Annotated in this window: 46 protein-coding genes (2 of these 46 only partly in view); 21 read left to right on the top strand and 25 right to left on the bottom strand. The window is 53.0% G+C overall.

Going from position 1 to position 57,671, the window contains the following annotated elements:
• Nucleotides 1–31, top strand: part of the annotated coding region (locus tag K7P01_RS30225) for a LamG-like jellyroll fold domain-containing protein (RefSeq protein ID WP_267298337.1) (this coding region is incomplete at its 5' end). 3,739 nt of the annotated region lie to the left of the window's left edge; 31 of its 3,770 annotated nt are in view.
• 4 nt (nucleotides 32–35) lie between these two features.
• Entirely contained in the window at nucleotides 36–503 is a 468-nt protein-coding gene (locus K7P01_RS30220; protein ID WP_267298336.1) for an SMI1/KNR4 family protein, read from the top strand.
• A 136-nt stretch (nucleotides 504–639) separates the two neighbouring features.
• On the opposite strand, the gene K7P01_RS30215 is transcribed toward K7P01_RS30220, so the two are convergent.
• From K7P01_RS30215 to K7P01_RS30205, 3 genes are all read right to left on the bottom strand, one after another.
• On the bottom strand, nucleotides 640–1,002 hold the full coding sequence (locus tag K7P01_RS30215; RefSeq protein ID WP_267298335.1) for a DUF1987 domain-containing protein: 363 nt from the start codon (nucleotides 1,000–1,002) through the stop codon (nucleotides 640–642).
• A 203-nt stretch (nucleotides 1,003–1,205) separates the two neighbouring features.
• The gene (locus K7P01_RS30210) at nucleotides 1,206–2,510 is read right to left on the bottom strand and encodes a hypothetical protein (RefSeq protein WP_267298334.1); all 1,305 of its coding nucleotides are present in this window, start codon (nucleotides 2,508–2,510) and stop codon (nucleotides 1,206–1,208) included.
• A gap of 124 nt (nucleotides 2,511–2,634) precedes the next feature.
• Nucleotides 2,635–3,696, bottom strand: coding sequence for a substrate-binding domain-containing protein (locus tag K7P01_RS30205; protein WP_267298333.1), 1,062 nt, complete (start codon nucleotides 3,694–3,696; stop codon nucleotides 2,635–2,637).
• Nucleotides 3,697–3,974: 278 nt separating this feature from the next.
• Between K7P01_RS30205 and K7P01_RS30200 the strand changes: the two genes are divergently transcribed.
• The 5 genes from K7P01_RS30200 to K7P01_RS30180 all read left to right on the top strand — a co-directional run bounded on the left by K7P01_RS30200 (nucleotide 3,975) and on the right by K7P01_RS30180 (nucleotide 11,688).
• On the top strand, nucleotides 3,975–7,298 hold the full coding sequence (locus K7P01_RS30200; RefSeq protein ID WP_267298332.1) for a SusC/RagA family TonB-linked outer membrane protein: 3,324 nt from the start codon (nucleotides 3,975–3,977) through the stop codon (nucleotides 7,296–7,298).
• An 18-nt stretch (nucleotides 7,299–7,316) separates the two neighbouring features.
• Nucleotides 7,317–9,053, top strand: coding sequence for a SusD/RagB family nutrient-binding outer membrane lipoprotein (locus tag K7P01_RS30195; RefSeq protein WP_267298331.1), 1,737 nt, complete (start codon nucleotides 7,317–7,319; stop codon nucleotides 9,051–9,053).
• A gap of 206 nt (nucleotides 9,054–9,259) precedes the next feature.
• Entirely contained in the window at nucleotides 9,260–10,672 is a 1,413-nt protein-coding gene (locus K7P01_RS30190) for an MBL fold metallo-hydrolase (RefSeq protein WP_267298330.1), read from the top strand.
• Nucleotides 10,673–10,681: 9 nt separating this feature from the next.
• Nucleotides 10,682–11,248: a YeeE/YedE family protein gene (locus K7P01_RS30185; protein ID WP_397311153.1), complete on the top strand. Its 567-nt coding sequence runs from the start codon at nucleotides 10,682–10,684 to the stop codon at nucleotides 11,246–11,248.
• The gene (locus K7P01_RS30180; RefSeq protein ID WP_267298328.1) at nucleotides 11,245–11,688 is read left to right on the top strand and encodes a YeeE/YedE family protein; all 444 of its coding nucleotides are present in this window, start codon (nucleotides 11,245–11,247) and stop codon (nucleotides 11,686–11,688) included. Before K7P01_RS30185 ends, K7P01_RS30180 begins: the two co-directional genes overlap by 4 nt.
• A 48-nt stretch (nucleotides 11,689–11,736) precedes the next feature.
• Here K7P01_RS30180 and K7P01_RS30175 read toward each other — a convergent pair whose 3' ends face one another.
• From K7P01_RS30175 to K7P01_RS30165, 3 genes are all read right to left on the bottom strand, one after another.
• Complete coding sequence (locus tag K7P01_RS30175) at nucleotides 11,737–12,144, bottom strand: response regulator (protein WP_267298327.1); 408 nt, start codon at nucleotides 12,142–12,144, stop codon at nucleotides 11,737–11,739.
• 358 nt (nucleotides 12,145–12,502) lie between these two features.
• Nucleotides 12,503–13,282, bottom strand: a complete 780-nt coding sequence (locus K7P01_RS30170; protein ID WP_267298326.1) for an HAD-IIA family hydrolase — start codon at nucleotides 13,280–13,282, stop codon at nucleotides 12,503–12,505.
• Nucleotides 13,283–13,358: 76 nt separating this feature from the next.
• The gene (locus K7P01_RS30165) at nucleotides 13,359–14,387 is read right to left on the bottom strand and encodes a LacI family DNA-binding transcriptional regulator (protein ID WP_267298325.1); all 1,029 of its coding nucleotides are present in this window, start codon (nucleotides 14,385–14,387) and stop codon (nucleotides 13,359–13,361) included.
• A gap of 265 nt (nucleotides 14,388–14,652) precedes the next feature.
• On the opposite strand from K7P01_RS30165, the gene galK reads away from it, so the two are divergent.
• From galK to K7P01_RS30135, 6 genes are all read left to right on the top strand, one after another.
• Nucleotides 14,653–15,813 (top strand): galactokinase, encoded by a 1,161-nt coding sequence (gene galK / locus K7P01_RS30160; RefSeq protein WP_267298324.1) that lies wholly within the window; start codon nucleotides 14,653–14,655, stop codon nucleotides 15,811–15,813.
• Nucleotides 15,814–15,843: 30 nt separating this feature from the next.
• Complete coding sequence (galE, locus tag K7P01_RS30155; protein WP_267298323.1) at nucleotides 15,844–16,872, top strand: UDP-glucose 4-epimerase GalE; 1,029 nt, start codon at nucleotides 15,844–15,846, stop codon at nucleotides 16,870–16,872.
• 9 nt (nucleotides 16,873–16,881) lie between these two features.
• Entirely contained in the window at nucleotides 16,882–17,955 is a 1,074-nt protein-coding gene (locus K7P01_RS30150) for a UDP-glucose--hexose-1-phosphate uridylyltransferase (protein WP_267298322.1), read from the top strand.
• A gap of 3 nt (nucleotides 17,956–17,958) precedes the next feature.
• Nucleotides 17,959–19,125 (top strand): aldose epimerase family protein, encoded by a 1,167-nt coding sequence (locus K7P01_RS30145; protein ID WP_267298321.1) that lies wholly within the window; start codon nucleotides 17,959–17,961, stop codon nucleotides 19,123–19,125.
• 255 nt (nucleotides 19,126–19,380) lie between these two features.
• Nucleotides 19,381–21,093 (top strand): sodium/sugar symporter, encoded by a 1,713-nt coding sequence (locus K7P01_RS30140; RefSeq protein WP_267298320.1) that lies wholly within the window; start codon nucleotides 19,381–19,383, stop codon nucleotides 21,091–21,093.
• Nucleotides 21,094–21,272: 179 nt separating this feature from the next.
• The gene (locus K7P01_RS30135) at nucleotides 21,273–22,265 is read left to right on the top strand and encodes a helix-turn-helix transcriptional regulator (protein ID WP_267298319.1); all 993 of its coding nucleotides are present in this window, start codon (nucleotides 21,273–21,275) and stop codon (nucleotides 22,263–22,265) included.
• Between the two features lie 44 nt (nucleotides 22,266–22,309).
• Here K7P01_RS30135 and K7P01_RS30130 read toward each other — a convergent pair whose 3' ends face one another.
• Nucleotides 22,310–22,849, bottom strand: a complete 540-nt coding sequence (locus K7P01_RS30130) for a hypothetical protein (protein ID WP_267298318.1) — start codon at nucleotides 22,847–22,849, stop codon at nucleotides 22,310–22,312.
• Nucleotides 22,850–23,067: 218 nt separating this feature from the next.
• Here K7P01_RS30130 and K7P01_RS30125 point away from each other — a divergent pair, with 218 nt between their 5' ends.
• Nucleotides 23,068–24,621, top strand: coding sequence for a PorP/SprF family type IX secretion system membrane protein (locus tag K7P01_RS30125; protein WP_317987640.1), 1,554 nt, complete (start codon nucleotides 23,068–23,070; stop codon nucleotides 24,619–24,621).
• A gap of 12 nt (nucleotides 24,622–24,633) precedes the next feature.
• Nucleotides 24,634–27,060: an FG-GAP-like repeat-containing protein gene (locus tag K7P01_RS30120; RefSeq protein ID WP_267298316.1), complete on the top strand. Its 2,427-nt coding sequence runs from the start codon at nucleotides 24,634–24,636 to the stop codon at nucleotides 27,058–27,060.
• Nucleotides 27,061–27,098: 38 nt separating this feature from the next.
• Here the strand turns inward: K7P01_RS30120 and K7P01_RS30115 are convergent, their stop codons facing one another.
• The 12 genes from K7P01_RS30115 to menD form a co-directional block, all read right to left on the bottom strand.
• Nucleotides 27,099–27,962 carry an NAD(P)-dependent oxidoreductase gene (locus tag K7P01_RS30115; protein ID WP_267298315.1) on the bottom strand — a complete coding sequence of 288 codons (864 nt, stop codon included), beginning with the start codon at nucleotides 27,960–27,962 and terminating at the stop codon, nucleotides 27,099–27,101.
• A gap of 17 nt (nucleotides 27,963–27,979) precedes the next feature.
• Nucleotides 27,980–29,116: a glycosyltransferase family 4 protein gene (locus K7P01_RS30110; protein ID WP_267298314.1), complete on the bottom strand. Its 1,137-nt coding sequence runs from the start codon at nucleotides 29,114–29,116 to the stop codon at nucleotides 27,980–27,982.
• Entirely contained in the window at nucleotides 29,098–30,096 is a 999-nt protein-coding gene (locus K7P01_RS30105; protein ID WP_267298313.1) for an NAD-dependent epimerase/dehydratase family protein, read from the bottom strand. Before K7P01_RS30105 ends, K7P01_RS30110 begins: the two co-directional genes overlap by 19 nt.
• Before the next feature lie 38 nt (nucleotides 30,097–30,134).
• On the bottom strand, nucleotides 30,135–32,027 hold the full coding sequence (gene asnB / locus K7P01_RS30100; protein ID WP_267298312.1) for an asparagine synthase (glutamine-hydrolyzing): 1,893 nt from the start codon (nucleotides 32,025–32,027) through the stop codon (nucleotides 30,135–30,137).
• A 13-nt stretch (nucleotides 32,028–32,040) separates the two neighbouring features.
• Entirely contained in the window at nucleotides 32,041–32,994 is a 954-nt protein-coding gene (locus K7P01_RS30095) for a glycosyltransferase family 2 protein (protein ID WP_267298311.1), read from the bottom strand.
• 4 nt (nucleotides 32,995–32,998) lie between these two features.
• A complete protein-coding gene (locus K7P01_RS30090; protein ID WP_267298310.1) occupies nucleotides 32,999–34,183 on the bottom strand; it encodes a glycosyltransferase in 1,185 nt (394 codons plus the stop codon).
• A gap of 22 nt (nucleotides 34,184–34,205) precedes the next feature.
• A complete protein-coding gene (locus tag K7P01_RS30085) occupies nucleotides 34,206–35,312 on the bottom strand; it encodes a sugar transferase (RefSeq protein WP_267298309.1) in 1,107 nt (368 codons plus the stop codon).
• A gap of 6 nt (nucleotides 35,313–35,318) precedes the next feature.
• Nucleotides 35,319–35,705 carry a response regulator gene (locus K7P01_RS30080; RefSeq protein WP_267298308.1) on the bottom strand — a complete coding sequence of 129 codons (387 nt, stop codon included), beginning with the start codon at nucleotides 35,703–35,705 and terminating at the stop codon, nucleotides 35,319–35,321.
• A 252-nt stretch (nucleotides 35,706–35,957) separates the two neighbouring features.
• Entirely contained in the window at nucleotides 35,958–37,019 is a 1,062-nt protein-coding gene (locus K7P01_RS30075) for an AMP-binding protein (protein ID WP_267298307.1), read from the bottom strand.
• 40 nt (nucleotides 37,020–37,059) lie between these two features.
• Complete coding sequence (locus K7P01_RS30070) at nucleotides 37,060–37,434, bottom strand: tellurite resistance TerB family protein (protein WP_267298306.1); 375 nt, start codon at nucleotides 37,432–37,434, stop codon at nucleotides 37,060–37,062.
• A gap of 46 nt (nucleotides 37,435–37,480) precedes the next feature.
• Nucleotides 37,481–38,305, bottom strand: a complete 825-nt coding sequence (gene menB / locus K7P01_RS30065; RefSeq protein ID WP_267298305.1) for a 1,4-dihydroxy-2-naphthoyl-CoA synthase — start codon at nucleotides 38,303–38,305, stop codon at nucleotides 37,481–37,483.
• Nucleotides 38,295–40,025, bottom strand: coding sequence for a 2-succinyl-5-enolpyruvyl-6-hydroxy-3-cyclohexene-1-carboxylic-acid synthase (gene menD / locus K7P01_RS30060; RefSeq protein WP_267298304.1), 1,731 nt, complete (start codon nucleotides 40,023–40,025; stop codon nucleotides 38,295–38,297). The genes menB and menD overlap by 11 nt, the downstream gene beginning before the upstream one ends.
• A 116-nt stretch (nucleotides 40,026–40,141) precedes the next feature.
• Between menD and K7P01_RS30055 the strand changes: the two genes are divergently transcribed.
• Entirely contained in the window at nucleotides 40,142–42,847 is a 2,706-nt protein-coding gene (locus tag K7P01_RS30055) for a cation-translocating P-type ATPase (RefSeq protein ID WP_267298303.1), read from the top strand.
• A 1-nt stretch (nucleotide 42,848) separates the two neighbouring features.
• Here K7P01_RS30055 and K7P01_RS30050 read toward each other — a convergent pair whose 3' ends face one another.
• From K7P01_RS30050 to K7P01_RS30040, 3 genes are all read right to left on the bottom strand, one after another.
• Entirely contained in the window at nucleotides 42,849–45,737 is a 2,889-nt protein-coding gene (locus K7P01_RS30050) for a CARDB domain-containing protein (protein WP_267298302.1), read from the bottom strand.
• 150 nt (nucleotides 45,738–45,887) lie between these two features.
• The gene (locus K7P01_RS30045; protein ID WP_267298301.1) at nucleotides 45,888–47,102 is read right to left on the bottom strand and encodes a chorismate-binding protein; all 1,215 of its coding nucleotides are present in this window, start codon (nucleotides 47,100–47,102) and stop codon (nucleotides 45,888–45,890) included.
• Nucleotides 47,103–47,124: 22 nt separating this feature from the next.
• Nucleotides 47,125–47,553: a hotdog fold thioesterase gene (locus K7P01_RS30040; protein WP_267298300.1), complete on the bottom strand. Its 429-nt coding sequence runs from the start codon at nucleotides 47,551–47,553 to the stop codon at nucleotides 47,125–47,127.
• Nucleotides 47,554–47,664: 111 nt separating this feature from the next.
• Here K7P01_RS30040 and K7P01_RS30035 point away from each other — a divergent pair, with 111 nt between their 5' ends.
• Nucleotides 47,665–48,288 (top strand): histidine phosphatase family protein, encoded by a 624-nt coding sequence (locus K7P01_RS30035; RefSeq protein WP_267298299.1) that lies wholly within the window; start codon nucleotides 47,665–47,667, stop codon nucleotides 48,286–48,288.
• Here the strand turns inward: K7P01_RS30035 and K7P01_RS30030 are convergent.
• The 3 genes from K7P01_RS30030 to K7P01_RS30020 are packed head-to-tail and all read right to left on the bottom strand — an operon-like array spanning nucleotide 48,267 to nucleotide 51,642.
• A complete protein-coding gene (locus K7P01_RS30030; protein WP_267298298.1) occupies nucleotides 48,267–49,685 on the bottom strand; it encodes a tetratricopeptide repeat protein in 1,419 nt (472 codons plus the stop codon). The two genes, K7P01_RS30035 and K7P01_RS30030, sit on opposite strands and share 22 nt — an antisense overlap.
• A 52-nt stretch (nucleotides 49,686–49,737) precedes the next feature.
• The gene (locus tag K7P01_RS30025) at nucleotides 49,738–50,541 is read right to left on the bottom strand and encodes a zinc ribbon domain-containing protein (RefSeq protein WP_267298297.1); all 804 of its coding nucleotides are present in this window, start codon (nucleotides 50,539–50,541) and stop codon (nucleotides 49,738–49,740) included.
• The gene (locus K7P01_RS30020; RefSeq protein WP_267298296.1) at nucleotides 50,542–51,642 is read right to left on the bottom strand and encodes a Nif3-like dinuclear metal center hexameric protein; all 1,101 of its coding nucleotides are present in this window, start codon (nucleotides 51,640–51,642) and stop codon (nucleotides 50,542–50,544) included.
• A 26-nt stretch (nucleotides 51,643–51,668) separates the two neighbouring features.
• Between K7P01_RS30020 and lpxK the strand changes: the two genes are divergently transcribed.
• The 4 genes from lpxK to K7P01_RS30000 all read left to right on the top strand — a co-directional run.
• Nucleotides 51,669–52,715: a tetraacyldisaccharide 4'-kinase gene (gene lpxK, locus K7P01_RS30015; RefSeq protein WP_267298295.1), complete on the top strand. Its 1,047-nt coding sequence runs from the start codon at nucleotides 51,669–51,671 to the stop codon at nucleotides 52,713–52,715.
• A gap of 43 nt (nucleotides 52,716–52,758) precedes the next feature.
• Nucleotides 52,759–54,654, top strand: coding sequence for a putative porin (locus K7P01_RS30010; RefSeq protein WP_267298294.1), 1,896 nt, complete (start codon nucleotides 52,759–52,761; stop codon nucleotides 54,652–54,654).
• 234 nt (nucleotides 54,655–54,888) lie between these two features.
• The gene (locus K7P01_RS30005) at nucleotides 54,889–56,607 is read left to right on the top strand and encodes a T9SS type A sorting domain-containing protein (protein WP_267298293.1); all 1,719 of its coding nucleotides are present in this window, start codon (nucleotides 54,889–54,891) and stop codon (nucleotides 56,605–56,607) included.
• Between the two features lie 100 nt (nucleotides 56,608–56,707).
• Nucleotides 56,708–57,671: the start of a GEVED domain-containing protein gene (locus K7P01_RS30000; protein WP_267298292.1), read on the top strand. Its footprint extends 2,867 nt past the window's final position; 964 of the gene's 3,831 nt are visible here — the first part of the coding sequence; its start codon is at nucleotides 56,708–56,710; its stop codon lies off the right edge, out of view.

Genomic DNA, 57,671 nt, shown 5'->3' with positions numbered 1-57,671 from the left:
TGTAACTAAAATTCTAAATGCTTTGAAATAATAAGATGGTTCAACTCGATCAAATAAAAACGAAGTGGTACCTTGAGCATGGGAGATCAATATCTGGTGCGACAGACGAGGAGATATCGTTGTTTCAGCAAAAAAATAATGTTTTACTTCCTAGTGATTTGATATCTTATTTTAGGCTTTTGAATGGTACCCGAGAACCTCTAGACAGTTTATTTGAATTTTTTTCTATAAGTAGAGTTAAAAGTATATTTGATGAATATCAAGATTGGGAAGGGATTCCTCCCTATCGTGAATTATTGAATAAAATTGAGGACAGCAGAACATTATTCGTTTTTGCTAATTATAGCTTTCATCTTTTTTCTTACGCGATCAGGCTGGATCCCGAGAACTTGTTAAAGAATGAGGTTTTTATCTTATGTGGAGGAGACTTCAGAATGATTTCAGATTCTTTTACGGAATTCATGGATTTGTATTTAGCTGATTCGGCTACACTCTATTTTTGACGACCATAAGTTGTAAGATCAATCTGTTTTTAAATAGCGGATATATACCTGGCTGTCCTTACAAATCAGACGTCTACTGGTTGTAGTCTGGTGGACTCGGACTGTTAAGTCCAAGTGGAACTTTAGAAAGCCCAAATCACAATTCCTTGAATAAAAATTTCATCTCCAACTCCTCCTCAAACTCCTGTCCGGCCTCGAGAATATCGTCATCATCTTTATGATAACACCACTCCACTTGCACACCGGGAATATTCTTTAGCACATCAAAGATGTTGTAGATAATCTTTGATGTAGAAGAGTTGAAGTACTTAAACTTAAATGAGAACAACGTGGTGGGGTTGGGATCCTGGGCATATTGCTCGAGCCATTCCATGACCGGATTATAAAAGGCCTCAGTGTCTTCCAGGATGGAGCGGCCAGAGAGTTCGAATACGCCGTCGCGTTTGTTGAGCATGACTTTGGGCGTGTCGTGTGTAGCTTCCAGGTAGAGTATTTTCATGGGGCTTGTTTTTGCCTGTGAAGAAATGCTGGTTGATGGCATTGTTGTGGGCGTTGGTTCGGCAAAGTAATACGGAAAGGGGAGGAGAAACAATCCGGTTTGACGGGTGAATGTTTTTAATATGTTGATTATTAGGTAATTAGTTGTTGTGTGGTTCCGATAACCGGTGGAATTGTTCTGTTAATTGGAGTTACGGGTGCCGTTTATTTCGTGAGTCGGTAGGAGAGAAGGAAGGCAACTTTTGACAGGCGTGCGCCCATACCGATGTAGCTGATCATGCCCTGGGTTCTTTCATAGCGGGTTTCGAAGGCATAGCGCTGGTAACGGGCGCCCAGACCGCCGAGAAAGCCCAGTTCATACGACTCGACGCCGTTATCGAATGCTTTGCTTTCGGTCATAGTGGTGGTGCCGGAAATTTTCCGCACATCTGTCTGGCGGTCCGATCCGCTTAGCATGATGCCGTTGGAGATACCTGCATTGGCAAACAGATATACTTTGCCTACCGGGTATTTAAAGCGAACCATGGTATTGAGTTTTAAATAGGAATACTCCAGGTTGATGCGCGTGTACAGGTGGCTGAAGTCGGTGGGAATCTGTGTATAATTAGTCGTCTCCGACTCAAAGGACGTATAGACCAACTCATTATTCAACGACCACTTGCGGTTATTCCGGGCTCGCACGATGTCGAGAAAAAGGCCGCCCGTAAATGTGAAATCGTTGGAAAAGGAAGCCGGGGCAAACGGCGAATAGCGCGTTCCGTCAGCCACTTTGAACTTGATCGAGGTCAGGACGCCACCTGCGAGTACGCCGAATTCCAGAAGCTGTTTGTCCGGCTTTTTCTCGTATGCCGGCGTTGCCGTTGTACATTGGTAATATGTACGGAAAAGCCGTTCCAGGTTAGCCCCGCCATAGCGTAGACCGTGCATCTTTTTTTGAATGGAGGGACACTCCTGCAGATATACGGCTAACTGGCGAACATACCGATTGTTGGAGGCGACAAAATCTTGCGTGTTCTGCCGGGAATCTGTTGTTTTCTTGCGGAGATATTTTTTATAGATCAGCAATTCCCATTGACCATTATTCCGGATGTAAAGCTGCTCATTTTTCCCACTTTGATTGGAAGTATGATATAGGAATAAGCTTTTCTCACCTGTGATCAGGGCCCGGATAAATGCTGTATCGGATACCAGCTGGGGCTCGGGGTTTTCCGAGAGCTCACCCACGGACGTGGGACTAACATCGATCTGTACGATTGCACTTTCGTACACGTCGCCGGCAACACCAAACGCACGTATTTCCAATGGTTTATAGGTATGGTCTACACCTTGCGTGGACGGGCGAAACGAGATCGTCCCGGGGTTATGCAGCCAATTGCGGTAGTCGATTGATCCCCGGACCGTATCACCTTGTGATGAAACAACATACCCCGGGCGATAGTCTACCTGGGCAGACACGTTAATCAGGCCGGCGTACACGAGTAGTCCTACGGTTAATAATAAGCGATTCACGGGTAGATATTAATGAGTTAAGATCAGGCACAAAAGTAAGTGGTTTGTCTGTAAACCCAGGCCTGCTTATAAATATAAAAGCCGGGCGTGTGCCCGGCTGTATTAGTGTCTGATCAGCATGGGCTTAGCGCCCTGTGTGGAGGTATGATTTCAGGTTTTGGCGGCTGATGATTTCCAGGGGGAAGAGGTAGGTTGGGAGGGCGTCTTTTTTAAAGAGCAAGTGATTGGCGAGCTGGCTGATGGCGATGAAGGCCTGGCGCTTAGAGTTCTGGTTGATGAGGAAATCGATAATGCCATTCTCCAAATAATGCAAGTTTTCTTTGAGCAAGTCGTACGCTACGAAACGTACGCCGTTCTTGCCTTTCTTTTCGATGAGGCGTGATACGATGAAGGCGCCTTTGGAAGTAGTTACCAGGATGCCGCGCAGGGAGGCGTCGCTGAGTAAATCGTTGAGCTCTTTTTCAAGGGAGGGCTCGTGCGTGTGGTTAAGGTCGCGGCTGATGACTTTAAAGCCGCCGCCGTTTTGTTCGGCGAAGTACTCTTTAAAGCCTTTTTCCTTTTCATTTAAGTGAAGGGAGTTGTGCACGTCGTCGTATACGTGCAGGATAGCATAGGTTCCGGGTTGGGTATTGCTGAGGTGAAGCAACTCGGCGCCCAGGCGCCCGCTTTGGTTCAAATCGTGACCAATGAAGCTGAGCGAGCCGCCTTCTTCGATGGTGTTGTTGACTACGACGAAAGGGATGTTTTGTTCTCCGCAGGTGCGGAAGAAATTTAACGCTTCCTGATGAAAGATTGGGGCGGTGAGCACGGCATCGGGCGGTGTCTCGAGCAGGTTTTGTGCCTGTGAAGCGAAGGACGCTTTATTATAAAGATCGAAGTGGTATGGACGGATCTCCACGCCATATTGGGTCCACTCGTCTTCGGCTTGTTTGACGCCTTCGGCGGATTGTTCCCAGTATTCATCCTGTGCAGGGTTGGGCATTAGCGCGGCGATGCGGAAGGTTTTATTTGATCCCAGCGTGCGCGCCAGGAGGTTGGGCTTGTATCCTGTTTTTTCCAGGATGGCCATAATCTTTTTGTAAGAGTCTTCGGCTACTTCCCCTCGGTTATGGATAACGCGGTCTACTGTGCCAACGGATACCTGTGCCATTTCGGCGATGTCCTTAATTCTGATCTTCTTGTTCATGGTTTTGGGTGACGAATAATACAGCTAATAATAATAACTAAAAATACATTTTTTATCTCCGGCTTTTGACCGGTCATGTACACAGCAGGGGTGTTTCCGCCCACATGCTAAAATTTAGCTCGTTTGCGTACACGACAGTTCCGTGTGCGCAAACGAAAATAAGTTTTTCTTGCAGATCATCAAAACCCTTTCTACCTTTTGTCAAAATTTGGAATGGCCAACGGAAATTTGCCGGGAAACCATGCCGAACGAAATTTATTAACCTAAATCTATTTTGCATGCAGAGACGTTTACCAGTTCTTTCAGCGGTATTGGTATTGCTTACGGCCTTTTCGGCCTTTGGGCAGTCCATTACTGGCCGTGTTACATCGGCACAAGACAATTCGCCCCTACCCGGGGTTTCGGTGGTCGTAAAAGGGACCACCATCGGCACGACGACGGATGCCGAGGGTAACTATTCCATCGCGATCGGGAACAGTGCCAACGCTGTTCTCTCGTTTTCTTTTATCGGGTTTACGCAACAGGAAGTGGCCGTAGGGTCACGCACGACTGTTGACGTTGCCCTCGTAGACGATATCTCCGAGCTTACCGAAGTGGTTGTAACCGCCATGGGTTACGAACAAGACAAGGGAAGCCTGGGATATGCGGTGACGAAGGTTAAAGGCGAGGATATGACCACTGCGGGGATTACGCAAAACCCGCTGACGGCAATGTATGGCCGTGCCGCAGGCGTGCAGATTTCGCAAGGCGCTGCCGGTCCGACAGGTGGTATAAATATTAAGGTACGTGGTGCCGCGTCCTTCAATACGACGGCGAATCTTCGTCCGTTGTTTGTGGTGGATGGTGTGATCATCCGCGACCAGGCTACATCGATGGAATCGCGTGGATACGATCCGTTGAATTCGTTCGACTACGGTTCGGGTATCAACGATCTGAACCCCGCCGACATTGAGAGCATGGAAATCCTGAGTGGTGCGAAAGCTTCCGTTCTGTACGGTAGCCAAGGTGCCAACGGTGTCGTGTTGATTACGACCAAAAAAGGTAAGAATACGCGTGGCCTTGGTGTGCAAATGAGCTATCAGCACACGTTTGAAGATCCACACTCCTATATCGATTTTCAGAATGAGTTCGGCTCTGGTACGAATCAGTATTCGATGGACTCTGTCGAAGTCGAAGGTACAAAATATAGAAGGCTGGTAGCAAGCCGCTTCAACTTTGGACCGAAGTTCGACGGAACACCGATACGTCTCTTTGATGGGACTACCGCTCCGTATCAATCGTATAAAGACAACTTCGATCAGCTGTTCAGAAATGGCAAGTCTGACAACTTCTCCCTGGCGATTGCCGGTAACAGCGATTTCGGCAACATGCGTCTGGCATATTCCCGCGATCAGTATTCCGGTATCATGAACAACTTCGAACGGACGCGTAATACGATCAATGTCAATGGTCAGATCCGTGCCTCGAAAGCCGCGCTCTTCGAAGTGAATACGAGCTTGAACTCCATCAAAACCATGAACCGTCTCCCCAATATCCAGGACGTTGTAGCATGGGGATTTAATAACGATTACCCGGTAAGCATGCTGAAATCGTATTACCTTGACTCTACGGGTTACAGAAGAAATGGCCAGGAGATCGAAGACCTGGGGTTAGCCGGTACTTTTGTTCCACGATTGTTCAACGTGTTGTGGGAGCAAAACCAAAACCGTGACATCGATACAAAAACGCACTTGATCGGTTCTGTAAAATCGACCGTCAATATCAATAGCTGGTTGTCGTGGGTAGTATTTGCCGGTCTGGATTACACGGATACAAACTTCGAGACCAAAAACAGTGTTTCACAAGTTATCCCGACTATTCAGGGTGGACGCTATCGTTATACGCGCACGAACTCGCAAGCACAGACATACAACTCGTTCCTGAATTTCGATAAGTCTTTTGTTGGCGATCGCTTGAATGTGTTTGCTTTTGCCGGCGGTCAGTATCAGCGGTTTACAGACAACTCGATATATGCAGGAACAGACGAGTCGGGGCTGATGTTCCCGGGGTGGTATTCATTAGACAACGCCAAAACCTGGCCGAGTGCCGCCAACAAAGGCATGGTGAGCAACTTCACGCGCGGCTCAAATGTGCTGTACAGCTTGATGGGATCGACTACGCTTTCTTGGGATAATGAATATTACCTGGAGCTTTCCGGTCGTAACGACTGGGACTCTACGTTGCCTCCCGGCAACAATAGCTACTTTTATCCTGGTGCGGCCCTTACCTGGAAATTCAGCGAGCGGTTTAAAATTCCGTACCTGCAATTTGGTAACCTCCGCGCTTCGTGGGCAGACGTAGGTCGTGGTACATCGCGCTATTTCCTGTACAACTCCTATAACGTAGCGACCTTGCCGAACACAAACGCGATCAGCATTCAAAGCCCGGAAGATCTATTCCTGGGTGATCTTGGAAAAGAATATAAGCCTGAACGTAAACGTGAGATCGAGCTCGGCTTTAATACCCGCTTCTTTACCGGAAGCCGTGTGGAAGTTGACTTCTCGTTCTATTCGAATAAGGTTTACAACCAAATCATGGCGGTTCCGATTTCATCGGTATCCGGTGGAAAGAACATCCGCATTAATGCCGGTGAGCTGGCTAACCACGGCTATGAGTTAATGTTGAAGGGGACGCCGGTACTGACACCCCGAGTGAAGTGGGACGTTACATTCACGGCGGCGCGTCAGCAGTCTGAAGTTGTAGACCTGTATCCGGGCATTAACAAGGTGACGCTGGCGGCAAGTAGCAACGCTGGTATCGGTTACCTGGTTGTTGCGGAAAAGGGCGGTCGTTTTGGAGACATTCAAATGCGCGACTACTTGAAGGCTCCGGATGGCCAGCGCGTAATAGGCGCCAATGGGTTGTACCAGTTGGACGACAGAGAGCTGACTACTGTAGGCAACGTTAATCCGAAAGCTTTCGGTGGTATGTTCAGTGATGTTTACTACAAAGGATTTAACTTCCACGTTGGTTTGGATTATAAGTTCGGTGGAACGATCGTATCGTACTCGAACTATTATCTGAAAGGCGCCGGCCTGTCAGAAAGTTCGTTGGAGTTTCGTGACCAGGCGCACGGAGGCATTGCCTATTACATCACCGATAGCGGTGAGCGTGTGCGAATGGACCACAACGAAACGGCGCCTGCCGCTTCGGCCGATGGTCGGGTATACCACGACGGTTTGATACTCCCCGGCGTTCAACAGAAGACCGGTGTTGACGGTGAGATCACGTATGCGAAGAATGAGCAGATCCTATCGGCGTACGAGTACTACAGCACGCTGATGCACGATACCGGCGAAGGTTTCCAACCGGACAATGTGTATAAGAATGACTATATCAAAGTACGTGAGCTTTCACTCTCGTACACGATACCTCAGTCATGGGTGGAAAAAGTGAAGCTGCAAAAAGTAACTGTTACAGCCTTCGCACGGAACCTTTTCTATCTATATAAAACACTTCCGAATCTTGATGCCGAAAGCGCGTTGGGTGGTAGCTCGTACTATGAGTATTCGTTCCTCCCGACTGTACGCTCTTATGGTTTTGGCGTAAATGCAAGTTTCTAATAGTTTAAAGACAAAGAGATGAAAATATTACGATTATCGATACTCGCGTGCATCATGGTTCTCGCTTCGTGTGAGGATGTGCTCGAAAACGAGTTTAAAAATCCGGATAAGTTTGGCAACGTAGAAGGGGCCATTCCCGGGATGTTTACGGCCATGCTTAATCAGGGGACATTTTATATCAAAGATTACGGCGAATGGTGGAATCAGTTGACAAATGGTACAGGTATTGTAGCGTATTCTCAGATTTCCGAGCGTTATGTAACCGATCGTTATACCTGGTTCAAAGAATATCACGATGTAACCAATGGCAACGGGTTTGACGATACGCACGTGCGTAACTGGTTTGAAAATTTCTACGTGAAGCTAAAAAACTGGGCGTTTATTCGTGATAACGTAGCGCTGCTGGAAGGCGAGCAACAAGTCAATGCCAAAGTATACTATGACCTGGCGACGATTATGAAAGACTGGGCAGCGTTGCGTAATGTCGACTTGTTTAATAGTATTCCATACTTTGAAGCCTTCCGCGGCTCAGAGGGGTTTTTTACGGCGAAATATGACGATCCGAAATTAATCTACCGCAATATTCTGGACGAGCTGAAAGAGATTTCAGAACGCCTTCCTGCAGAGCACGCTGCCATGTCGTCTGCGGCGAAAGCAGAGCTTACCAATCAGGATATAGCCCTGAAAGGAAATGTCGAACAGTGGATACAATATGCAAATGCTATTCGCCTGCGTGCGGCTGTGCGTCTTGCCGGCGTTGACCGCGATTTTGCAGTAGCGCACATCACAGATATAATTGCGAAAGGAAGTTTGCCGACAGTAGACCTGCAATGGCAGATCCCGGTGGTAGATCCCCCGAATGCCGGTGGCCTCTGGATGCGCGGTTTGTACGAAGCGAGCTATGCGACCTTTATCCCGAAGGTGATGCTGAACGCTATGATGGGCAAGAAAAATAACAAAGTAGATTCAGTATACGAGGTGGGAGTGGATGATCCGCGCCTGCCGGTGATTGCAATGCCTACCAAGTACAAAGACTACCGCCCGGTAACCATGGATGCCGATTGGCAAAAGGCGGGCTATTTAGCCACCGAAAAGTACTACGGAACCCAGACCGCTACGCCGCTGAGCAGCTTCCTGGAACAAAACTCCAAGTCGATGTATAGCCACGTTACATTTATGTATAACAAATTCCCGGCATATATGATGTCGTTGGCGGAAGTAGACCTGTTGTTGGCAGAAGCTGTTCTGAAAGGCCTGGCCACTACGGGCAAGAGCGCTGGCGAACACATGTATGATGCCGTGATCCACTCGACAGACTATTGGTATTACATCAACAGCTTAAGCACCTATGCCGACAACGTGGCAGATGCTGGATTTAAAAACCTGCTGAAACCTGCCAAGCCGGATGCCGCAAGCATTGCTGCGTATGCCAATACGATCAAAACGAATTTTGAGGCAGCAGTCGACGAGGAAGCTAAGATGGAAATCTTGATGCTCCAAAAATATGTGCACATCAATATGGTAGAGCCCTATGAGCTGTTCACCGATCTTCGTAGAACGCGCCATCCGAAGCTCGAGCCATTCAAGCTCGGTAACATTGTCATGACGCCACAGCCGGAACGCCTGCGCTACCCGACATCTGAGTTTGAGACCAACACAGAGAATTACCTCGAAGTAGCAGGCCAAGATAACTTCACGACTCCCGTGTTCTGGGTGCCGGCGAATAAGATCAACGAATCGTATTATCAGCAGTAAAACTTACGTTTTTTGTATACAAAAGGGCCGCTGAATAGCGGCCTTTTTTCATAGTAGAGGTCAATGTATACCGACTACATAGATATACTGCGTGGAACCAACGTTGCCATTCTACGGTTTTAACCCTTAAAAATGGTCCTCCGTAAATCGAACAAACGGTTATCTTTGTGACCGAGACCAAACGCACAACGCTAACGAGTACATCTATGCGGGTAGAGCAAATTTATACCGGTTGCCTGGCACAGGGCGCATATTACATTGAATCGGCTGGTGAGGCCGTGATTATCGACCCCTTGCGCGAAGTGGGGCCATATCTGGAAAAGGCGCGCCGTAACAAGGCTACCATTCGCTACGTGCTGGAAACGCACTTTCACGCTGATTTTGTTTCGGGCCACCTGGACCTGGCTGCCAAGTCCGGCGCCCGTATTGTCTATGGCCCCACGGCCAAACCCAGCTTTGACGCTCATATCGCCCACGACGGTGAAGAACTGAAGGTGGGGGAGGTGACGATCAAGGTATTGCATACGCCGGGCCACACGCTGGAGTCGACCACGTATTTGCTGCGCGACGCGCAAGGCAAGGACTACGCGATCTTTAGCGGCGACACTTTGTTCCTCGGCGATGTGGGACGTCCCGACCTGGCCCAAAAAGCAGCACACCTGTCGCAGGAAGACCTGGCCGGAATGCTATTCGACTCGCTGCGCACCAAGCTCATGCCCCTGGCAGACGACGTGATTGTATATCCCGCGCACGGGGCCGGTTCTGCCTGTGGCAAACATATGATGAAAGAAACGGTTGATACGCTGGGCAACCAGAAAAAGATCAACTATGCGTTGCGTGCCGACATGACACGCGACGAATTTATCCGCGAGGTAACGGATGGGCTGCTGCCGCCCCCGGCATATTTCCCCGAGAACGTGAAGCTCAACAAGGAGGGCTACGAAAGCATTGACGCCGTGATGCAGAAGGGCACACGCGCCCTGACCGCGGAAGAGTTTGAGTTGGCAGCCAATGAAACGGGTGCACTGGTGCTCGATACGCGCAGTCCACAAGAGTTTGCCAAAGGCTATATTCCCAACGCTATCAATATTGGCATCGACGGCAGCTTTGCCCCCTGGGTGGGTGCGCTGGTGCCGGGTGTTATGCACCCGCTCCTGATTGTGGCCGACAGCGGTCGCGAAGAAGAGATCGTGATGCGGCTGGCACGCGTGGGGTATGATAACACGTTGGGTTATCTGCAAGGCGGTGTTGCGGCGTGGAAAGAGGCCGGTAAGGAGGTTGAGAAGATCAAGTCGATTTCGGCTACCGAGTTTGAGAAACGTTTTCAGGCAAATGCGCTGGCTGTATTCGACGTGCGCAAGCCGGGCGAGTTCGAGGCCGAGCATGTCGACGGCGCGGTCAATACGCCGCTTGATTTCCTGAACGATCACCTGGCTTCTATTCCCAAAGAAGGCGATGTATACTTGCACTGCGCAGGCGGCTACCGTTCAATGGTGGCAGCGTCTATTCTGAAGGCGCGGGGTTGGGATAACATCGTTGACGTGGACGGTGGCTTTAAAGCGATTGCCGCTACGTCTATTCCGCGGACGAATTTTACGTGCAGCAGTAAGAAGGCTTAAGTGGACTTCCTGTTAGAAATATTATCGCGTCCCTGGCCCTGGTATGTGGCGGGGCCGTTGATTGGATTAACAGTACCCTTGTTATTATTACTGGGGAACAAACCCTTTGGCATTTCGTCCAACCTTCGTCATGTATGCGCAGCCTGTATACCGGCGCGTATTCCTTTTTTTCAATACGACTGGCGTAAGGAATCCTGGAACTTGTTTTTTGCCGGCGGCATTTTTATCGGTGGAATACTCGCGGGCACGTTGCTGCGCAATCCCGAGCCGGTGCAGATGAATCCGGCATTGACTGCGGAGCTGGCTTCCTATGGGGTGCAAGATACCAGCCACCTCATGCCGGTGGAGCTGTTCAACTTTCATGCATTGCTGACGCTGCGCGGTTTTATACTGATGATCGCAGGCGGTTTTCTGGTAGGTTTCGGCACACGTTATGCCGGTGGCTGTACGTCGGGGCATGCGATCATGGGCATCTCATCGTTGCAATGGCCGTCAGTCGTCGCGACGTGTTGTTTTATGGCGGGTGGTTTTATTATGGCCAATTTGGTGTTACCCTATATTTTGCGCCTGCTATGACGAACGCGGGCGCTACACGCGTGGCCTTCTGGCCGAATGTCAAGTTCCTGCTGGCGGGTATATTCTTTGGTATCCTGCTGGTGAAGGCGGAGGTAATCTCGTGGTTTCGTATCCAGGAGATGTTTCGGTTGCAGTCATTTCACATGTACGGCGTCATTGGCTCCGCCGTGGTGACGGGGATGGTGTCGTTGTGGTTGATCCGCATATTGAAGATCCGTACGCTTGATGGCGAGGAGGTTGTGGTGCGCCCCAAGAAGTTCACCTGGGGCAATGTGTACGGTGGTCTGTTGTTTGGACTAGGCTGGGCGTTGACGGGTGCTTGTCCCGGACCGTTGTTTGCGCAGATCGGTACCGGAGCCGTTGTGGTGATCGTCACGTTGCTCAGCGCCATTGCCGGCACGTGGTGCTATGGGCTTATCCGCGATAAGCTGCCGCACTAGAATTTATCATGGGATACGCTTCAGGTAGGTGAATTCACTCCCGGTGAGTCACGCATTCACAAGTAACAGCTCTTTGAGCCGCTCTAACGATACGGGTTTGGTGACATAGGCTTTTACCTCTTCGTAGGTTTTGGCCTGGTTGAGATCGCGCGGATGGTCGGAAGAGCTGACGAGGATTATACTTATCTCTTTTTCCAGCAGGGGGCGTAGCTCGCGGTAACGGTTCAGGAAGTCCCAGCCGTTTACAACGGGCATGTATATATCCAGCAGGATGACATCCGGCAATTGGTTGTAGTCCCTCTTGTGTTCTTCGATGTAGTCGAGAGCGCCGCGGGCGTGATTGAAGATTGTGATAATGTCGGCCAGCTCGCCCAGTTCCGCCAGGCGTTTTAACATGAATGACGACATGGGGTCGTCATCGATAATCCAGATGTTGGGTATTCGTTTCCTGGTCATACAGCAGCGATCCGGCTTGGTTTCTACAGTTCAAAGGTAGGCTATCGGGGGGCATGTGAACCCGCCGTAAAAGGGCCCCTTATAAGATATGTAAGAATAAGATCAAATAGAGACGATTTTGAGACCTAACGCTGCGTAGGGTGGTTCGGGTGAAAAAAGAAGAGGTATAGCCCTGTGCGTTGCCTGCCAGGGGGATAGAGAATTTGTTAACAGGAGTAATGAATGTAGGGTGGGCGCGGGCACGAACCGTAAAAATCCGGTTTACGCTACACTCTGGACCCGCTTTTCGTGCGATTTTTGACAGGATGATGAAATTTGTTGCTTGCTTGTGGGCCGCGCAAAACAATCGTTTAAACGCTTATTTTTTCCACCAATCCAGGGGGAGCGCGATGTCGTTTACGGAGTTTACTACCAGATCGGGCTTAAAAGCATACTTACGGAAGTCTTCTGCCCGGGTAATGCCGGACAGCACGAGGATGGTCTTGTAACCCATCTGTACGCCTCCCTGAATGTCGGTGTCCATGGTATCGCCGATGACGGTGGTGTCGGCGGTTTCCAGGCCGAGGGCCTTGCGTGCCGAGCGCATCATGACGGGACCGGGCTTGCCGACGACAAAGGCGTTTACGCCGGTAGCTTCTTCGATCATGGCGGTTGTCGCGGCAATGCCGAGGTTGGCCCAGCCTTTCTTTTTAGGGGAGGGGTCGCGGTTGGTGGTAATAAATTTTGCGCCGGCCAGGATCATGTCGACGGCGCGCTGAACCATCTCCAGGGTGAAGTTGCGGCCTTCGCCGAGCACGACAAAGTCGGGGTCGGTATCGACCAGGGTAATGCCGCTTTCGTGCAGGCTCGTCAGCAGTCCGCCTTCACCGAGTACGTAGGCTGTACCCTGGGGGATTTGTCCGGCTAAGAATTTGCCGGTAGCCATGGCGCTGGTGTAGACGTGCTTTTCTTCTACGTCGATGCCGAGCCGTTTCAGTTTACGGACTACGTCGAGCCGCGTGCGCTGGCTGTTGTTGGTCATAAACATGAACGGTATATCGTTCTTCAGCAAGCGGTCGATGAATGCGTCTGCGCCGGGAATCAGGATGTCGCCGCCGTAGACCACGCCGTCCATATCGATGAGTAAGCCTTGTGCCATGGGATAGTAGTAGTGTCAAAGATTGACATTTTCTGGCAGCCACAAAAGGAAACGGTGTCTTTTCACTTCAGCTTACCTACCTGTCGGCAGGCAGGCGTGTGGTGCCGCGTACGATCAGCTCGGTCGGCAATACTTCCAGGCGTGGGGTAAAGGTGTCGGGATGTTCCACCTGGCTGATAAACAACCGTGCGGCGGCCTGGCCCATGGTATAGGCGGGCTGTGCGACGGTGGTCAATGCCGGTTCGATAAACCGCGACACGGGCTCGTCGGTAAAACCTATCAGAGAGATGTCGTCTGGTATGCGCACGCCGCGCTCGCGCAGCACCTGCATGGCGAGAATGGCCATGGGGTCGTTCATGCAGAAGATTGCATCGGGGCGCTCGTGCAGGTTGAGCAGCCGTTGGGTGGCCCCGGTGGAACCGTTCTGCAGGTCTGCGCAGTGTACCGTATAGTCGGGCAGTATGGGCAGGTTGTGTTTTTGTAACGCATCGCGGTAGCCCTGCATGCGCTGATTGCTGATCGACAGGCCTTCAGGCCCCCCGATGTAAGCAATGCGGCGGCAGCCGGTGCGGATGAGGTAATCTACGGCTGTAAAGGCGCCGTCGTGGTCGTCTACAACCACCTTCGATACCGGCAGCGTGTCGGTGACGCGGTCAAAGAGTACGATGGGTATTTTCTTGGCGAGCAGGTGCTCGAGGTGCTCTACGTTTGTTGTTTCGCTGGACAGTGAGATCAACAGGCCGTCTACGCGGTTAGAGACCAGCATGTGGATGTTTGACTTCTCGGTATCGAGCGATTCCATCGACTGGCAGATCATGATGCTATAGCCGTGCTGCGCGGCATACTCCTGGATGCCGCTGATGACAGATGAGAAGAAGTGCATGGCGATCTGCGGTACGACCACGCCGATGGTTTTGGTCTTCCTGATGCGGAGGCTCTGGGCGACACGGTTGGGCTCGTAGTGCAGCTGCTCGGCCAGGGCGAGTACGGCCTTTTTGGTGTCGGGGTTAACGTCCGGGGCATTCCGCAGCGCGCGTGAGACGGTTGATATCGAGATATTCAACTTCAGGGCAAGGTCGCGAATGGTGGCCTGGTCGTTCTTCATGGCTTATACGGGCACGAAAGTACAGAAAGTAAGGCAGAAACCGCAACGGGCAAAGGGCCGGGGAATTTGAGGTTCGAGAACGTTTCCGGCACCGTTATTTCGTTTGCGGTGGCGTTTCGGTGTTTGGTTTACGCTTTCCTATATGCTACTTCGTAGTGTCATTAACATTTGGGTTAATTGATTGGTTAACAGTTGCCGGAAATCGAAGGACGTTTGGTTTCCGGCAGCTTTTTTTTTGAGCATTTTATCTAAAACTTATATAGACGTGGATTTCAGTTTACAGGATGTAACGCGCAAATTCCAGGAGCTTTACCAGACAGAGCCGCTGGTAGTTCGTTCTCCCGGCCGGATCAACCTTATCGGCGAGCATACTGACTATAACGATGGCTTTGTGATGCCGGCGGCGATCGACCGCGAGACAGTCTTTGCCATCAGTCCTTCCTCCGACAACGTGTCGGTGATCTATTCGCTCAAGTACGACGAGACATTTACGGTCAATTTACAAGACCCGCAGCCGGTAAAGGCACCCAAGTGGGCCAATTACCTGCTGGGCGTGCTTCGCCAGTTTGTCGATAAAGGTTTTGCCGTGAAGCCTTTTCGGTGTGTTTTTGGCGGGAACATTCCGATGGGTGCGGGCCTGTCGTCGTCTGCGTCTGTGGAGTGTGGTTTTGCTTTTGCCCTGGACCGCCTGAACGGTCACAACCTTCCCAAGAACGATCTGATCCTGATGGCGCAGTGGTCTGAGCACCACTTTGTGGGTGTGAAGTGCGGCATCATGGACCAATTTGCCAGCATGATGGGTGCCGAAGATCAAGTGATCGTACTTGACTGCCGCTCGCTGGAATATCACTATTCGCCGCTGGCGCTGAAAGACTATACGCTGGTGCTATGCGACACGAAGGTGAAGCATTCGCTGGTGGACTCTGAATACAACACCCGTCGCGCCGAGTGCGAGCGTGGCGTGGCGATCCTGCAACAGCATTACCCGGCGGTGAAGAGCCTGCGCGATGTGACCGAAGACATGGTGCGTGCGCATGCTGCCGAGCTGACGGGCAAGGTGTTTGACCGTTGCCTTTACGTGGTGCAAGAGATTGCCCGCGTACAAGAGGCCAGCCAGGACCTGGAGAAGCACAACCTGACGGCGTTTGGCCGTAAGATGTACGAGACCCACGACGGCTTGTCCAGGCTGTACGAGGTGAGCTGCCGGGAGTTGGATTTCCTGGTGGAGCAGGCGCGGGCAACCGACGTGGTGGCGGGAGCGCGTATGATGGGGGGCGGCTTTGGTGGCTGTACCATCAACCTGATCCGGAACGAGGCGGTTGACAGCTTCGTGGCTACGACGAAAGAGGCTTATCACAAGACGTTTGGCATCGACATGGAGGCCTACATCGTCCACGTAAAAGAAGGTACCGGTGTGGCGCATTAGCCAATCGGATTTTTGATTTACTTTAGGGCCATGAAGGAGAAAATTTTAGTGACCGGTGGTACCGGGTATATCGGCTCGCATACGGCAGTCGAATTGATTCACTCAGGGTATGAAGTCGTGATCATCGACGACCTTTCCAATTCACAGCAGGAGGTGCTCGACGGCATCGAAAAGATCACGGGTACGCGACCGGTTTTTGCCCAGTTCGACCTGTGTGACGAGGCGGCGTTAGCAGCCTTCTTCGGGCAGCACCGCGATATCAAGGCCATTATTCATTTTGCGGCCAGCAAGGCCGTGGGCGAGTCGGTGCAAAAGCCGCTGCTGTATTACAAGAACAACATCCTGTCGCTGATCTTGCTGCTGGAAGCGATGCAGCGACACAATATTCCCAATATTGTTTTCTCCTCGTCTTGTACCGTCTACGGTCAACCGGATACGCTACCGGTAACCGAGGCCACGCCGTTCAAACCGGCGGAGTCGCCGTATGGTAACACCAAACAGATCGGCGAAGAGATCCTGCGCGACAACTGCCGGGCTGTGCCTGCCACGCAGGCCATTTCGCTGCGGTATTTCAACCCGGTGGGTGCGCACCCTTCGGCCCTGATCGGCGAGCTGCCGCAAGGTGTACCGGGCAACCTGGTGCCGTTCATTACGCAGACGGCTGCGGGCATCCGCCAGCAGCTGCTGGTGTTTGGCAAGGATTACGACACGCCCGACGGGTCGGCCATGCGCGATTACATCCACGTGGTGGACCTGGCCAAGGCACACGTCATTGCCGTGCAACGCTTGCTGAAAGGCCAGCAGAAGAGCAATTACGAGTTCTTTAACCTGGGCACCGGCAAGGGGCTGACGGTGCTGGAGATCATCGAAGTCTTTGAGCGTGTGAACAACCTTAAACTTAATTATAAGATCGTCGACCGTCGTCCGGGCGATATCGAAAAGATCTATGCCGACACGACGCTGGCCAACGAAGCGCTGCAATGGCGCACGGAGCTGGGCGTGGAGGAGATGATGCGGTCTGCCTGGCAGTGGCAGCAGCGTATTTTAAAGAATGCATAACCAGGTTTCATGAATAACAGGTTCGATTTAACAGAACATTCGCACAGACGATATAACCCCCTAACGGGAGAGTGGGTGCAGGTATCGCCGCACCGATCGAAACGCCCGTGGCAGGGACAAGTAGAAAAGACAGAAGAGGATCGTCGTCCGGCGTTTGATGCGACGTGTTACCTCTGTCCCGGCAACGTACGTGCGAATGGTGAAGTAAATCCGACCTATACCGCTACCTATAGTTTTACAAACGACTTTGCAGCGTTGGTGAGCGATGTGCCGCAGGGTGAATTCCAGGACGGGGATTTGCTGCTGGCGCGCAGCGAGGCCGGGATCTGCCGCGTGATCTGTTTCTCGCCGCGTCACGACCTGACGATTGCCGAGATGGATACCGACGGCATTCGCCGGGTGGTGGACCTGTGGGTGGACGAGTACACGCAGCTGAGCCGCCAGGAGAACATTCGCTACGTTCAGATCTTCGAAAACAAGGGCACTGTGATGGGTTGTTCCAACCCGCACCCGCACGGGCAGATCTGGGCGCAGGAGTCTATTCCCGTGGAGCCGGGCAAAAAGCAACAACACCAGGAGGCGTATTACCAACGCAAAGGCACAACGTTACTGTCAGACTACTGGCAGCTGGAGGTAAAACGCGCCGAGCGGATCATTTTTGAGAACGAGCACTTTGTGGCGCTGGTACCTTTCTGGGCGGTGTGGCCGTTTGAGACGATGATTATTCCCAAGCGGGCGATGGCCCGTATTACCGATATGACGGAGGCGGAGCGCCAGGCGTTTGCGGATGCGTACCGGCGTTTGGCTACGCGGTATGACAACCTGTTTGAAGTATCCTTCCCGTATTCGGCCGGTATTCACCAGGCGCCGAGCGACGGTACGCCACATGCGGCCTGGCACTGGCACATGGTGTTCTACCCGCCGCTACTGCGGTCGGCCACGGTCAAGAAATTTATGGTAGGCTACGAGATGCTGGCCAATCCTCAACGCGATATTACACCCGAGTTCAGTGCCGCCCGTCTGCGCGACCTGCCGGAAACACACTACAAGCAGACTTTATTATCTGAATCATCAAACCCCTGATCTATGCGTACGCTAACAGTTTATACCTTATTGATCTGCATTATGATGTCACAAGCCTGTAAAAAGAACGACGAAAAGATCCCCGCGGCAGCCGATACCACGGCCGTGGCTGCCAGCGCCGTCGCCAAGGTGGCATACGGAACGCTTCCCGACGGCCATGCCGTAGAGGAGTATACGCTCAAGAACAAGAATGGTGTGGAGATGAGGGTGATTAACTATGGCGGTATCGTTACCTCGTTGAAGGTACCCGATAAGAGCGGCGTTTTCGAGGATGTGGTATTGGGCTTCGACTCGCTGAAAGGCTACCTGGGCGGGTCACCCTATTTCGGTGCCATTGTAGGTCGCTATGGCAACCGCATTGCCAACGGCAAGTTTACCCTCGACGGTCAGACGTATACGCTCGCCCAAAACAACAACGGCCAGCACTTGCACGGCGGTCTGAAAGGATTCGATAAAGTATTCTGGCAGATCTCGGAAGTGCCTTCTCCCGAGGGTACGTCGTTGAAGCTGACTTATACCAGCAAGGACATGGAGGAAGGTTATCCCGGCACACTGCAGGCTGAGGTTGTGTATACCCTGACCGATAACAACGAATTTAAGATTGCCTATAAAGCCACGACCGACAAGAAGACGGTGGTGAACCTGACGCAGCATACGTACTTCAACCTGACCGGTAATGCGAAGCGCGATATTCTGGATCACCAGGTGATGCTGCACGCGGATAAGTTTGTGCCGGTAGACAAGGTGCTGATTCCTACCGGCAAGCTGAAGGATGTAACGGGTACGCCTTTTGACTTTCGTACGGCGACGGCGGTTGGCCAGCGCGTGAATGATAAGGACGAGCAGCTGATTTTAGGTGGTGGTTATGACCACGCATGGGTATTGTCGCCGGCGGATAGCGGGAAGGCTGTAGCGTCGGTATACGAGCCGACCAGCGGTCGTTTCCTGGAGGTGTTTACCACGGAACCGGCGATCCAGTTTTACTGTGGTAACTTTTTGGATGGCACTGTAGTGGGTAAACAGGGGAATGCGTATCCGAAGCGCTTTGGGCTTTGCCTGGAGACCGAGCATTATCCGGATTCTCCGAATCAGGCGTCGTTCCCGACGGTGGTGCTGAATCCGGGGGAGACCTACTCGACGCAGACTACTTATAAATTCTCTACGAAATAGGCATAGCCCTACGCCAGTCTTCAGACTGGCGCCAGGGAGGGCACGAGTCTCCGCCCCAAGCGGGGCTAAGACTCGCGCCAGACGCACCGGAAGGCAGTCAACGACTGCCTTTTTGTTGACTTTTTGTCAAAATGACCATAAGCTTTCGGGGGAGTGGCTTGTCTTTTTGAAAAAAGAAATTCATTTTTATCGATTGAACGAACGTATTCGGTGATAAGACCCTAACACCCATTTGCCTATAACCCTAACCTAATCATGGAAGAACAGCAACCCGTTGACTATGTAGCAAGCCTCAAGAACATTGACTATATAGTTTTCCTTATCTACTTCGTCATTGTGGCCGGATATGGCTATTGGATCTACAACCGGAAAAAGCGCCAGCAAACTGACTCGAAGGATTTCTTCCTGGCAGAGGGCTCGCTGACCTGGTGGGCGATCGGAGCATCGCTTATCGCCTCCAACATTTCGGCCGAGCAGTTTATCGGCATGTCGGGGTCGGGCTTTAAAATGGGATTGGCCATTGCCACCTACGAATGGATGGCAGCCCTTACGCTCATCATCGTCGCGGTGTTTTTTATCCCGGTATACCTGAAGAACAAGATTTATACCATGCCGCAGTTCCTGAGCCAACGGTATAACGGTACGGTCGCTATGATCATGGCGGTATTCTGGTTGCTGCTCTATATTGTGGTAAACCTCATGTCCATCCTATACCTGGGCGCGATCGCGATCAGCGGGATCTCAGGTCTTAACATCTACTTCTGTATTCTGCTGCTGGCGGTCTTCTCGATTGTCATTACGCTGGGCGGTATGAAGGTGATCGGGTTTACCGATGTGATCCAGGTGTTCTTCCTCGTGTTAGGTGGTTTGATGGCGACCTACATTGCGTTGAACCTCGTGGCAGAGAAATCAGGCCAGACGGGGATTCTCAACGGTTTCTCGCTGCTGACCTCGCAGGCGGGCGACCACTTCCACATGATCTTCAAACGAGACAATCCTAATTATATGGACTTGCCCGGTCTGACGGTGTTGATCGGTGGTATGTGGATTACCAATTTGAATTACTGGGGCTGTAACCAATACATCACGCAACGTGCCCTGGGGGCTGACCTGAAGACCGCGCGCAGCGGGATTCTCTTCGCGGCGTTCCTGAAGCTGTTGATGCCGGTGATCGTTGTGTTGCCGGGTATCGCAGCGTTTGTACTGCACCAGAAAGGTATGTTCCAGACGGAGATGCTCGACTCCAAGGGGATTCTGGATGTTAACAAGGCTTACCCGTCGTTGCTCAACCTGCTGCCGGATGGCATGAAGGGTGTGGCCTTCGCAGCGTTGACCGCGGCGATTGTGGCCTCCCTGGCGGGCAAGGCGAACAGTATCGGTACAATCTTTACATTGGATATTTATAACAAGGCGTTTGATAAAAATGCCAGCGAGAAGAAGCTGGTGAATGTTGGTAAGCTGGCGGTGATCATCTCCATGTTCCTGGCGGTTGTGCTGTCGTTGATAATCGGCGAGAAGCTGATGGGCGAAGGCAAGCAGGGCTTCCAATACATTCAGGAATATACCGGCTTTGTGTCGCCGGGTATCTTTGCCATGTTCTTGCTGGGCTTCTTCTGGAAGAAGACCACTTCCAACGCGGCGCTGTTTGCTACCATCGGTGGCTTTGCGTTGTCAGTGTTCTTTAAATTCCTGCCGCAGTTTGTCGACCTGTCGTTCCTGTCGGGTATGGGCTTTGCGGTTCCCAATGCGGAAGGCGTATATGAAATTCCGTTCCTTGACCGGATGGGCTTTGTGTTTATAATCTGCGTATTGAGCATGATCATCATCACGAAGTATGAGAACAGCAAGGGCATCCAACCGAAAGGGCTGGAGGTCGATAGCAGTATGTTCAGGACTAATACTTCGTTTACTGTAGGCGCTGTGCTGGTGTGTGGCATTCTTGCCGCCCTGTACACCGTCTTCTGGTAAACCAAAAGACAATTTAAGCGCGAGAGTGAGTGTGAGAGCAAATATCCGCTCTCACACTCACTCTCGCACTGTTTTATGGCCCTCTTTCGCGTTAACATACCGAAAGAGGGCTATGCTTTTTGTGGTTCCGTGAAACCTTGACCCGATCCTGTCGTATCTTTGGGGTATCCCCCGACCTTATGAACCGCATCGACCGTCTTACCGCCATTCTCATCCAGTTGCAATCCAAACGCGTGGTGAAAGCCGAGGAGATTGCCGGGCGGTTTGAGATCAGTTTGCGCACGGTCTACCGGGACGTGAAAGCATTGATGGAAGCCGGTGTGCCGATCGGCTCGGAAGCAGGCAAGGGGTACTTCATTGTAGATGGCTTCCATCTGCCCCCGGTGATGTTCACACGGGAGGAGGCGAGCGCCATGCTGATGGCTTCGAAGCTGGTCGAGCAGATGACGGACAAGTCGATACGACGCACGTTCGAATCGGCGTTGATGAAGATCAAGTCGGTGTTACACGACAACGAGAAGGATCACCTGGAGAATCTCCAGTCGTATATCAAGGTATTCCGCTATGCGCCGACGCGTGAGCCCGAGTTTCCCGATTCGTACCTGACGGAGCTACAGGCGGCTATTGTCAGTAAACGGGCGTTGAAGATCAACTATTGCAGCAATCAGAACGGCGAGATCACCGAGCGCATCGTGGAGCCAATCGGGCTGTTTTATTACAGTCAGGCGTGGCACCTTATCGGCTGGTGCCGCCTGCGCAATGGCTACCGCGACTTCCGCACGGATCGCATCAAACACATGACCGTCACGAACGATACCTTTGACGGTCGTAACTTGCTGAGCTTACAGGAATATTTACACAGCCTGACGGAAGCCAACGAGGAAGTACAGCAAGTACGCCTGCTGCTTCCCAAACCACTGTCGGGCTATATGGTTAGCGCCAAACACTATTACGGATATGTTTCGGAGGAGGATCTCGACACCCATGTTCGCATGACATTCATTGCCAGTAACATGCGCCAGTTTTGCAGGGGCGTGTTGATGATGGGGGATAAGGTCGAGATCGAATCGCCGGAGGAGGCTAAAGTGGTCATACAGGAAGTGCTCGAAGAGCTAAACGTGCATTACGGCGTCGAGCGGCGCGTGGAGGCAGGGGAATCAGCGCGGGTGTGACCCGATAGCTATCGGGTGTGCGAGCGAAGATACGGATGTGGCGTTTAATTCGGTGTCCACTGGATGCCGCGGATGTCGGGGTGATAGAAGGCCGAGCCTTTGTCGACCGTCAGTACGCGGTAGCGTCCACCGATACGTTGTGATTTTTTGTGCAGCAGCATCATGGGCAGGCCGACTGCTGTCATGATGATCGACGCGCGGGCCACGTTTTTGTCGATGTTTGCGTCGTTGTGCTGGACGACGGTTTCATTGACCTGATCGAGCACAAAATAGGCCACCGCCCCCGTGACGAGGAAGCCGCCGACGAGGTTGAGCAAGTTGCGTTGTTTGAAATAGATGCGGTCGATCTTGTGATAGGGCACGATTTCCTGGTGGATCATGACGGCGGTGTCAAACAAATTGTTGACGTAGCTGGTATGTACCGTGCGACTGCCTTTGAGGCGGTATACAATCTCATCGCCGGGGTAGAGGCGAAGCCGTACTTTTTGGTTCTTTAGCAACACCAGTTGTTTCTGGGCATGGCATACCGGTGCGGCTGCGCCGGCGAGCACACAAATCAAGAATAGCCAGTAAAATCGTCTCACGCGTATACGGGTTGATGATTCAAAGATACTGGATTTTAGATGCGTACCCGCGCGGAAAAGTTGAAGGTGAAATAGAGGGCTGGTGCAGGTATCAGCCCGGTATCCGACCGTCGGGTCCATTCCGGGAAACGTTAGCGGTATGCGCTTGTGACCGAAAATCCTCTTCATTGTGCTAATAACATACATCGACGGCGTTCGTTTGCCGTCTCCGGGTAATATTGCGACAATATCTGACCCCGATAACATTGAGTTCTATTCGCACTGTTGTTTGTGCTATCTTTTTGGGTAGCCTTTTCGTATGCCAAGCCGTTTATGGGCAATTCATACCGTATTCGCAATACCATAACGCGCCACTGCTGACCAACCCGGCTGCACCGGCGCTAACCGATTATACACAAGTCACACTGCACTATCGCAGGTCACGCGTGGCTAATTATGACATACCTTCTGTTTCCTTTATGATGCCGTTCTACCGCCAGTCCAATGGAATGCGTTACGGGGGTATTGGCGCGAACATCATTAGCCAGCAGGCGGGTCCCAACGGGCTGTATAAGGTCACGGGCGCCACGGGCGCCTTCGCCTACACCATTCACCTGAGTAAGACACACCATATCGGTGCCGGTATTGGTGGTGGCATTGTCAATAAACGTATCGATGCGTCGGGCATCACGACGGATAGCCAGTATAACCTCGGCACCTACGACCCGTCGCTCGGCAACGGTGAGAACATACGGTCCCACTCAGTAACGAAGCCTGTCATTAACGCAGGATTTAACTGGGTACTCACCGGCGCTGACGATCTGCAGAAAGCATCGCTGGGTGTAGCTGCTTATACTATGAATAAGCCGTCGTATGATCTGCTCGAAGGTGCCGCCGCCGACAATACAACCTATGTGGTAAGTGGCGAAGTAGCGTTGCCGACCAGTGACCGCGTAACACTCATTCCCACCTTTCGGTATATATATCAAGGTGCATCACTGGCCCATGTCGGCGCGCGCATCAGCTATGTGCCTGGCGCCCCCGACAAAGAGCTGAGCGCCGGTCTGTGGTACAAGACGACAAAGGCACTGGTGGTCGGTGCGCAATACAATTATAAAGCCTATATCATCGGCGCCTCCATGGACTTTTCCATTGCTTCCAACCTGGATGCGAATGTCAACAACGCGGTTGAGGTTGTGCTGGGCTGGCGTATGAATCGCAAAGAGCGCTTGAAGTCCCGCGGGGTATTCTCTTCTCCCGCGAAAACGCCTGTGCCCCCGGTACACGAGCCGGATTCCGCGCAGTCGTCCACGCCGCCGGCTCCAACACAGAAGCCGGATACCGCACAGTCTTCTACGCCGCCGGTTGCTCCTGCACCTAAGCCAGAGACTACACAGTCTACCACGCAGGTTCCTGAGCAGGTTCAGCCTGCGCCGGAACCGGAAAAGTCTCAACCGCCATTGCCGTCCGCCATTGCGTTTGAGCCGGGCAGTAACCAAGTGCCTGCGCAAAGCCAGGCAGCGCTTGACGATCTGGCTACCGTATTAAAGAATCATCCGGAATATAGATTGAAGATCATCGGGCACAGCGCTGCCCTGGGAAGACGATCTGTCAAAGAAAGAGTTTCTTACGAGCGTGCCCAGGCGGTAGCAAAAATCCTGATCGAAAAAGGAGTGCCGGAGCGACAGCTTGAATTGATCGGCATGGGCGATAGACAGCCTATCGCCTCTAACGCGACCGATGCCGGTCGCCAAGAGAATCGCCGGGTAGAATTTGAATGGATTAAGAAGTAACAGGATATATAGATGACATTAGCCATAAACCACCGTCGCATCATCAGATCCCTGCGGATTGTAGTACTGACGGGATGCTTATTTCAGACCGCACGCGTGCAGGCCGCGAATGTTACCGCCGTTTCTCCCGAGGCCAACGCGCAGCGGGTCGGTCCGTCATCCGACATTGTCGTGACCTTCGATGGCGCTATTCCCGTGGCGGCGGTAAATGGGGCGAACTTTACCGTGAACGGCGCGCAGAGCGGCCGCGTGGGCGGTATATTGACGGGCGGGGGCACGACCACTGTCATCTTCAATCCTACGCGCGACTTTCATGCCGGCGAGGTAGTGACCGTTACGCTCACAGCGGGTCTAGGCCTGCCGTTGTCCGGATATACCTGGCAGTTTACGATAGCTTCCGCTGCCGTGGTGCCCGCATTTACTACGATTCCACCGGTCTCAACAACGGCCACGACGGCATACGAAGTTTACCCCATAGACATGAATGGCGATGGCGACGTGGATATGATTTCGGTTGGGCTAGGCGGTGTTTCGTGGTACGAAAATAACGGCTCGCAAACACTCGTCCCCCACAGCGTATCGACCGGTGCGGCTTCACCTACGTCTCTTCGTGCCGCAGACCTCGATAACGATGGCGACGTAGACATGCTCGTTACGTCGCACGACGACAGCAAAATTATCTGGTTGGAGAATAATGGTTCGCAGGTATTCACGCCCCGTACACTCGCATCCGGAGAGCAGGCCACGTTTCTATATACGGAAGACATGGATGCCGACGGCGATGTAGACGTGCTGGCCGCCTGTGAGGCGTATGGTAAAATTATTTTGTACAAAAATGATGGAGCCGGGGTATTTACCTCCAACACCATCGCCACCAACGTCATGAACGTGAATGAGCTCTACGCCGCCGACGTAGATAGCGACGGCGATATGGATATTCTGGCATCGTCGTTCAATACCTTTAGTTTGAACGACGGTAAAATTCTCTGGTATGAGAATCTCCAGTCCCTCGTATTCCCGGGCTATACCGTCAGCACCGGCGTACGTTACGCCCGTGGCGTATATGCCACGGATATGGATCGCGATGGCGACATGGATGTGGTTTCCGTAAGCAACTCTAATGGCCAGATCCTCTGGCATGAAAACAATGGATCTCAGACGTTTATAGATCACATTGCCGTAGCCTTAACCAATAGCTCTTCCGGCGCGTGGTCCGTCCATGCAGCCGACATCGATGGTGATGGCGATATGGACCTGGTCGGCTACGACTTCCGTAACTTCCAGGTGCTGTGGCACGAAAATGATGGCGCACAAAACTTTGCCAACCATATCGTATCGACTGGCGCGGATGGCGTAATGGTTGCCTATGCGGCAGATATAGATGGCGATGGCGACATGGACATCATGACGGCCTCCCTCAACGACAACCGGATAGCCTGGTACCCGAACAACGGGACGCCCATACCCAATCGTGCGCCAACCTTTACAAAAGGCTCCGACATCGAGGTAACTGAAGACGCCCCGCTGCAAAGCTTCACGGCATGGGCAACATCGATCTCTGCCGGAGCCCCCAGTGAGTCCAACCAGCTCCTGACCTTCGTGGTGAGCAACGACAATACAGCATTATTTTCCACACAACCTACCCTCGACGCCACCGGCACGCTCACCTTTAAATCTGCGGATAACGCCTGGGGTATTGCGACCGTCACAGTACTGCTGGAGGACAACGGAGGCACCGCAAACGGCGGTATCGATCAAAGTGTACCGACAACCTTTACCATTACCATCCATCCGGTGAACGATGCGCCGTGGGTAGATGCCGTAGCAGACATCACGCTGGTGGCTGGCAGCCCATCCGTGGACCTGATACTCACCGGGCTTCATCCCGGCCCCGGCGAAGACAGCCAGCACCTGACAGTGACCGCCTCTTCCGATGCGCCGTTTGAGCTCGCCGACCCATCGGTCACGCTGCATGGCGACGGAACCGCCACGTTGTTGTTAGCTCCTGCACCCGGCGCCAGCGGAACCATCACGGTCACCGTTGTGATCCGCGACGATGGCGGCACCGCACGCGGCGGCGACGATGATACCGTCATTACCTTCACCGTAACTATAGAGCCAGAGAGTGGGCCAGGCGTCCGTCATGCCGTTTTCCTCCCCACACTGTTTTCGCCCAACGGCGACGGGGCCAACGATGCGCTCTGCGTACGCACCGCCGATGTTGCCGACATACGCTTCAGCATATACAGCCCCGACGGCCATGAGGTCTTCCAAACAACCGACATCACCGAAGCCACTGAACGCGGCTGGAACGGCCGCTACCATGGCCGCGACATGCCTGCCGGCACCTACACCTGGACCCTGCAAGGCCACTTCACCGACGGTAATCCATTGACGTTTGGAAAGCATGGCTATGGGCAGGTAGTGCTGCTACGCTAGGTGTAAGGGGGATGGTATCTGGCCCAAACTTCGTCGGCTTACCCGCGCAAATGTGTGATCAGGCCGGATACATCTTTGTCGCCGTTGCCGGCAGCAATCATCTCCTCAAAATGCGCTCTCACCAGCTCCGCTAACGGCAACTGCGCCCCAAGCGCCGCCGCCGTCTCCTGCGCCAACCGCAGGTCCTTATTCGCCAGTGCTGTCGTAAATCCATTCGGCACGTCACCTTCCTGTACGATCAGCGTTCCATAGTTCTTAAACACCGGCGCCCCGTAAATAGTATTCAGCATCGTATCCAAAAGGACCGCCTTATCTATACCGGCCTTCTCCGCCATCAGCATTACCTCGCTCAACATCTCCACCACGGCAAAGACCATAAAATTCAGCATCACCTTTACCGTGTGGGCGGTACCGGGCTCCGCCCCAAAGTCAAAGCTCCGCTGGCCAATAGCCGCTGCGATAGGAGCGACCAGCGCCTTCGCCTCCGCATCACCTGACAGCAGGATGGACAGTTGTCGTGCCGCGGCAGCCGGTGGGCGACCCATCACCGGGGAGGCTACGTAGTGCACACCACGGGTGCGGCACCGCTCCGCGAGTGTCTGGGCTGTTTCAGCTTTAATCGTACTGAGGGAAAGAAACACTGTACCGGGTTGCAGCGACGGCAATATCTGATCGACGACGGCCGTCACCGCGGCATCGTCGCTCAACATCGTCATCACGACGGCGGCAGCTGCCACGGCTGCGCCGGGTGTCTTCGCGGCGTGGCCGCCGAGCGATACGAGGTCGCGTAGCTTTTCGGGCGTACGGTTATACAGGCTTACGGAGAAGCCCTGCTCGATCAGGTTTTTGGCAATGGGGTAGCCCATGTTGCCAAGCCCGATAAATCCAATGCTTGGGTTCATAGCGTATCTCGGAGTGGTTATGCGCGCACCAGTTGCTGGTACACGCCCTCCAAGGTACGGATCATTTTGGGAGCGGAAAAGGTTTGGCGGACGAGCGTTTCGCCTTTGGCGGCGGCTTGCGCGCGTGCCTCCGGGTGCTGACAGAGATAGGCGAGGGTGTCGGCCATGCCTTGCGGATTGTCCGGGGGGAAGAAGTAGCCGGTTACGTGGTCACTGACAATTTCGCGGTTGCCGTCTACGCTGCTGCAGACCACGCATTTGTGCATCGCCATCGCTTCCAGCAGTCCGATGGAAAAACCTTCCCACCACGAGGGTAAGCAGAAGATGTCCAACGCCTTGAGGATGGCAGGCACGTCGCTGCGGAATTTGATAAAGATAATCGTGTCTTGCAGGTTGAGCTCCGAGGCCAGCGCGAGCGCTTCGTCTTTCATGTCGCCGTCGCCCACCATCAATACTTTAAAATTCTGCACGGTGTTTTTAAGCAACGCCATGGCGCGAATAAAATTCAGCGGATTCTTTTGATAGGTCACCCGTGAAATATAGCCGATCAGGATCTCGTCTGGACGGACGCCATATTCCTGACGGATGTCGGGATACGTGCGGGTCGGGTCGAACTTGTTCAGGTCGACGCCGTTGTGAATCACCATCGAGTTTTTCAGTCCGAAGAGTCTCTGGCCATCCGCCTGGTTGCTGTTGGACACGCAGATATTCAACGCTGCCTGCCGGGTGATAAACTTCTCGGTATATAAACGGGTATAGTAGGTTGTTTTGGGCTGCGTTTTATGAAACGACCAGCCGTGCACAGTATAAAGCAACGGAAGATTTAACGCACGGGTGGACCAGAACAGGTTGGACGCCGCGCGGGTGCCGTGAGCATGGACGATGTCGGGCGCGGTGTTGTGCAAAAAACGTTTTACTTTACCCCACACACGCACGTCGAAGGGCGTGGTGGTGGGGATAACGTGTACGGGGGTATTCATGGCCTGAAGGCGGTCAATCATTTCGCCGTCGGTAAAGCTGAGGACAACGGGTTCGACCAGGGATTTGTCAAACCCTCTCACCAGCTCCAGTACGTGTGATTCACCGCCTCCGACCTGACCCTGCCGGATCGAAAGAAGTACCTTCAGCGGTCGCTTCAGGACTTTTTGGTCCATCCTTCGGGCAGGTTTTTATTGATCTCGATGTTGCCAAACTCCTGGCTCGCACGGCTGCCTACTTTCTTCGCCCAGGCGGCCATTTTGCCAATACCCGCGTCGAGCGTTACAGGATTACCGGTCTTAAACACGCGGTGGCTCTTCTCGTGGCTGGAGTATGCGTGCAGCACTTCTTTGCGCGCTTGCAGGTGTTTCACGTTCGGTTTTGCGTCGAGGTGTTTGCTGACCACGTCTACCAGCTCGTTGATAGTATAGGGCTTATCGGCACCGATGTTGAATACTTCGTTGTAGGCTTCTTTTACGTCTACACATTTGGCGATCGGAATGGCCACGTCGTCGATGTAGCTGAAAGCGCGGGTTTGCGTGCCGTCGCCGAATATGGTCATCGGCAGGTTCTGCATGATCTGGTTCATGAAGATACCGATCACGTTACGGTATTTGTCGCCGATGTTTTGATTCTCGCCGTATACGTTGTGCGGACGGAATACGACGTAGTTGAGGCCGAACATTTCGTGGGCCGCCTTGAGGTCAAGCTCTACGGCGTATTTTGACACACCGTACGGATCTTCCGGCGTGGGCACCATGTCTTCGGTCATCGGCACCTGGCCGGGGCCGTATACCGCGATGGAAGAGGTAAAGACAAAACATTTTACGTCGTGCTTTACCGATTCGTTGATCAGGTTGATGCTGCCGATCAGGTTGTTGTTATAGTTGAAGCGGCGAATGAAGTGCGACAGGCCTTCGGCGGCGTATGCTGCCAGGTGGTATACATAGTCGAATTTGTGCTCGGCGAACAGCTTCGAGATGAGTTGCTCGTCGGTGATAGAGCCCTTGATAAACGTGGCGCCAGCAGGAATATGGTCTTCAAAACCGCCGCTGAGGTCGTCGAGAACGATGACCTGATGACCGGCAGCCAGACAATGTCTGGCAACGTGTGAACCGATGAAGCCGGCTCCGCCGGTGATGAGTGATTTAGCCATAATAAGGAAATGGTAAGAGTTATATTAAAATACGTTTGTTATAGCCATTTGTCTTTCCACATCTGGAAGATCAGGATATTCCAGAGCTTCTGGTGGTTTACCTGGGCGCCGCTCAAATAGCGATCGCGCAACGCGATGATCGGTGCCGGGTTAAAGAAGTCGCCCTTCTTTAAGTTTTCTTCGCTAAGGTAATGCAGGAAGTAATCTTTTAATTCCTGGCGGAACCATACGGTCAGCGGCGCGATGAACGGCTTCTTGGGCCGGTCCATCAGTGCCTTGTCTACGTGCCGGTGTACGATGTCACGCAAGATCACTTTCTTTTCCTTGCCGTGTATTTTATACGACGACGGGAGCCGCGATACAAACTCGATGAGGCGGTGATCGAGGAAGGGCTCGCGCCCTTCCAATCCTACGGACATGGTGGCGCGGTCTACTTTCACCAGGTTATTGTCCACCAGGAACGTGCGATAATCGATGGCCAGCATTTTGTTGAAGGCATCGTTGTTATCGAGCATATCCTTTTCCAGGTCGAAGTCTGTCGGCGGCAGCAGGAAGCTGTGCTTGAGATATTGCTTCAACTCGCTTCCGGTGATGTAATGGCTGATCTGCTTGAGGGCTGTCAACGGATTGCCTGAGCGCCAGATCTCGGATACCTTTTCGAAGCGTGTCGAGAAGTTATACCGGTCTTTGAAGTAGGGTAGCTTCTCCGGGTTTACCATACTCATAACCCCAGCCAGGGTGCGCTGCACCGGCTTGGGCAACTGCGAGGTAAGCTCGACGGATTGGATGAATTTATAGTACCCGCCAAAGATCTCGTCGCCAGCATCGCCTGACAACGCTACTTTTACCGACTGGCGTGCCAGCTTCGATACCAGCACTGTGGGTACGGTGGAGTTATCGGCAAAGGGTTCGTCGTAGATGTCGGGCAGGGTAGGGATGATGGCAAACGCCTCCTCCGGGGTACAGTAGTGTTCGGTATGATCGGTGCCCAGGAAGTTGGCAATTTTTTTGGCCTCCGGCGCTTCGTCAAATCCTTCGACGTCAAAGCCAATGGTAAAGGTCTTGATCTTTTCGGTGCGGCCTTTTTGCAGTAACGCAGCAATGGCCGTACTGTCGTAGCCACCGCTCAGGAATACACCTACGGGCACATCCGATACCATGCGATATTCGAATGCCGACTTGAGCAGGCGTTCGGTTTCTTCAATGGCTTCCTCCTTGGAGATCTTCAGCTTCTCCTGGTTGTAGTAATCGAGCACGTTCCAATACTGGTGTGTTACGACTGAGCGCTTTTGCAGGTCGATCTCCAGGTAATGGCCCGGGCTGAGCTTGGTGGTATTTTTGAAGATGGAATACGGCCCCGGCACATAGTTGTACTGTAAGTACAACGCCAGGTGATTGTAATCCAGTGTCTTTTCAAAGGCCGGGTGACGGTGGAAGCTTTTGAGCTCGGACGAAAACAAGAACAGGTTGTTGTGCCAGTAGTAGAACAGCGGCTTTACCCCCGCGCGGTCGCGGTAGACATATAGTTTGTTGGTGTTGGTGTCGTGCAGTACAAAGGCAAACATGCCGATGAAGCGTTGCACACAGGCTGGCCCCCAGGTCTTGAAGGCTTTCAGGATAACCTCGGTATCACCACCACTGATAAACGAATGACCTTGTGCGATCAGCTCCTGACGGATTTCCTGGAAATTATAGATCTCGCCGTTGAAAACAATGCCGAGGTTCTCAAAGAACATGGGCTGGTGGCCGAGCGGCGATAGGTCCAGGATGGAGAGCCGCCGTTGTCCGAGGCCGAGCGTATAGTTGTCGTGTTGCACGACGTGATACCCCGAGTCATCAGGACCGCGGTGGGTAAGACAGTCGACCATGCCGACGAGTACGTCGCGGCCGCTCTTGCCCGTAAAATCGATAAAGCCACTAATGCCACACATGTTGCCGGAGGTTTTAGAGTACTTGTTTAGGAGGTTCTACCGTGGCCAGTGACTTATTCAAGGGCTCGTGTTTGTAGAGGTTCATGTTCTTCACGTTCCAGAACACCCCGCGATAGAACGAACGCAGGTGCTCCATCTTTCCGGAAAAGAGAAAGGAGAGTGTATTCTTAGGAATGGTGAACGTGACCAGAAAGGCGAGGAAGCACATCAGCTGGAAGCTGTTAGAGTTCCGGCGCATAAACAGGATGCGGTTCTTATTGTTGTAGTAGGTCTTGATCGCACTGGCCTTGCCCATGGTGATGGACTCTTTATGTAAGATATAGACCTCGGATTGATAGTAGATCTTATAGCCGTGCTTAACCGTCTGCGACGACCAGTCCAGCTCTTCGTAATAAATGAAGAAGTGATCAGGAAATACACCGACGCGGTCGGCCACTTCACGCTTTACGAGCATGGCCGCACCGTTGGCGTAATCGGTATAGCCGGATACGTTGTGCTGGCCTTTGTCCTCTTCTTTTTCGCCGACTTGGCGGTTCTTACCCGTAAAGGGGTTGATTTTTGTATAGCCGGCGTATTGAATGATGTCGGGATGGGAGAAGTACCGGATTTTTGGACTCACCATGCCGATGGAGGGATCTTTCTCAAACGGTTCGATGAGTTTTTCCAGCAGGTTGGTGCTGGCTACTTCGGTGTCGTTGTTGAGGATGAAAAAGTAATCGCCTTTGGCGATCTTCAACCCGATGTTGTTGCCACCGGTGAAGCCGAGGTTCTGGTCGGTCACGATCATGCGTACATGCGGGAATTTTTCCTTCACGATCCTGGAAGGATCCTCTTTCGAGGCATTGTCTACGAGAATGATCTCGTAGTTGGTATACGTCAGTCGCTTCAAGGACTCGAGACATTCGAGCGTAACGGGCAGCTGGTTCCAGTTGATCAGGATAATGGAGACAAGGGGTTGCTGTTTCATCGCTTTATTTTTTTGATTCTACTGTAGTAGTGGAATGCGGTGTGTGGATAAATTTCTTATTGGCATTCTTCAACCGGAACAGGTTGAGGAACATGAGTGCAAAAGCTTTGGGCAGACTGGCCACGGCAGCGAGGAGCCTTTTGTCAAAGTACTTCGTCGGAACGGCAATGACCAGGGCGGCCACATACAGAATGGCATAGGCCCACGTCCAGGTATAGCCCAGTACGAGATAGTGACGCAGCAGGGTAAATACTATAACCAGGGTGGGGAGGCAGCCCAGCGTCAGAATGCGGGGTAGCAACAGGTTACTTAGTACGGATGCCTCGAAGAAGATAAAGTCACCTTTGAGGAGTGCCCGTACGCCTTTCTTGAAGTTGCGCTGCAGGTATACAAACTGGCTGGAAAGCCAACGGCGGCGTTGATTCGAAAAGGCTTCTGCCTGACGGGTTTTCTCGTCGTATACTTCGGCGCTTTCCAGGTAGTAGATCCGTTGTTTTTTTGCCAGCAGGCGGAGGTGCAGCTCACGATCAAAGCCGCCCACGGAGTCCATGGCGTTGATGTGGTCGCGGAAGGGCTGGAAGGGGAATGCCATGGCCGAGCCGATCAGCGACGAGGAGAGGCCCACGGCGTTATACCCTTTGCGGAAGATCTGATTATTGATAGCTTCGCTGATAGAGTCGAGATACGCCATCGGTGTGTCGCTGTTCTTGGCTACACGGCGACCTTGCAGGTTGAGAAAGCCATTGTTGAAGGCGTGATTGATCTTGGCGAGAAAGCCTTCTTTCATTACGTTGTCGGCGTCGAGTATGACGGCGAGGTCATAGCCTTCTATTTTGGCGAGGGCAAATTGCAGGGCGCGTACTTTCGTACTTTTCTCGAACGACACTTCAAATACCGTAGCGCCGGTTTGCTGCAGGGCCTGCACGGTGGCGGGTTGCAGTGAGTCGGCCATGACGAAGACGGTGAAGGCTTCCAGCGGGTAGTTGTGCCGTACCGCCAGCTCGGCCGTGCTGACAATGACACCATCTTCTTTATAGGACGGTATCAATACAGCGATGCGGCTGTGTTTGTTTACCGTGCCTTTAAAAAAGTGGTCTTCACGGTATATAAAACTAATGGCTGAGAAAAAGAAGTTGTGAAATACGACAAAGCCAAAGTAAACCAGGAGAATAATTTCCAGTACTAACATCGAGGTACAAAATTCTGCATCGCTATGCCTGCACTTTTTGGAGCAGAGCGGGGATGGTGCTGAAAAGAATTTTTAAGTCATACAGGAAAGAGTTCTTCATGGCATACTCCATGTCGAGCTGAATGCGTTCTTCTTCCGACATGTTGTCTTTGCCACGTTTGGTCACCTGCCAGAGACCGGTGATACCGGCGGGCGCCAGGAAGCGCCAGGCGATTTGATCTTTGGTTAATTTTTCGGCCTCGTACAAAGGGAGGGGACGGTTGCCCACCAGCGACATGTCACCTTTGAGTACGTTGATAAGCTGTGGCAGTTCGTCCAGGCTGGTATCGCGCAGGAACTGGCCGAGGCGTGTTACACGCGGGTCGTTCTTGATTTTATAGAACACACTCTGCTCTGCACCTTCCGTATACTGGTTCATGTGTGTGAGCTTATGCAGTTCGGCATCAGCGCCCGTGCGCATACTTCTGAATTTATAGAAGTTAAAGATTTTATAGCCTGAGCCAGCGCGTTTGGCGATATAGAAGATCGGACCTTTCGAATCCAGCTTGATCAGGATGGCCGTGATGATCATGATGGGCAACAACGCTATGATCATGCCGCCCGAGATAACGATGTCGAACGTACGCTTCAGCGCCCATAATTTGATCTTTGGAACGTCGGCTACCTGCGCGGCCACATAGGGTTTGTTGCCGCGTTTGTTTTTATAGGTCTTGAGCTTGTGAATAAAATCGAGGCGCTTTAAGGACGCCGCCGTGATGTTGCCATTAAAGTAATCATCCAGGCCACGCTTGAGGGCGATCTCTTTGCAGTCGGCATCGAACTTGGCCGAGTACAGGACTACCGGCAGGGCGTATTCTTTGGCAAACTCTTTTACCAACGCGATGTCCGTCTGGCCCTGGTCGGGGCTGATGAAGACGGCATCAAACTTTTCGCCGGAAGCGAGGTGTTGTTGCACGGCTTTGGCCGTGGTGTTGGTAAAAAGTATCTCGTCTTTGCCGTACTCGTAGTCCGGGGTGACGGAGATAAAGCCTACCCGCAAAATGTGGCGGGTGAAAGCCTGCACTTTCATGGTAGTTGACACGGAAGGGTTCAGGGGTTCCTGAACGTTGAGTTGTAAAGCTACGTCCATACTTTTTTACGAAAACAGTTTCTCCTTACTTGCGGATAACGCACGTTTCACTTCAGTCACCAGTGACTGTGGCTCGAAGGGCTTCACCAAATATGTGAAGGCTCCCAGATCCAGGCATTGCTTGCGCTTATTGGTATCTTCGTACCCTGACAGGATGATAACGGGGATGTTTTTGAATAACCCGCTTGTACTTAGATTTTCCAACAGCTCCAAGCCATCCAGAGAAGGCATTTTAAGATCGGAGATGATGAGATCGGGAATGTGCCCGTCGGAAAGCCATGACCAGGCTTCCATACCGTCGTTCATAATAACGACCTCATAATTGTTTTTCAGTATCCTCTCTAAAAGCCAGCATAGAGGCACGTCGTCCTCAATAACCAATACCTTCTTCATGGTATTAAATGTTTAAATACCTTAAGATGCTGCTTTAAAGATCGGGAGTAGATTAAAGAAGAGATCTTTAAAGCCAACTTACTAAATAGACAAACCAAAGCTAAATAAAAAAAATGACACGGATGTAACCTTTCATTTTAAAATTATTTAAAAGTTTAAACGCTTAGCCCGCTTTTTAGATGCACAAAGGGGAAAAACGCGGTTTTTTCAAAAGTGTTACCCTGGATACACCATGTCAGGTGTATGTAACCTTTAGTACGGTTTTGTAACAATTTCAATCGTTTTTTGTCTGTGTATCTTGCCGGTATCGGTATACCTGAAGGCTGGAACGGAGAGGTGGTCTTTAGGTACTTCATACGCCGGTAGCGCTTCCTGAAGTTTCGCCAGGATAACGTTCCACTGCCGGGGCGTAAATTCCATGCCATCGACAATAAGTGTCAGTTTATGCCCCAGCCTGGGGTCAGGTAATCCGCAGACTATAAACGAACGTGTAATATTCAACCCAACCAGTATTGCACCGATGGCTTCCTCTACCTTCTCCGGTATAATCTTCACCCCGCCGCTATTAATAATATTGTCCCAACGGCCCAGCCACTGGAAGGTGTTTGGCGCCAGGATATTTACCAGGTCATTGGTGACAATCGGTTGCGGCAGGTGCGGCGCCTGAATGACCAGGCATCCACGCTCGTCGAGGGTCAGGGTAACGCCCGGCAGCGCCCGGAACATGGATGAAGCGTCGGGACCGTTGAGCTGTTGAAGCGCTATATGCGAGATGGTTTCGGTCATACCATAGGTGGCGTAGAACCGGCCGGGGAATGTTGCTAATGCCGGCAGCGCATGCGTGTCAATGGCAGCGCCCCCGATCAACGTATGGCGAATGGCGCCGAGCCGTGTACTCTCGGGCGAGTCCAGCACGGCATATACCTGGTAAGGCACGAGGGCTGTAAAGTCTATTGTCCAGTTTGTGGGCACGGCAGCCAGGGGATTGGCGGTGGGCGTGACGGCAACGATACGCATACCGGTTGTCAGGCAACGCACCAGCATCATTTTACCTGCTATATAGCGCGTGTCGAGACAGACCAACGCGGTGTAGCCGGGCATGAGCCCCAAGGCCTGTGCCGTGAGGGTAGCGCTGGTAAGCATTTGTTGCCGCGTAACGGTAATGGGTTTGGGCGTGCCGGTAGAGCCGCTGGTGTGCAAAGTAAATGATGTGTCGCCGTGCAGCCAGGAACGGACGAAGGCGAGTGTACTTTCTTCAAACGGTGTAGTTGCCAACGACGCGAGGTCACCCGTCCGCACGTCGGCTAGTGACACGTCACGGCCGTTTAACCACAGGCTAGGATAGGGGTATTCGTCAGCCGCTGTAGTGGATATCTTTTTTGAATCGTTCGATGATCTCGAGCTCATTTTTATGTATACCGCTGCAAGCTTCCGCCACCTGGGTCATGACGCGGATGGCTTTTTCTTTTAGCTCCTGCAAGAGGGGATGATCCTTATATTTCCGGAAATCGTGGACGGCTTCGTTATAGGCCTTCTCTGCCGAGGGCTGAATGACCTCGTCCAGCAATTCGAACCGGCTTTGGGCGGCCCAGGAATCGTACTCCAGCTCGTTCTGGATGATCTTGTGGAAAGCGATGCGCTCTTCCGAGCTCAGGCCCTTGTCGGCTTTTGCGATGACATAGGCCAACTCGGCAATACTTCGCAAAATCTCAAGCTTCTCAATTTTCATTGGGTAAGTTGTTCGTCCTTAAAGATGAACAACTTACCCAACACTATCAAGGGAATTGGGGGTACTTTGACCAGTCTGGATCGCGTTTTTCGAGGAACGCATTTTTGCCTTCTTTCGCCTCTTCGCTGAGGTAATACAGCAAGGTGGCATTTCCAGCAAGCTCCTGGATGCCGGCCTGGCCGTCGAGCTCGGCATTGAACGAGCTTTTCAGCATGCGGATGGCGAGCGGGCTCTTGGCCATGACCTTGCGGGCCCAGGCCACGTAGGTCTCTTCCAGCATTTCCAGCGGAACGACTTTATTCACCAGGCCCATGTCAAGGGCTTCCTGGGCGTCGTACTGGTCACAGAGGTACCAAATTTCCCGGGCCTTTTTCTGTCCGACGACGCGGGCCAGGTAAGAGGCGCCAAAACCACCGTCAAAGCTTCCGACCTTCGGGCCTGTCTGACCGAACCGTGCATTTTCGGCCGCGATGGTCAGGTCGCACACGACGTGCAGCACGTGGCCGCCGCCGATCGCCCATCCCGCCACGGCGGCGATAACAGGCTTCGGAATGGAGCGGATCATCTTCTGCAGGTCGAGTACGTTTAGCCGGGGCGTTGCGTCGGGACCAACATAGCCACCATGACCGCGCACGCTTTGGTCACCCCCGCTGCAGAAGGCTTTGCCACCTTCGCCGGTCAGGATCACTACACGCACGTCTGCGTCTTCGCGGCAGTGGTGCATGGCGTCGATCATTTCTTGTACGGTCAGGGGGGTGAAGGCGTTGTGTACCTGCGGGCGATTGATGCTGATGCGGGCAATGCCTTCGAACTTGTGAAAGAGAATATCTTTATACTCCTTAACGGGCTTCCAGTCGTATTTAAAGCTCATAGCTCTTTTTTAATTGATGTTTCAAATGTTCGTATAGATTCTTATTTACCGACGTGTCGGTTTCCAATTCCAGAATCTTGGTCTGACCGTCGAAATCCAGGAAGTCTTTTAACAGGTTGCGCAGCTTGCGTTTGCTGTCGAGCGCCAGGTGGCTGATGCCATGTTCCTCGCATAGCTTACGGGCGTTGAGCTTCTGGCGTGTTACAAAGTATTCGGCGGTCTCGGGCAGGTCGCCGGGGCCATCGATCATTTTGAAGATAACACCGCCGTGGTTGTTGAGCAACACCACGCGTAGGTTTGGGAGCGGGTAATTATGCCAGAACGCATTGCGGTCATAGAAGAATGCCATGTCGCCGGTGATTAATACGTTGGGACGGTCATTAGAAAGCGTGTGGCCGGCGGCGGTACTTGTGCAACCGTCAATGCCACTCGTGCCGCGGTTGGCAAATACCTGAATGCTTTTTTGTTTCGCGGTCAGTCCGATGAAGTTCGCATACCGCACACTCATGCTGTTGGCCAGGTGCAGGTTGCTGTCTTCGGGTAACGCTTGCAATACCTCGCGCACCAATTCCAGCTCGCCAAATTCGGGTTGCGGAAAGAAGTCTTCCAGTGTGCGCAGGGCGCGACGCTCTTCTACCTCCCAGAATTTGTTGAAGTTGTTTTGTTTCTGTGTCTCGAAGGTCGGGCCTTGCGGGAGGGCGCTGAGGTATAAAAAGAAATCGACGGGGTTGGCATTAAACACGCGCGTGATGCTCTGAAAGGCATCGGCGGCCATGCCGGCCGGCTGCAGGTGCCAGTGTGCTTTGGGGGCGTGTTTGCGTAAGTATAGTTTGAGCTGCTTCGACAGCACCGACTTGCCAAAGGTGATGAGCAGATCGGGCTGCAACGTTTTCCGAACATCTTCGGTGGCGTGTCCCAGGAAGGTGTCGGCGTGACGCACCAGCTTTTCAACACCGTGGAGGTTGGACGTGATGTCGCCCACGATAGGCACGTTGTGTTGTTTAAAGAAGTTGCGCAGCGTGTCGGTCAGCAGGCGGTCGTACTCTTGCTGGCCTGTCACGATGAGGATGTTGTGATATTGACTCCACTCGGCGGCGATGACTTTCTTTTGCTCCTCGGTGAGTGTGAAGGTAGACGAGAATTCGTCCATCACGCGTACTTCGGTGCTGAATTCAATGCTTTCGCCGGCTGCGGGGTACAGAGGCTCGCGAAAGGGAGCGTTGATGTGCACGGGGCCTTTGGGCTCCTGGAAGGAGAGGTTAATGGCCTCGTTGACAATGCGGTTGACCGCCCAGGCACTGTCGGGGTGTTGGTAGTCGGCAGGCAGCTGGAACGATTGCTTGACATGGCGGCCAAAGATGCCGGGCTGGTAGATGGTCTGGCCGTCGTGCTGACCGACCCATTCGGCAGGCCGGTCGGCGGTAAACACCACCAGCGGCGTTTCGCTAAACCACGCTTCGGCTACGGCGGGGGCAAAGTTGTAAGCGGCTGATCCTGATGTACAAACAAGGATTGCCGGCGCCTTTTTCTGCTGGGCGATGCCCAGCGCGACAAACCCTGCGCTACGCTCGTCGCCAAAGGTGCGTGTGGCAATCGCGGGATGGCGGGCAAAGGCCAGGGTGAGGGGGGCGCAACGGGAGCCAGGGCAAAGCACAGCTTGGGTGACCCCTTTGCGTGCACACAGCTCGGCAATGTCGTAGATCGGTTGGAAGCGGGTCATGCGTAATTCGTGTGCGAATATGGGGAGGGGGCGGGGAATTTTCAAATGCCTGGTAAAACACTGTTGCTGTTTAACGGCCGCACGAAAAAACATTGATTTTTAAGTGGCAACACCGTATGCGGTTAAGCATTGGTGGTGGAGGGGAACAGTTATTTATTATATTTTGGGTAATGGAGATTCAGCGCGAGTATTTTGTACGATCTGCCGAGGAGGTGCTACAGGCCTTGAAGACGGATGTGTCGCAGGGGCTTTCTGCCGACGAGGTCCGTCGCCGGCAAGAGCAATATGGAAAAAATACCCTGGAGGAGAAAAAGAAGGCGAGCGTGTGGAGGATGCTGGCAAGCCAGTTTGCCAACCCCATCGTGTGGATTCTAATTGCTGCGGCGGCCATAGCCTTTGCGTTTGCCCACCTGCTGGAGGGCATCGCTGTTATGATCGTGGTGTTGATCAATACGCTCATCGGTTTTTTTATGGAACGACAGGCGGTGAGGTCAATGGAGAAGCTCAGCAGCATGGCCCGTACCAAGGCCCAGGTACTGCGCCAGGGAAAAAAGACTGAGATCGATTCATCCGAGCTTGTGCCCGGTGACATTCTGTTTGTAGAGGCCGGTGATGTGGTGACTGCCGATGCGCGTATCATTTCCGAACATAGCCTGGCCGTGAAAGAGGCCGCGCTGACGGGCGAATCGCTGGATGTCGAAAAGAACACGGAGCCGCTCGGTGCCGATACACGGACCGCGGACCGCGTAAATTCTATCTTCAAAGGCACCGTCGTCGGACGGGGCAACGGGCAGGCTGTTGTCGTCGCTACGGGTGGTACTACCGAACTGGGCAAGATTGCCCGCATGACCGAAGAGGCCGATAAAGACGCTACGCCCCTGAATAAAAAATTACACGCGCTTAGTCAGCGCCTGATCTGGCTGACGCTGATTTTGTCCGTACTGATCTTTGGCGCCGGTGTACTGCGGGGTGAAGACTGGTTGTTTATGATCGAGACGGCCATTGCGCTGGCCATCGCGTCTATCCCGGAAGGGCTACCCGTTATTTCGACTATGGCCCTGGCCCGCGGCATGCTGCGGCTGGCGGATAAACAGGTTGTCGTGAAGACGCTGGAGGCGGTCCAAACCCTGGGAGAGACCGAGGTAATCTTTACCGATAAGACCGGTACACTGACAGAGAACGAAATGCATGTGCAAGTTGTGGCATTGGGCGATCGGATCGAGACGGTGACGGGTGAGCAACATAACCGCGATGGATTGAAAGAGGAATCTGCCTATAAAATGTTTCTATACGTGGCGGTGCTTTGTAACAACAGCGCGTTGCCGGAAGGAGGAAAAGATGAGAAGGCAGTGGGCGACCCGGTGGAGGTAGCGCTGCTGCGGATGGCTTCCGAGCTCGGCGAAGATGTCGACAAGCTTCGTCAGGAACAACCGCGTTTGGCGGAGCTGCCCTTTGACGCCGATATCAAAATGATGGCATCCACCCACAAACAAGGGAATGAACATTATATCTATGTAAAGGGTGCGCCCGAGGCAGTGCTCGAAAAGTGTCAGGCCGTGCTACGCGATGGAAATGAGACGCCGTTGAACGACCCGGATGGGTGGAAAAGGAAAGCCGACGACCTGGCCGGCCAGGGCTTGCGCATGCTTGGATTTGCGTACCGGCGTACGGACCGGGTACCCGCGGATGACGAGGTGCCCGAGGGGCTGGTATTTCTCGGGCTGGCAGGCTTTATCGATCCGCCCCGCGCCGACGTGAAAGACGCGCTGGCGGCCTGTCATGCGGCGGGCATCAAGGTGGCCATGGTGACGGGCGACCACCCCGGCACGGCCCATGCCATTGCCCTACAAGTGGGCCTGGCCGAAGGTGAAAATGTCGTGACGGTCGAGGGAAAAGATATACCGGAAGGCGACCTGCCTGCAGACCTGCAGCAGAAGATTGCGGATGCCGTCGTATTCTCACGCGTAGATCCTGCGCAAAAACTAAGGCTTGTATCATTATACCAGGACCGTCAGATGGTGGTCGGCATGACTGGCGACGGCGTGAACGACGCGCCTGCGTTGAAGAAAGCCGACATCGGCATCGCCATGGGCATACGCGGCACGGAAGCTGCCAAAGAAGCTGCCGACCTGATCTTACGCGACGACGCTTTTCCCTCGATCGTTACGGCGGTGCAGTACGGCCGCGTGATCTTTGAAAACATCCGCACGTTCATTATCTACCTCTTGTCGTGTAACATGAGTGAGATCATGATCGTGGCGATCGCTTCCTTTGCCAACTTACCGTTGCCCTTGCAGCCGTTGCAAATTCTTTTTCTAAATATGATCACGGATGTTTTTCCGGCACTGGCGATTGGCATGAGTGAGGGCGAGGAGGGGGTTATGAAACGGAAACCGCGCAAGTCGTCGGATCCGCTGGTGTCGAAGTCCAATTGGGTTTCGGTGGTCACCTATGCGTTAAGCCTGACGACGGGTGTAATCGGTGCGGAGTTATATGCTGTGTTCTATATGGGGGGTGAGGAAGGGGTGGTCAACAACATTACGTTTTATACATTGATCCTGGCGCAGTTGTGGAATGTATTTAATATGCCCACGCGCGAGGTTTCGTTTTTTCAGAACCCTGTTACGCGCAACCGGTATGTTTGGTATGCGCTAGTGTTCTGCATCGCGGTGACCGTCGTGACCTACCTCGTGCCGCCGCTGCGTTCGGTGCTGGGGTTGGTGTCGATACATCCGCAGGGGTTGATCGTAGTAGTTGTCGCCAGTATCGTGCCGGTGATGATTGTGCAGGTGCTGAAGCGCGTGCTGAAGGTCGTGGAGTAAACTATTTCTTGATGACCTTAACAATCTTTGTGTTCTTCTTGTCCTGGAGTGTGACCAGGTATATACCGGACGGAAGGTGTCGAATATCCAGGACGTCATCGGCTACGCCGAAGGACTGCGCGCGGCCTGCGAGGTCGGTGATGGTGACCTGTTGTACAGGTACCGCAGTTTCCAGGGTGAGCAGGCCGGATGTGGGGTTCGGATAAATTCTTACACCCGCGAGCGGGTTGTTGTCGATGCCGGTGACGACGCTGCTGACGCGCAGGGTACGCGTTACGGGTGTGGCGGCCAGGAAGTGTTCGTCACCTTCCTGGGAGGCGGTGATGTCGGTTTCTCCTTCACCGTGCAGGCTCACCATGTTGTCTTCGACGGTAGCTACTGCAGGATTGGACGAGGTGAAGGTTACGGGGAGTGATGAGCTTGCCGTCGCCGTTAGCGCGAAGTCAACATCGTCTGGCTTTTTCGTTGCCAGATTTCCAAAGGTGATGATTTGAGGAGCTTTGTTTACCGTTAGTGACTGGCTTACGGGAGGAGCAGGCTCGTAAGCGCTATTGCCTTCCTGGGATGCCGTGATAGTTACGGTGCCAACGCCGCGGATGACAATCAGGCTGCCATTGATTTCCGCTATGTCGGTGTCTGAGCTTTCATAGGTTACGGGCAGCCCCGAGCTGGCCGAGGCCAGCGGATCGAATGGAGCATCGGTATAGACCTTGTCGCTAAGGGCATTAAAGGTTATGGTTTGTGAAAGCTGTATGAAAATGATCGTTACATCGATGTCGCCGATGTCGATCAGGATATTTGCCTCGATATTCATAGCGCTGACGTCAAGGCTATACGCCTGGTCGACAATGAAATTGTCCTGCGCCACGGCGGGGATCAGCGTGTACGTTTTCGCGGCCAGGTTTGTAAAGCTGTAGTTGCCGGCGGCATCCGTATACAGGAGCTGCACGAGCGTGGCGCCGTCATAGAGCAATAGCGGAATGTCGGGGGCGTCTATTTCGCCGGGTAATTTTGCCGTCCCGGAGATATTCCGGCTGCCTGCAGGAGGAGACGTTGCGCGGGGCGGCGTCAGGTTGGACACCGTGTTGAGGGTAGGGATGAAGAAGGCTTCGTCCCGCAGATAGGTATAATTTCCTGATAGGGTGGGTGCGAAGGCTCCATAGGTGACCGTGTTCGGGAAGAAGTACAGGGCGCGCGGGTCTGTGTCTGTTACGGTCAGGCTAAACGTATTGGTGCTTGTGATGGGCACCGTTTGTTCGCGCGTTATTGTTCCGTCCATGGCTTTGCGATACAGGTATAAAGTGCCACTCGAGATGTTCGTACCATCGCTGCCGATGATCGTGCCGGAGATAACATGGGGTGCAAGCTCGATTTCAAGCGGTGTATTTTGTGTGTTGTTGCTGTAACAGTCTTCGTCCGGATCGCACTGCACCACCAGGGTATAGTCGCCGGCGGCGAGTGGTGCTGGTAGTGTTATACTCCAATTTTTGGTGATGGTCGCACCGGGTAATGCAAAGGCAAATGGTTCGTTCGGGCGGGAACCGGTGTATACAATGTTGTTATCGTCGTCGCGGATTAGAATCTCAAACGACTGCGTAAAGGAGTTGATCTGACCGGTATTCGTAATACTCAACGAGAAGTCGAACGTGACATCGGTGTTGTCGTATGGAGCAGACGTGAGGGTAACGCTGTTGATGTGTATGGCAGGCTGCACCGGGGTTACGGTAAAAGTAGTAGCACTGACCAGGATGTTGTTGGTATAGTCAGTTTCCGGAATGGCATTGGTGGCATTTATTTTCCAGATGACGTAGTGGGTGCCGACCAGTGTATTAATGTTTGGCACCCGTTGCGTTACATAGGCCACCTTCCATTCGCCTGCGCCGATGTAGTCGGGTGCTACCAGCTCGGGCTCCAGGTCTGCCGTCAGGTCGTAGTCCCCGGCGTCCAGCGTCTGATCTTCGGAAATATAGACATGCACGTCGTAGCCGCCGACGCCGGTCGAGCCGTTGTTGACCAAGTCATACTCCAACTCAATCAGGCCTGAACCGCCATCGTCCGAAAATCCGGGCGCGGGGGGGGCATTATTGGTTACATCGAGGTCGATGTTGCTGGCACCGATCGTAAGGGCGGTGGCTATTGTATTGTTTGCCTCGTCGAATTCCTCGACACTGCCCACACCGTGATCGTCGTCGGCTTTGGCGATCAGAAAGTAGTTGCCCAGCGGAACGGGGGGGATGTTTATCGTGACCGTTTCATTGAAGACGTCGGGTCCCGCCAGGGGAATTTCGTGCGCGTAAATAAATCTGTCGCCCGCATCGAGGGTGTTGTCTGTACTCAGATAAAAGCTGCTACTCGTCGATTGGCCCAGGTCGGTCGTGCCGGTATTCTGTAGCGTGTAGTCCACCGTGAGCCGGTCGCCTGCCGGTATCGTGGTGACGGTCGGTGTGAGGGTGGTAAAAAGAAGATCCACATTTTGCATGTTCACGGTATAGCCGCTGAAGATTGCCACGTTATTGTTGTCGTCGGTTTCGGTAACCGTGTTATTGGGATCGATTTGTAGAATGAGATAGTAATTGCCGGCAGCGATACCGCCGGTGTAGCAGCTTACGGTGACGGCCTGCGTGCCGTTGGCGCCAATGGCGGGAATCGCGTTACTGTTTCCGATCTCCGGATCGTCGGGGCTCAGCACGGCATCGAATGATAACTTCACCTTCAACAGGGTAGATCCGCCGGTAGGCGTGGCGCTATTATTTTTCACCGTGGTGGAGACGTTAAACGTCTGGTACCGGTCTACCGAAGTGGGTGCAGTGACGCCCTCGGTGATGAGGTCTTGTGCGTAGGTGGAAACCTGTAGCAACAGCAAAAAAATAACGCAGAGGGAGCGTTTCATAGGCATGTTTCAGTTGGTCCAAATCAAAAATAGGCAAATCCCGCGTGCGGTAGCCTTTGGTGTATGAAAACAGCCTACAATGTAAGAAATTGGAGTTGTAGATTAATCGATCACGATCAAAATATTCATGATCAAGCTATTATGAGACGTTTAGACCGGCTGGTCAAACAACGGTTTGCGTAACGTTTGGAACTTGATCTCTGTTTCGGCCACCTCGTTTTCGGGCGTAGAATCTACGGTAACGCCTGCGCCGGCATAAAGTGTAGCCTTGCCGTCGTGTAGCTTGAGGCACCGCAGATTGACGAAGATATGAATGTCGTTGCCGACGTTCACGGGTCCCAGAAAACCCGCATAAAATTCGCGGTCGTAGCCTTCATACTGCTGCAAAAAAGCCGACGCCGGCTCCAACGGCATGCCACAGACGGCCGACGTGGGGTGCAGCAGTTGCAACATGACCGATCCCAACTGCGAAAAGTTGATCTCTTTCATGTTGACCGTAAAATCCGACCGCAGGTGAAGCAAGTTGCCCGCGACAACGGTCTTGGGCCCGTATTCATCATATTCACGCACGCGGATCTTTTTAAAGCAGCTGATCACGTATCGCTCCACCAGCGCCTGCTCTTCAATTTCCTTTTGCGTCCATGCTACCGTTCTGAGGTCTATGCCGGGCACAAACCGCTGCGTGCCCGCCAGGGCTACCGTTTTGAACAAGGTGTTGTCGTGTACATGCGCCAACGTTTCGGGTGTAGCACCGAGCCAGCTGCCGGTCTCGGGCGTGCTGACGAACGACACCAAGGCATGGGGATACGCGTTGGACAAGGTCTGAAATGCCTGCACCACGTCGAAGCCCTCGGGCAAGTCCACGATCTTACGACGCGACGGCACCACCTTTTCGAAGGAGCCTTTCTCGATCTCCGCCACGGCCATGCGCACCAGCTCAGCATACGACGTTTCCGTTTCCTGCCCTGTAGGCGGTACGGTATAACAGGTGGGTGTATGCGGTGTATAGGGCACCTGTTTCAGCTGCTCTTGCAGCCAGGTGTGCGACTGAATTTCGGCCGGCGTAGCGGCCGGCTGAAGGTTGTCGCCGGTGAAGGTGAACTTAAAATCAGCGGGCAGGAAAATGCGCTCGCGGCTTTTCTGAAAGGGAGCAAACAGAAAACCCGTAGCAAGCTCCTCGAGGGCTGCATCCTGCGAAAGTCGTTGCAGTTTGCGCGATAGAATGAGATGACAAACGGAGTCGTTGGGAAGACGCCATACCGCTACAGCGTATTGATTTTCGACAGCATGCCGAAGGAGATAAGCGATGTATTCAGTTCCGGTGAGTGAAGCGGTGTGCGGGGAGACGGAAGAAATCGTATTCATGCGGTCGTGCGTCGGCGCTAAATTAATCTTTTTTGTCCAGTACGGCCATGGTGATGCGGCTGATGCATACCAGGTCGCCGGCTTCGTTGGTGATCCGTATTTCCCAGACGTGGGTCTTTCCACCAATGTGCAAAGGGCGGGTTACACCCTTTACAAATCCTGAGCGTACCCCGCGGATGTGATTGGCATTGATATCGAGTCCTACACAATACTGTCGGCTGACATCAATACAACTGATCGCGGCCACGCTTCCCATCGTCTCGGCCAGGGCCACGGAAGCCCCCCCGTGTAACAATCCCATGGGCTGATGGGTTCGTTTATCTACCGGCATTGTTGCTTCCAGGTAGTCTTCGCCCACGGCGGTGAATTGGATGCCCAATACTTCCGCCAGGGTATTCGGTCCCCATTGGTTGAGGGACTCCACGGTGATATCATCTCTGAAAATTCCCATAATGGCGGGCAATTTAATAATCGTTACCCAAAATCCACCGGCCCGAACTCCCTTTCGCATAACGCATTACTGGCTGCGATTAGCTATACTTGCGCCCGAAAACCGGAGAATTTGAGCACGAAGACCATTTACCTGATCCGCCACGGGCAGACCAACTACAATTTGCAAAATATTGTGCAGGGCAGCGGCGTGGATACGGACCTGAACGATCGCGGACGGGCCCAGGCGCAGGCGTTTTTCGGAGCCTATGGACATATTCCGTTTGACAAAATGTATGTGTCCGGTTTGCGGCGTACGCACCAGTCGGTGCAGCCGTTTTTGGACAAGGGGCTTCCGTACGAAGCCCTGCCGGGGTTAAACGAGATCAGTTGGGGCAATAAGGAAGGGCAGAAGGTTACGCCCGACGAAGACGAGTATTACCACTACATGCTCAAGCAGTGGCAACTTGGGGACACGTCACTCAAAATTGAAGGCGGCGAGAGCCCCAACGATGTTGTGGCCCGCATGGCGCCCGCGATGGAGCACATCATGCGCCAGACGGACGAAAAGACGATTCTGATTTGTATGCACGGGCGCGCTATCCGCATCCTGATGTGCCACCTGCTGCGCTATCCGCTAAAAAGCATGGATATGTTCGAGCACGAAAATCTGTGCTTGTATCTGCTGCACCACACCGGGTCGATGTTTACCGTGGAGCGGTATAACGATCGCGATCACTTACGCGCGTTGAGCTGAGCCAGCGCCGACCTCGCTTTACTATCGATGCTATTCTTATACTCGTGCCGCTTGTAGGTCAGGGCGCGGGTGAAGTATTCTTTGGCCTTTTCCAAATCATTGGCGGCCCATTCAATGTAGCCGAGCTGTAGGCTGGCGTTGGGCGCAAAGTACCACGGCGCGTCACCGGCCAGGTCGATGGTGTATTGATAAAATTCGCGGGCGGCAGCCAGGTTGTTGGTTTTGTGGGTGATGCGAGCCTGACGATACGCGTACTCCACCTGGTCGCGTTGGGTGACGAGTTCGTCGGTGGAAATGGTGGCTAGTGCTTCCTGCGCACGGGGGTAATACCCGCCGTCGGTGAAATACCGCACCCGCGTCAGCTTGACATGTGGCAGCTCTGTTTCGGCCAGGCTGCGGGCGGCATAGCGGTCGGCTTCCGCTACTTCCTTGCCGGCGGAGCGCGCCAGGGTGAAGGTAGCATCGGCGTCGCTGGTGTTGCCGTTCAGCCAATAACACAAGCCGATTTTATACCAGGCGTCTTTGATATAATTCTGTCCTTTGTAGTTGTTGATAAACCACCGGTAGGCGGAAATGGCGTGCAGGTATTCGGCTTTCTGCAGATATACCTCGCCTTTCAGGTATTCGGCGTAGGAGAGGGGCGGGCCCAGTTTGGGCTCATTGATCTTGAGGAGCATGGCCAAAGCGTCTTCGCTTTGAGCGTTCTTCATTGCCAGCGAGGCGGCCAGGAAAAGTACCAGCCGGTTGCCGGGGTTCTTCTCCAGGAGAATCCGGGCCTCCTGCATCGCGGACCCGGTCTGTTGCAGTACAAAGCCCTGGGTCAATGCGTAGAGCACGTCGGCTTCAAAGGCCAGTACATGGTTGGAATGGCGGAATGATTCCAGCGTAGCCATGCCCTGCCCCACGGAGCCCTCCATGTTGAGCAGCCCCAACAGCCAGTTATATTTTTCGGGCACTGAGCCAATGATAACATTGAGCAGGCCCTCGGTCTTGTGGATGGCGGTAAATTTGGGATAGCGCTTTTTGATTTCCTGGGTGGCCTGATAGGCCTGGCGCAGGTTGAGGGCGCCGTCGAACTCATGTCCGAACTTGAGGTGTACAAAGGCCCATTGCAGGCCGATCTCCGCCTGCAGGAACAATTCGTCTACCGACGAGACTTTCGTCTTGCGGGCCAGGCGTTTCTCAAAGCGGTCTTCATATTCGGAAAATTTCTCCGGGTCTTCCGTCACCAATAGCTCGAGTGCTTCGGCCAGGGCTATGACATAATGCTCGGAAACCGTCCTGGGATTTGGAATGAGCGCATGGGCCTCGGTCGTCTGCAGGTTCAGGGCAAGCGCATAGGCGCGGCGCTCGTGCTCCGACAACGTAAAGTCCTGGGCTGTGCTCCAGCCGGGCATAAAAAAAAGGCAAGCCAGCAGGCCTGCCTTCCCAAAAATATTGTAAACCGGGTTATTCAACTTTCTTTCTGCGGTTGGGAACGATAACCGGTGTTTTTGCGCTTTTAGGTTTATCTCCTTCATCGAGTGAGTCCATGTCGACATCTGCTAAGATACGACCGGAGTGCTCATCGATCACAATTTTCTTCTTCTCGCGAATTTCAGCGATCTTCTGGGGTGGGATGACGATGTTACATCCTTCTGCCGCACCGCGTACTACCCGTACCACGGCCAGGCCGTTTGACAGGCTGGTGCGGAGACGCTCGTAGTATTTCAGCAGTTTATCATCAATCTTTTTGGCGGCCTTTTCACGTTCCGCCATCAGACGTTTTTCTTCTTCCTGGCTTTCCGCCAGAATATCGTTCAGTTCTTTCTTCTTGTTGTCGAGGTGCTCGCCACGCTCCGCCACCAAGGTATTGGTCTTTTCTACTTCGTCTTTCTTGTCGGTAACGCTCTCTTTTCCTTCTTTGATCTTTTTCTCGCAGATCTGGATTTCCAGCTCCTGAAGCTCAATTTCTTTGGTGATGGCGTCGAATTCGCGGTTGTTTCTAACGTTTTTCTGCTGTTCGGTGTATTTTTTGATAAGCTTTTCGGCTTCTTTAATACCTTCTTTGTGTTTTTTGTTGCCTTCTTCGATATCCTTCAGCTCAGCCTCGTAACGGGTCTGGCGGGTTTTGTAGCCTTCTATCTCATCCTCCAGGTCTTGAACTTCATCGGGCAGGTCGCCGCGGAGTTTCTTAAGTTCATCTAATTTACTGTCAATGGATTGAAGTTTTACAAGCGCTTCTAGCTTTTGTGCTACTGATTGATTTTCCATTTATAAATAGCTTATGGGATTCGTGACAGTTTTTGAAAAAATGTTCGCAAAAGTATGAAATTTTTTCATTAAAACCTCTTGCAAAAGTTCTTTGGTGAAGACTTCACTTTCGTAGTGCCCGATGTCGGCAATGATAATGCGGCCGTCGGCATCGAAAAATTCGTGGTATTTGAAGTCTGCGGTAACCAGAACGTCAGCCCCGGCCCGGATGGCATCCTGGAGCAGAAAGCTGCCCGCGCCGCCGCAAATAGCGACTTTCTGAATGTTTTTTGGAAGGATTGCTGTATGCCGGAGCATTTTCAGGTTCATACTACTCTTTAAACCCTGTAAGAACGCCAATGGTTCAATAGGGGTCGCAAGCTCTCCGATCATACCCGCACCGACCTCCTGATTTTCATTGACTAAGGGCGTAATATAATACGCTACTTCTTCATATGGATGGTTTTTTCGCAGCGCCGCCAGCAAATCGCCGCGCCGGTGCGCCGGAAAGATCATTTCGGCCCGTGTCTCGCGCACATACTCCTGCCGGTGGGCCTGGCCAATGTGCGGATTGGCGGCTTCTGTGGGCTGAAAGGTGCCGGTGCCGTCTACCCGGAAGCTACAATTTTTATACTCGCCGATCTGGCCTGCCCCGGCTTCGTGCAATGCGGCCAGCACCTTTTCGGTATCGGCCTCGGGAATAAACGTCACCAGTTTTTGCAAGGTGTCCGGGCGTGGGGCCAGAATGCGAAGGCCGGTCAGACCGATCTTGCCGGCAATCATGCGGTTTACACCGGTGTGTACGTTGTCGAGGTTGGTGTGGATGGCATACAGGGCGATGTCGTGACGGATGGCCAGCATGATGGTACGCTCGACGTAGTTGCTGCCGGTGAATTTCTTCAGGCCTTTGAAAACAATGGGGTGGTGCGCCACCACCAGGTTACAGCCGCTGTCAATCGCTTCCTGGACCACTGCCTCGGTGCAGTCGAGCGTAATGAGGATGCCCGTTACCTCAGCTTGCGCGTCTCCCACCAACAGGCCGCTGTTGTCATATGATTCCTGGTAGGCCCGGGGTGCAATGGATTCAAGGTAATTGGTAACATCTTTTATCTTTACGGCCATATACCTGCGAATATATACAAAAAGGCATGATCCTGCTCCGCATCTTGTTATTACCCTTTGCCCTCTTATACCGCATTCTTACCGGCCTGCGGAATTACGCGTACGACCGGGGCCTGCGCCCCGTGGCATCCTTTGACGTGCCGGTAATTACCGTTGGTAACCTCACGGTGGGTGGCACCGGCAAGACGCCGATGATCGAGCACCTGATCCGGTTATTACAAGGCAACCACCGGGTGGCTACGCTCAGCCGCGGCTATGGCCGGGAGACCAAAGGGTTTCGCCTGGCTGGTCCGGGTGATACGGCCCGTACTCTTGGCGACGAACCTGCGCAGTTCTATCGTAAGTTTGGTGCTTTGGCGACGGTCGCGGTAGGCGAAGACCGCGCATTTGCTATTCCCTACATTCTACAAGAACGTGAAGATACTGCGGTCTTGCTGCTCGACGATGCCTATCAGCACCGACGGGTAAAGCCTGCGTTTACCATTCTGTTGTCGGACTACAACCGTCCTTTTTACACCGACCTGTTACTGCCCGCGGGCCGGCTGCGCGAGTCGCGTGGGGGCGCCGCGCGGGCCGATGTGGTCGTGATTACCAAGTGCCCGCCGGAGATTCAGGAGGAGGAGTGTATCGAGATTGAAAAACATGTGCGACGCTATGCGCGGACGCCCGTTTTTTTTACCACCGTGCGCTACGGTGCGCCCACACCGTTTGGCGAGCACCGGCAGACGACGCCGGCGACAGAGGCGATCTTGCTGACGGGCATTGCCCAGGCGGGGCCCTTAAAGAAGTATGTGGCCTCGAGCTATACGATAGTGGCCCACCTGGCATTCGCCGATCACCATGCGTATACAACCACCGACCTGGATACGCTGCGCCGGCTCGCCCAGCAGTATCCGCACGCCAGCATCCTGACGACGGAAAAAGATATGGTCAAGCTGGTAGACGCGGAATTGGCGGAGGCCCGTACCGGGTTGCCGTTCTTTTTTTTGCCGATCGAGGTGGAGTTTGTTAAAAATGGTGAGGATTTTGATGCTATGATCCAAAATGTTATCGCTCGTGGCCAGCAGAATTAATCGCATTAAACCTCACAAATCATTTAAAAACCTATTTTTGCGCGTGCAATTCTGGCGGTATATACTCTTTTCAGGCTTTCTTGTCCTCGCCCTGGCGGCCGCGGGACAAGATGAGGACGCAGGTCCCCGGCGCGGGTCGCGTATCATTGACGACACCACCCGGCAGGTGTACGGTCCGAAAAGCTCCCGCTATTACTATGAAGAGGACGTATTCCTCAATAAACAAACGTACCATTTGATCGATACCGCTATTCGCGGATTCTATCGCTACACCTATCTTCAGAAGAACGAGAATCTGTATCAGGACCTGGGCAACATCGGTACGGCCATGCACCCCATTTATTACCAGACGCCTGCCAGCATTGGTGTCAGCTCCGGCTTTACACAGTATGACCTGGTGTGGGACACCGAGAAGATCCGGTATTTTGATACCAAGTCACCTTATTCCAACATGTGGGTGATGCTGGGGGGTGGCGGCCGGTCGCTCACAAAGGCCTCGTACAGCCGCAACATCAATCCGCGCTGGAACTTCGGCTTTGACTATCGCGGTCTGTTCATCGACAAACAGATCCAGAAGCAAGGGAAGGGCGATCGCCAGGTGCGCGGCGTGTATTACGATTTGTATACGACCTATCAGTCGAAAGACAGTACATACCGAATTTTTGCAAACTTCCAGCGTAACCGCCACCAGACAGATGAGAATGGTGGCATTGTGCATACGGAGTCGACCCAGTATGAAGGCTTCTTTTTACAGAACGTGCGGACGTACCTGACCGATGCCGCGAGCACGGAAGTAAGGATCAATGCGCACCTGTTCCAACAGTACGAAATCGGCAAGGCTCTGCAGCTCTATCACATCTTCGATCGCTTTCGGCAGGGCAATGTATTCGTGGATATTCCCAACACCTTTACCCGGGATTATTACGATTATGAGACCGTGGACAGTGTGCAGGTGGAGGACCGCTCGAAGTTTAAGACGGTTCGAAACGAGTTAGGGTTGAAGGGAAATTTGTCCAAACTTTTTTACAACGGCTATTACGCTATTCGTAACTACTCGCAGTATTATCGCCTCGACGAGGGACACAGAAGGTCGGGTGCCGAGCATTACCTGGGGGGGCGTATGGCGCTGCGGCTGGACTCGATCGGTGAAGTATCGGGATGGGTAGAGGTCTTGCAGACCGGTAACTACCGGGTGGAGGGGCAGATCAAAAGCCGGTGGTTTGAAGCGTCGGTGAAGCAGATGCAATATGCGCCGGCCAATATTTTACTGGGCTATCGCGGGACGCACGACGAGTGGAACAATCCATCGTTCTCGGATGTAAACGTTACCGAGTTTTCGGGGTTCCTGCATTATAACAGCCGGGTGTTTTCTTTGTCGCCGGGTCTGACGTTTACACGCCTGGGCAATTATGCCTTCTTTAAAAAGACCACCGACCGGAACGCGGTGGAGCAATTGGTCATGCCCGAGCAACACGGCAGCGGACAGACCATGGTCGCGCCGGAGGTCCGTCTGTCGCTGACGATGCTCAGACATGTGTACCTGCGTGGGCGGGCAATCTATACCAGTATATTAAAAGATGAGGTCGATGCCATACAGGTGCCTGAGCTCTTTGTGAATGGCGAGCTGTCATACGAAAATATTTTCTTTAACGGGAACCTGGATATGCAGGCGGGGGTGAATGTACACTGGCACTCGTCGTATTACGCCATGGGGTATGACGTGCCGACGCAGCAGTTTTATGTACAAAAAGACTATAAAGTTCCGTCGTTTCCGTTGGTGGAGGTTTTCTTTGCCACCCGCATCAAACGGGGGCGTATTTTCCTGAAGTATCACAACCTTGTGCAGGTGATTACCAAACAAGGGTATATGCCTACACCGTATTATCGCGGGCAGGGGAGTATCCTGGATTTTGGTTTTGACTGGTCCTTCTACGACTAGGATCAATTAGCATTTCCCCAAAATTTATATCTTTTCTCAGGTAGGGTATACCCTATGCTTTTGCGTAATAGCAGCAGGAAGGGAATTCTATCGGATTTCTTTTTCCGGGTAAGCTTTCGTTGCAACAGAGATTAACCGATTTTATACCGGATAATTCCGGTACATCCTTATGCCTGGACGCATAGGGGTTAACTGCTATTTATTCGTTTTATGTAAACCAATCTCTATTCTATCATGAGACTATATACCCTTATTTTATTTGCTTGCCTGCTACTGTCGTCGCATGTGCAAGCCCAGTACACCATTTCGGGTCCGCAATGTATAACACACGTGACCAGTGGTACGCAACCGACCTATACCTTTACGGCCACAGGCTCGCATGTACAAGGTACACCCGTGTGGAGCACACGGGGCGAAATTCAAATTGTTTCACAAACTACGTCGCCGCTGACGGTCACGGTGCGGTCTACCGGCTTCGGGAAAGGTCGCGTGGTCCTGGTCTACAACCAGAGCACGATCTGTGGAGGAAATAGCGCCTCCAAAGATGTATACAAAACTTTCCCGGCACAGGACCAGATCATCGGCCCCTCATGCGTGCGTCCGGGAGAGAGCGCTACCTTCTCCATTAAACCGATCGTGAGTTCGGCCAGCCAGATTCAGTCGGAGGTTGGCGTGGATCAATACTTCTGGAAGATCAATGGCCTGGACCTGATGCAAGAGCCCAACGGATGGGATGTGACCTATACTTCGGGGGATAGTAGCTCCATCACGGTGTTGGCACCGGCGGACCTGAGTGGTCCGCAAATTCTAACGGTTGCCGTGGGGCAGTGTAACGAAGCATCAACTTCTTCGTTGTCGCTCAGTACCAAAGCCAATGTGCCAGTGTTTGTTGATGCGCCCGCGACTTGTCGCCCCGCAAACAGCACCGCCAGCTTTACTATGAAAGTTATTGCCGAGCCGGGCGTGAGCTATTCCTGGACGGGTCCAACGGGCTGGAGCATCAGCCCGCCGACAACTGCGGGCGGATTTAATCAAGTAACCGTAACACCGAATAATTCCGGTGGTGATGTAACGGTACGGGCTTCGGCGTCAGATGCCAGCTGCGAATCCTCCGTCAACAGCATGACGTTCTATCGCGAGCTTGTGTCAGGGTTTAACACCATCACCGTCGCGGGTAACCCGTCTTGCTTTACCGTAAACACCGCGTATACGTTCTCGTTGGCTGCGACCACGGCCACACCGACAAACAACGGTACATATATTTGGACGGCTCCTCCCGGATGGACACCAAGTACCATCACGGGCGGAACATCGGCCACATTTACACCAGGTGCCGCCGCTCAACCAGGCAACGTTACCGTGAAAAGCAGCCAGTGCCAGTCGGGCGTGATCACCTTCACACCGATCGTTTCTAACAATCAGGGTTTGACCTTTACGCTCGAAGACCTGGAGTGCGGTCTTTTCCGCGTGTCGGCACCCGGATTTGTACGCACCGGCGCGACCTACACCTGGAGCGCGGCTGGTCAGACAGGTACAACAACCGGTAACGCGAACTCGTTTACCTTCAACCCGTGGACAGGTTCGACAACCGTCAGCGTGCGGATTACCAAATTAGCACCGAGCTGTCTGGATGCTACGGCTACCCTGACCAACTGGGCGTATAACTGCCCGGGCTTGCTAGCCTCTAGCGCCGCAAGGTCTGCCACCGGTAAAGAAGGTGTATTAGCATTCTTCCCGAACCCGGGTGACACACAGGTAACCATTACTTTGCCTGAAAACGATCAGGTAAAAAATGTAACCATCACCGATCAACAGGGTCGTGAGCGGAGACGCTTTAATACCATCGAATCATCGCACACAGTAGATATCAGTGCGTTGCCGGAAGGTGTGTACGTTGTAACGGTTTTCTCCGGTAAAGAAAAGCTTGTTAAAAAGCTGCTTATCGAGCGATAACCTTACACTACGGGTTTAGAATGGCAGCGGGCATGTACATTTACATACCCGCTGCCTGCTATTTAGTATACCTACATCGCAGGCGTAAACCGTTAAGAAAATGAAAAAGCGTGCGATAGGCTTAAGTGCATTGTTTGTTATTTTATTTTATTGTTGCGAGGCTTTTAGCCAACCGTCGTATTGCGTACCAACAGCGGGTTGCCCCTCGGGCGATGCTGTCTATATCGCTTCTGTAAAATTTAGCTCCCTGCAAACCGCCAGCACCTGTAGCGGCTATACACTTTTTCCTGAATCGGGCACTTCCACCACGACGGTCGAGCGTACCGCAACCTACGGCATCACAGTCGGTGTATTTGGCTCGTTCTTCAATCCGTTATTCAATGAGACGTCGTACTGGTGGCACCACGTGCGGATCTTTATCGACTTTAACGGCGATGGCGATTTTGACGACGCTGGAGAAACGATCGTTGCCGGGCAGGGTAGTCAGGTGCGGCCGATCGAGGCCAGCATCACGATACCGGCCGATGCGCGCCTGGGCAAAACGCGTCTGCGCGTGCGGCAGCGTATGTCGGATGCGGACAATAATCGCTTTACAGCCTGTATCAACGAAGCAAACTCTTCCGACAAGGCTTATGATACAGAAGACTATACCATTACCATTGCTCCGCGCAATACCGGTACACCTTCTTGCCCCACGACCTATACGCCTGCGCCGAACGCGGCCAATGTGGTGCGATCGCCCGACTATCACTTCGCGTGGACCGGCGCCAGTGGTGGCAGCAACACCCGGTATGATGTGTACCTGGGCTCGAGCCCGGCCGCGCTGACGGCGATTGCCAATGATGTGACGGCAGAAGATGGTTTTGCCGGGAGCTTCGACTATACCGGTTTTTTGAATCAAGGCAGCGCCTATTACTACCGTATTCAGCCTCGTAATGAAAATGGCCCGAATGCGGGTTGTACGGTACAGACCTTTACCACCGCGGCCACGTCAAATGTATACTATTGCAAGCCGACAGCGACGTGTAGCCCACGGTTTAACGAGGCTGTGGATTATTATTATA

The sequence above is a fragment of the Parachryseolinea silvisoli genome, from assembly GCF_021190955.1.
Lineage (GTDB): Bacteria > Bacteroidota > Bacteroidia > Cytophagales > Cyclobacteriaceae > Ohtaekwangia > Ohtaekwangia silvisoli.
The sequence above is the reverse complement of the archived record's forward strand: the minus strand, read 5'-3'. Positions and strand labels throughout refer to the sequence as shown.

Excerpts from the sequence above, each read along its gene's own strand:
- K7P01_RS30220 (WP_267298336.1), top strand. The coding sequence starts at position 36 with ATGGTTCAACTCGATCAAATAAAAACGAAGTGGTACCTTGAGCATGGG.
- K7P01_RS30215 (WP_267298335.1), bottom strand. The coding sequence starts at position 1,002 with ATGAAAATACTCTACCTGGAAGCTACACACGACACGCCCAAAGTCATG.
- K7P01_RS30205 (WP_267298333.1), bottom strand. The coding sequence starts at position 3,696 with ATGAACAAGAAGATCAGAATTAAGGACATCGCCGAAATGGCACAGGTA.
- K7P01_RS30200 (WP_267298332.1), top strand. The coding sequence starts at position 3,975 with ATGCAGAGACGTTTACCAGTTCTTTCAGCGGTATTGGTATTGCTTACG.
- K7P01_RS30195 (WP_267298331.1), top strand. The coding sequence starts at position 7,317 with ATGAAAATATTACGATTATCGATACTCGCGTGCATCATGGTTCTCGCT.
- K7P01_RS30190 (WP_267298330.1), top strand. The coding sequence starts at position 9,260 with ATGCGGGTAGAGCAAATTTATACCGGTTGCCTGGCACAGGGCGCATAT.
- K7P01_RS30180 (WP_267298328.1), top strand. The coding sequence starts at position 11,245 with ATGACGAACGCGGGCGCTACACGCGTGGCCTTCTGGCCGAATGTCAAG.
- K7P01_RS30175 (WP_267298327.1), bottom strand. The coding sequence starts at position 12,144 with ATGACCAGGAAACGAATACCCAACATCTGGATTATCGATGACGACCCC.
- K7P01_RS30170 (WP_267298326.1), bottom strand. The coding sequence starts at position 13,282 with ATGGCACAAGGCTTACTCATCGATATGGACGGCGTGGTCTACGGCGGC.
- K7P01_RS30165 (WP_267298325.1), bottom strand. The coding sequence starts at position 14,387 with ATGAAGAACGACCAGGCCACCATTCGCGACCTTGCCCTGAAGTTGAAT.
- galE (WP_267298323.1), top strand. The coding sequence starts at position 15,844 with ATGAAGGAGAAAATTTTAGTGACCGGTGGTACCGGGTATATCGGCTCG.
- K7P01_RS30150 (WP_267298322.1), top strand. The coding sequence starts at position 16,882 with ATGAATAACAGGTTCGATTTAACAGAACATTCGCACAGACGATATAAC.
- K7P01_RS30145 (WP_267298321.1), top strand. The coding sequence starts at position 17,959 with ATGCGTACGCTAACAGTTTATACCTTATTGATCTGCATTATGATGTCA.
- K7P01_RS30140 (WP_267298320.1), top strand. The coding sequence starts at position 19,381 with ATGGAAGAACAGCAACCCGTTGACTATGTAGCAAGCCTCAAGAACATT.
- K7P01_RS30135 (WP_267298319.1), top strand. The coding sequence starts at position 21,273 with ATGAACCGCATCGACCGTCTTACCGCCATTCTCATCCAGTTGCAATCC.
- K7P01_RS30120 (WP_267298316.1), top strand. The coding sequence starts at position 24,634 with ATGACATTAGCCATAAACCACCGTCGCATCATCAGATCCCTGCGGATT.
- K7P01_RS30115 (WP_267298315.1), bottom strand. The coding sequence starts at position 27,962 with ATGAACCCAAGCATTGGATTTATCGGGCTTGGCAACATGGGCTACCCC.
- K7P01_RS30110 (WP_267298314.1), bottom strand. The coding sequence starts at position 29,116 with ATGGACCAAAAAGTCCTGAAGCGACCGCTGAAGGTACTTCTTTCGATC.
- K7P01_RS30105 (WP_267298313.1), bottom strand. The coding sequence starts at position 30,096 with ATGGCTAAATCACTCATCACCGGCGGAGCCGGCTTCATCGGTTCACAC.
- asnB (WP_267298312.1), bottom strand. The coding sequence starts at position 32,027 with ATGTGTGGCATTAGTGGCTTTATCGATTTTACGGGCAAGAGCGGCCGC.
- K7P01_RS30095 (WP_267298311.1), bottom strand. The coding sequence starts at position 32,994 with ATGAAACAGCAACCCCTTGTCTCCATTATCCTGATCAACTGGAACCAG.
- K7P01_RS30090 (WP_267298310.1), bottom strand. The coding sequence starts at position 34,183 with ATGTTAGTACTGGAAATTATTCTCCTGGTTTACTTTGGCTTTGTCGTA.
- K7P01_RS30085 (WP_267298309.1), bottom strand. The coding sequence starts at position 35,312 with ATGGACGTAGCTTTACAACTCAACGTTCAGGAACCCCTGAACCCTTCC.
- K7P01_RS30080 (WP_267298308.1), bottom strand. The coding sequence starts at position 35,705 with ATGAAGAAGGTATTGGTTATTGAGGACGACGTGCCTCTATGCTGGCTT.
- K7P01_RS30070 (WP_267298306.1), bottom strand. The coding sequence starts at position 37,434 with ATGAAAATTGAGAAGCTTGAGATTTTGCGAAGTATTGCCGAGTTGGCC.
- menB (WP_267298305.1), bottom strand. The coding sequence starts at position 38,305 with ATGAGCTTTAAATACGACTGGAAGCCCGTTAAGGAGTATAAAGATATT.
- menD (WP_267298304.1), bottom strand. The coding sequence starts at position 40,025 with ATGACCCGCTTCCAACCGATCTACGACATTGCCGAGCTGTGTGCACGC.
- K7P01_RS30055 (WP_267298303.1), top strand. The coding sequence starts at position 40,142 with ATGCGGTTAAGCATTGGTGGTGGAGGGGAACAGTTATTTATTATATTT.
- K7P01_RS30050 (WP_267298302.1), bottom strand. The coding sequence starts at position 45,737 with ATGAAACGCTCCCTCTGCGTTATTTTTTTGCTGTTGCTACAGGTTTCC.
- K7P01_RS30045 (WP_267298301.1), bottom strand. The coding sequence starts at position 47,102 with ATGAATACGATTTCTTCCGTCTCCCCGCACACCGCTTCACTCACCGGA.
- K7P01_RS30040 (WP_267298300.1), bottom strand. The coding sequence starts at position 47,553 with ATGGGAATTTTCAGAGATGATATCACCGTGGAGTCCCTCAACCAATGG.
- K7P01_RS30030 (WP_267298298.1), bottom strand. The coding sequence starts at position 49,685 with ATGCCCGGCTGGAGCACAGCCCAGGACTTTACGTTGTCGGAGCACGAG.
- K7P01_RS30025 (WP_267298297.1), bottom strand. The coding sequence starts at position 50,541 with ATGGAAAATCAATCAGTAGCACAAAAGCTAGAAGCGCTTGTAAAACTT.
- K7P01_RS30020 (WP_267298296.1), bottom strand. The coding sequence starts at position 51,642 with ATGGCCGTAAAGATAAAAGATGTTACCAATTACCTTGAATCCATTGCA.
- lpxK (WP_267298295.1), top strand. The coding sequence starts at position 51,669 with ATGATCCTGCTCCGCATCTTGTTATTACCCTTTGCCCTCTTATACCGC.
- K7P01_RS30005 (WP_267298293.1), top strand. The coding sequence starts at position 54,889 with ATGAGACTATATACCCTTATTTTATTTGCTTGCCTGCTACTGTCGTCG.